Origin of the sequence: Brevundimonas sp. TWP2-3-4b1, from assembly GCF_049897665.1 — a bacterium.
Taxonomy (GTDB): domain Bacteria; phylum Pseudomonadota; class Alphaproteobacteria; order Caulobacterales; family Caulobacteraceae; genus Brevundimonas; species Brevundimonas subvibrioides_B.
In genome coordinates, this window is record NZ_JAFCWQ010000016.1 from 1 (window position 1) to 54775 (window position 54775).

Below are 54775 nucleotides of genomic sequence, written 5' to 3' on the forward strand. Positions count from 1 at the left end.
ACCCTCCAACATCGGCGCTTGCAGCACCGCAAAATCGCCGCCTAAATATCGAACCCAGACAAGGCCAACTCTCCACTAAATCCGCACCCCGACTGTCCCAAAACATCTGACGACGTACAGCCAACGAGTCCCAGGCCACGACGCCGGGCGGCACGCGCGTGACCCTGCCTGGCACCTCGGACGTGGTCTACAACCTGGCCGGCTACTACGAGAAGTATGGCCTTTCGGCGCGCCTGAACTATCGCAAGCGCACCGACTGGCTCGACGGCTACGGCCCGGTGGCCGACGGGGGCAACACCTACTGGGCGGCCGACGACGAACTGGACGCTTCGATCCGTTATGCCGTCAGCGACAACCTTGAAGTCTACGTCGACGGCTCCAACCTCATGAACAATCCGGGCCGTCGCTACTCTCGCGAAAGCCAGTACACGATCGAGTGGGAACGGTTCGGCCGTCGCTTCGACGCAGGCATTCGCTTCAACTTTTGAGGGGAATAAAACGTATCAAGACGGGAAGGGCCGGGCGGCGACGCCCGGTCCTTCTGCGTCAGTCGGGGATGCTTCTCCGGATCGCGCGAAAGCGACTGGACCCAAGCCGGGACAGGCCGTAACCGGCTTGTGACGCCGGGCGGCGCCGGGCTTGCAGTCAGCCGGTCGAACACCGCGCCGCGTGCCAAGACAGGAAGACCGAACATGTTCATGGAAGGCGACATCGACTGGGTCCTCGTGCTGGGAATCGTCGCCGCCGTGACCTCGGTCGTCGCCGTCCTGTCGTCGATCTTCGCGGTGACCCACCGGACCCGCCATGTCTCGACCTCGGATGAACTGGGGGCCGTGTCCATGGCCCGCGAGGCCGCGGAGACGCGCCTCTACGAGACTCTGAACGCCATTCCCGTCGCCCTGGTCCAGACGGACCGCGGCGGCAAATTCGTCTTCGCCAACCGGGCGGCGCACCAGCTGATGGGCCGCCGCGACGCCGAGCTGATCGGCCTGCGCTTCCACTCGGCGACCTGGGGCATCACCTATCCCGACGGCCGGCCCGTGCCGCCGGACCTGCTGCCCAGCGCGCGCGCCCTTCGCGGCCAGACGGTCAAAGGCTTCCAGCACATCCTCGCCAACCCGGCGACCCGGCGGAAGATGCTGGTCTCGGTGACCGCCATGCCGATCGAGGATTCCCACGGCCATATCATCGGCTCGACCGCCGCCCTCGTGGAGACCGAAGGCCTGACCACGCCCGAAGCGTTCCAGCCCGAGACCGCCTCGGTCGCGGCCGGCGACGACCTGACCCGCCGCGTGTTCGAAGCCGCGTCCAGCGCTTTGGTGGTGGTGTCCGCTCACGGCGTCGTGCGCGAAGCCAATCCGTTGGCCCTGGACCTGTTCGGGCGCACGCTCGATGTCATCGGCTCCGATTTCGCCGACCAGTTCCTGGGCGAGACCGAGCGGGTCGAGGGTCGGCAGACCCTGCGCGCCGCGATCAACGCCCAGCCTGGCGAGGCCGATGGCATCGTCTCGATGATGGGCGGCGACAACGGCGTGGCCTGGCGCATCCTGCCGCTGAGCGCGCCGGACGGGGCGGTCGACGCACTGTTGCTCGCCGGCGATCCCATCGTGCCGGAGACGGCGGTTGAGACCGAGGTCGAGCCCGCCCACGTCGTCGCGTTTGAACCCGGCACGCCCCCCGGAGCCGTCGTCCTGGCCGAGCCGGTCGCCGACCTGGCGCCGCAACTGGAAGCCGCCGCGGCCCGCGAGGCGGAACTGCAGTCCGAGCTGGAAGCTGCTCGCGCCCAGATCGAAGTGGAACGGACCGAGGCTCAACGGACGGCCGAAGAGGCGCGCGCGCAGGTCCTGTCCCAGGTCGAGACCGGCAACGAGGCCTCGCGTCGGCTGGAGAGCGTCGGCCGCCTGACCGGCGGCGTGGCCCAGGACTTCAACGCCCTGCTGGCCGTCATGACCAGCGCGCTCGACATGCTGTTGAAGACCGCCGACGATCCGGCCCGCGTGCGCCGTCTGGGCCAGGCGGCCCTGGCGGCCGGGCAGCGGGGAGAGGCCCTTACCCGTCGTCTCTCGGCCTTCTCGCAGGGCGAGGACGCCCATGCCCGGGTGCTGGATTCCGGCGTGTTGCTGCGCGGCATGGAGACCCGTCTGCGGGCCCTCGCCGGGCCGGGCGTCGACCTGTTGATCGAGGGGCCTTCCCATGCGGCGCCGGTGCGCGTCGATCCGGTCGGCTTCGAAGGCGCGGTCCAGGCGCTGGTCCGCAATGCGGTCGAGGCTCTGGGCGGCGCGGGCTCCGTGGCCGTGCGGCTGGAAGCGCTCGCGGACGGCGGGGCGCGGCTGACGGTGCGCGACACCGGCCCGGGGCTGGATGCCGCGACTGCGGCCCGTGCGCTGGAACCCTTCTTCACCACCCGCGACGGCGCGGCGGGTCTGGGCCTGGCCCAGGTTCACGCCTTCGCCCGCCAGTCCGGCGGCGTCCTGACCCTGACCGGGGCCGAGGGCGAAGGGGCCGAGGCGACCGTGATCCTGCCGCCCGTCGAACCGGCGATCGCGGGCGCGGCCTGACGCTTCACGGCTTGGCTTGGCGGGGCGGCGTGCTAGATTAACGAACGTCGTTTGATCGCGTTCGGAGCCCGGCCATGAAGATCCTGCGGTTCGTTCTGGTGCTGGCCGTGATCGGCTATGCGGGCTGGCTGGCCTGGCCCTTCCTCTCCCCCTTCTTCGAGGGCGCCTCCACGACGGTGGCGACCGAGCGCGCCTCCGCCGTCGTCGAGACCGGAGGCGGCATCCTCCAGGCGGCGCTGTGGATCGGAGCGGTGGCCCTGTATCTGGTTGCGGCCTTCATGCTCGGCGCCGGCAATCCGAAGGCGGCTGTGGCCTATTTTCTCGGCTTCCTCGCTGATGCGGTTCTGAGGCTGGCCATCGACCGATCGGGCGGCGGCGGTCCGGCCAGCGCCTCGATCCAGGCGGACGCCTCCGCCGGCGGAGGCGAGATCGCCCGACAGGCCGAGGCGGTGGCCCCGATCGGCCTGTCGGTCGATCCGACCTGGCTGGTGCTGGGCATATTGCTGGTGGTCGGCCTCATCATTGTCGCCGTCTCGCGACGGAGGCGGCGACATCGTTCGCCCGGCCATCTCGCCGCCTGATCCACATTCTTCGTCGGCCTATCGCCCCTTGGGCTACTTGAGGCCGGAAGGGACCCCCATATCCCCGCCAGCGGTTGACCCGGAACGGTCAGGCGCTAGGACAGCGGCCGACTCCCCGACTGCGCCCGACACAGAGGTTCTCATGGCAGACGCCGCCCCCGCCGCTCCCTTTTCCTACGATGTCGTCGTGATTGGCGGCGGACCCGGCGGTTACAACGCCGCAATCCGGGCCGGGCAACTGGGGCTGAAGGTGGCCTGCGTCGAAAAGGGCGAGACCCTGGGCGGCACCTGCCTGAACGTCGGCTGCATGCCCTCCAAGGCCCTGCTGCACGCGTCGGAACTGTTCGAGATCGCCAACAAGGAGTTCCCGACCCTGGGCATCGATGTGGGCGCCCCCAAGGTCAACCTGCCGCAGATGATGAAGCAGAAGGCCGAAAGCGTGACGGCCCTGACCAAGGGGATCGAGTTCCTGTTCAAGAAGAACAAGGCCGACTGGATCAAGGGCACGGGCAAGATCGTCGGAACCGGCAAGGTGGAAGTCACCGCCGCCGACGGAACCGTCACGACCCTGACCGCCAGGGACATCGTCATCGCCACAGGCTCCGAGCCCACCCCCCTGCCGGGCGTGGACTTCGTCGAGGGCAAGATCATTGATTCCACCGGCGCCCTGTCGCTGTCGGCGATTCCCAAGAAGCTGATCGTCATCGGCGCGGGCGTGATCGGGCTGGAGCTCGGTTCCGTCTGGCGTCGCCTGGGGGCCGAGGTCACCGTCGTGGAGTTCCTCGACAAGGTCGGCGCCGGCATGGATGCCGAGGTCGCCACCGCCTTCCAGCGCGGCCTGACCAAACAGGGCATGATCTTCAAGACGGGGACGAAGGTCACCGCGGCGCAGGTGGCCAAGGACGGCGTGGTCCTGACGCTGGAGCCCGCCGCCGGCGGCGCCGCCGAAACCCTCACCGGCGACGTGGTCCTGGTGGCCATCGGTCGTCGTCCCTACACCGCCGGGCTGGGCCTGGAGAGCGTCGGCATCGAGACCGACAAGCGCGGCTTCCTCGTCAACGACCATCTGAAGACCGGCAAGGACGGGATCTGGGTCATCGGAGACGTGACCCACGGCCCGATGCTGGCCCACAAGGCGGAAGAAGATGCCGTCGCCGTGATCGAGTTCATCGCCGGCAAGGCGGGCCACGTCGACTATGATCTGGTCCCCAGCGTCATCTACACCGGGCCGGAAGTGGCCTGGGTCGGCAAGACCGAGGAACAGCTCAAGGCCGCCGGCGTCGCGTTCAAGAAGGGCAAATTCCCCTTCACTGCGAACAGCCGCGCCAAGATCAACCACGAGACCGAGGGCTTCGTGAAGGTTCTGGCCGACGCGACGACGGACAAGGTGCTGGGCGTGCACATCTTCGGCCCCTCTGCCGGCGAGTTGATCGCCGAGGCCTGCATCACGATGGCTTTCGGCGGCTCGTCGGAAGACATCGCCCGCACCTCCCACGCCCATCCGACCCGCTCGGAAGCCGTCAAACAGGCGGCCATGGGCGTCGAGGGCTGGACGATGCAGGCCTAGGGTGGACCTCCACCTCACCGGCAGGCGCGCGCTCGTCTGCGGCGGATCCAGCGGTCTCGGTCGCGCCGTGGCCGAGGCGCTGGCGGCGGAGGGTGCGCATGTCGCCCTGTTGTCGCGGGACGCGGAAAAGCTGCAAGTCGTGGCCGACGGGATCAATGCGACGGCGACCGGCCGGGCCGTGATCGTGACGGCCGATCTGGCGGATCACGCGGGCCTGCTGACGGCGGTCGATACGGCCGAGGGCCTGCTCGGCGGGCCGATCGAGATCCTGCTGAACAACACCGGCGGGCCGCCGCAGTCGGGTGTGGCGGGGCTGGATCCGGAGCTGTGGCGCGCCCAGTTCGAGTCCATGGTGCTGTCGGTGTTCCGTCTGACTGACCGGGTTCTGCCGGCCATGCGCGCGGCGGGCTGGGGCCGCATCCTGAACGTCGCCTCGTCCTCGGCGGTCGAGCCCAATCCAATGCTGGGCGTGTCCAACACCCTGCGCGCCGGAATCACCGGCTGGGCCAAGAGCCTGGCGACCGAGGTCGCCGCCGACGGGGTGACCGTCAACACCCTCCTGCCCGGCCGTATCGACACGCCGCGTATCCAGCAGCTGGACAAGGCCACTGCCGAACGCACGGGAGTAATGCCGGAACAGGCGCAGTCGAAGTCGGTCGAGAGTATTCCGGTCGGGCGGCTGGGCGATCCGGCCGAGTTCGGCGCGGTTGCGGCCTTCCTCGCCAGTCCGAAGGCGGCCTATGTCACGGGTTCCCTGGTCCGCATTGATGGCGGAGCCATAAGGGCGATCTAGCTACGCTCGATGGCCGAGGGCGTGGCTCGCGGCTGCAGCCCGCCGAAGCCCATGCGACGCGCGCCATAGTCGAGCTCGACCCGGCGGAAACGGTAGAGCACGTCGGCGCCGATCAGCAGCGCCGGCTGGTCGCCCAGCCCCAGGGTGTTGAAGGCGTGCAGCTCGGCGAACAGCAGGGGCGTGGCGCCCAGCTCATGCCGGCCGATCCTCAGGGTGTTCAGGCGACTGGCGTAGGCGTCGATCGTCTGGCCGGTGACGCCGTAGAGCGGGATGGGCCGCGAACCCACCTGACCGCCGATGGCGCGCAACAGGGCGGTGTTGCCGATCGAATACTGGCCGCCGCTGTCGACGAACGACTGGACCGGGACGCCGTCGGCCACGGCGTTGGTCAGGATCAACTGGCCCGAGGAATCCAGTCGCGCCCGCGCGCCGCCTGGCAGGCGCGTCGGGATGACGGAGGCGGAGCCCCCCGCGTAGAAGGCGGGGCCCGAGGGCGTCAGGCTGACGGTCCGGTCCGCCAGGTTCATCGACAGTCGGAACTGGGATAGGATGTCCAGGCCGAGCAGGCCGTCGGCGGCCAGCAGCGACCGCTCGAACACGGGCATGACCACGTTGTTGAAGCGTCGCCGCCCGAAGGTCACCCGCCCGGCCACGGCTGTGGGCGTCTCCTGGGCGGAGGTGATGCCGTGGACGACCACCGTGGGACCGGCCGGCAGACCCAGGGCCTCGGCCAGATCGCGGGCGATGGAGGTGCGCTCGGCGCCCGTGTCCAGCACGAACAGGCGCGGGCTGCGGCCGTTCAGCCGCACGGCGGCGGCCATCCGGGTCAGCAGGTTCGCCGACAGCGACAGGGCTTCGGGCGGCTGGGCGGGCGGGGTGACGGCCTGTTGCGTGAAGCCGCCGAGACCGGTCAGCAGAAGGGCGCCGCCGCCCAGCACCCGCCGGCGGTCGAGGCCCTCGCGCCCGGGTTCGTCCCTGGTCTGCGTTGTCCGCTCGATCATGGCCGCCTCCCCGCGGCATTTGCCCGAGCCTAGGACGGCGGCCGGGGCGCGCCTAGCCTGCGTCGCGTTACCGATTGGTCATGTGGGAGTGCAGCCGGAGGGTGTATACTGGGCGTTCAGAATGGAGATTCCGATGTTGTCGATGCTGCTCCTTCTCACCGCCGCGCCCCAGTCGGCCGAGATTCCTGCCCCTTCCCTTCGGCCCGGGACAATTCAAGAGATGATCGTGCCGGAGCTTCCTGCGCGAGAGAACGCCGCGCGGATGCCGGTCTTGAGCGACACCGGTTTCGGCTGCGACAGCGATGTCAGGTTGGCCACGTATCCGAATGCCGGAAACAGCCTTCTGTGGCGCGACGGCGGCGACCCGGTCGGCCTCTATCGCCTGCTGGATCGCCGAGTGAACGGCTGTCCGGAACCGATCGTGGTCAACTACCGGGTGCCCGGATCGAATGCTCTTGGCCGCGAAGCCGTCCCGCCCGGCCGCGGAGATCGTCTTCCGGCCGACTAGGCTCGCGGATGGGCCGCGGCGTAGGCGCCCAGCAGATGGGCGGCGTCGACGGCGGTGTATTTCTGGGTCGTCGACAGGCTGGCGTGGCCCAGCAGCTCCTGAATACTGCGCAGATCGGCGCCCGCGCCCAGCAGGTGGGTGGCGAAGCTGTGCCTGAGGGCATGCGGCGTGGCCGATGCGGGCAGGCCGAGGCGGCCGCGCAGTTTCTGCACCGTCGCCTGCACATGGCGGGCGCTGAGCGGGCCTCCGCGACGGGCCCGAAACAGGGCGTCCGACGGCTCGAGCGGGAAGGGCTGGGCGGCGAGCGCGGCGTCCACCGCTGACCGCACGGCGGGCAGGACCGGGACGATCCGGGTCTTGCCGCCCTTGCCGGTGATGCGCAGGCTTTCCGGGAGCGGGGCGTCGGCGCGGGTCAGGCCGAGCGCCTCCGAGATTCGCAGGCCACAGCCGTAGAGCAGCGACAGGACGGCGGCGTCGCGCAATGCCTCCCACGGTTCGGCGTCGGGATCGAGGGCGGGCTCGGCGAGCAGGCCCCGGGCCTGATCGGCGCTGACCGGGCGGGGCAGGGAGGGCTTCACCCGGGGCCCGCGCACCAGGGCCAGCTGGGGCGCGGGCGTGCCGCAGCGGCGGTCGAGGAAAACGTGGAAGGTGCGGATCGCGGACAGGGTCTGGCTGAGCGAGCGGGCGTTGAGTGGCCCATTCTTGCTGGAATTGGCGCCGGAGCGTCGCTCGGCGAGGTGGGCGCGCAGTTCGGCGGCTGCGACGGTCCCGAGGTCGCCGAGACGCTGAGGCTCGCCACGATGGCGTTCGAGGAAGGAGAGATATTGGCGACCGATATGGCCGTAGGCCTCCAGCGTGCGGGGCGACAGGCGGCGTTCGTGCGCCAGATGCTCGAGCCAGGCCGAGAGGGCCTCATTTGCGCTGAGGCGCTTTGGGGCGGTCAGTTGAGGATCGGCCATCGCTCTGCCGTGCGTTCGACGACCCGGGCGATGAAGGCGACCAGTTCGCAGCCCATGCCGGGGGTGAAGCCTTCTTCCTCGGGCGAGGCGAAGGCGCAGAGGCCGGGGCGGGCCTCTTCGGGGCGCTCGCCGCCGAGGTGCGGCGCCATGCGGATCAGGGCCACGGACCTGGCCTGCTCCGTCGAAGGGCCGAAAAGGTCGAGACCGTCGAACATGGGGCCAAGCCAGGTCAGCCCGTGATCGCCGAGCAGGGTGTCGACGGCGCCGACCTCCAGCCCGCGCCAGCCGAATGGCACGCCACCCGGCTTCTCGATGGCCATGACAGCGCCCGCGAGGCCGAAGCGGCCCTGCGCCACCGCATCCAGTCGGCGGGCGAGATCGGAGTGGTTGCGCGACTCCATCAGATCCAGGGCCGCGACATGGGTCTGGGTCTGGGCGGCGAAGTTCGCACGGGCGACCGACTCGATACGTTTCCTGGCGTCGGCCTCGCGCTCGGCGGCTTCCTCGAGCCGGGTCAGGGCGGCGCGGCCGAACTCGACGACATTGCGGCCATGCGGCTTCAGACCGACCTCCGCCAGCAGGGAGCGGTCGTCGAGCAGGGTCTGGGGGTGGGCCTGCAGCCAGGCGCGGACGTCGGGCCAGTGAAGGTCGCCGGCGGTGAACAGGTCTGCGGTCTGGTCCCTGGACGTCACGTCGGCGCTCCTCCCGGAACGCCGGGTCGTAAACTACAGAATGGAGCGTCCCGGTTTGTCGATCCTCTAGAGGATCGACTGGCCCGTCTTGCCCCAGTCCGCCAGGAAGGCATCAAGACCCTTGTCGGTTAACGGGTGCTTGATCAGGGCCTTGAAAGTGTCTGCGGGCAGGGTGGCGGCGTCCGATCCGGCGAGCGCGGCGGCCGTCACATGGGCCGGGTGGCGCAGGGAGGCGGCCAGAATCCGGGTCTCGAAGCCGTGGAGGTCGTAGATCGCGCGAATCTCTTCCAGCAGCTCGATGCCCTGGGCGCCGTGATCATCGAGGCGGCCGACGAAGGGCGAGACGTAGGTGGCGCCGGCCTTGGCGGCCAGCAGGGCCTGGGCGGCGGAAAAGCACAGGGTGACGTTGGTCTGGACGCCCTTGTCGGCGAAGGCGCGGGCCGCGCGCAGGCCGTCCCAGGTCAGGGGCAGCTTCACCACGACGTTCGGGGCGATGGCGGCGAGCTTGTCACCTTCCTTGACCATGGTCTCGAAATCGGTCGCCACGGCCTCGGCGGAGATCGGGCCCTCGACCAGGGCGCAGATTTCGGCGATGACCTCGGCGATGTTGCGCCCGGACCTTGCGATCAGCGTGGGATTGGTGGTCACGCCGTCCACCATCCCGGTGGGCAGCATGTCCTTGATGACGGCGACGTCGGCGGTGTCGAGGAAGAGTTTCATGGGTCCGGGTTTTAACGGCGTAGGCAGGCGAGAGCGAGCCTCTAAATCCTCCCCCGTCGGGGGAGGTGGCTCGAAGCGGAGCGCAGAGACGGAGGGGGCCCGATCCGGACTCCGACGTAGGCGGCTGGCCCCCTCCACCCCCGCGAAAGCGCGCGGCGGTCCCCCTCCCCCGACGGGGGAGGAATAGGTGAAAGTCGCCTCGGTTCTCATTCCCCTGCCGGTGCACGAGGCCTTCGACTACGAGGTGGCCGACGGGCTCGAGCTGGCGCGGGGCGATCAGGTCGCGGTGCCCCTGGGGCCGCGCCTGATGCGGGGCATCGTGGCCGAGGTGCGCGAGACGACGGGTTCGAACCGGCGGCTGAAGGCGGTCGAGGCGAAGCTGGACGATCCGAGCCTGCCGCCGGGGACGGTGGATTTCGTCGAATGGGCCGCGCGCTGGACCCTGAGCCCGCCAGGCGAGATGGCGGCGACGGCCCTGAAGGGGCTGCGGGCGCCGAGGCCCCGGCCGGAGCGGCGGCTCAGGCGCGTCGGCGACCGGGTCCCGGCGCGACCCACGGCCGGGCGGACGGCGGTGCTGGAGACGCTCGGCGAGACGGCGATGCCGGGGGCGGCGCTGGCGCGGGCGGCGGCGGTTTCTTCGGCCGTGGTCAAGGGGTTGGTCGACGAGGGGGTGCTGGAGGTCATCGAGATCGAGGCGGAGGCCGCCTTCGATCCCCCCGATCCCGACCACAGGCCGGCGACGCTGAACGCGGACCAGGCGGCGGCGGCGGATGTGCTGTCGGCGGCCACCGAGGCCGGCGTCTTCAAGCCCTTCCTGCTGGACGGGGTCACGGGGTCGGGCAAGACCGAGGCCTATCTGGAGGCCGTGGCGCGGACGCTGAAGCGGGACCCTTTGGCCCAGATCCTGATCCTCCTGCCCGAGATCGCCCTGACCCAGGCGCTGATTGAGCGGATCACGAAGCGGTTCGGGGCGGCGCCGGCCGAGTGGCATTCGGGGGTCGCGCCGCCGCGTCGGCGGATGGTGTGGGAGGCGGTGGTCGCGGGGCGCTGCAACATCGTGGTCGGCGCGCGCTCGGCCCTGTTCCTGCCCTTCACGAGGCTGAAGCTGATCGTCGTCGACGAGGAGCACGACGGGTCGTTCAAGCAGGAGGAGGGGCTGGTCTATCACGGCCGCGACCTGGCGGTGGCGCGGGCGCGGATCGAGGGGGCGGTTGTGGTCCTGGCCTCGGCCACGCCGTCGCTGGAGACCCTGTGGAACGCCCATCACGGCCGCTACGGCTGGCTGAAGCTGTCGAGCCGGCACGGGGCGGCGGTGCTGCCGGAGATCAGCCTCCTGGACCTGAGGCAGAACCCGCCCGACCCCCAGACCTGGCTGTCGCAGCCGCTCAGGGAGGCGATCGGGGAGACCTTGCTGGCGGGGGAGCAGACCCTGCTGTTCCTCAATCGGCGAGGCTATGCGCCGGTGGTGCTGTGCCGGGCCTGCGGGCACCGGATGACTTCGCCGGACACCGACAGCTGGCTGGTCGAGCATCGCTACACCGGGCGGCTGGTCTGTCACCTGACCGGCTTCTCGATGGTGCGGCCCAGGCTGTGTCCGTCGTGCGGGGCCGAAGACAGTCTGGTCTCGGTCGGGCCCGGCGTCGAACGGGTAGAGGAGGAGGTGCGCCAGCTGTTCCCGCAGGCGCGGACGGCTGTGTTCAGCTCCGACACCATTCCGGACCCCAGGGCGATGCGGGCCCTGATCCAGCGGATGACGGACGGGGAGATCGACATCCTGGTGGCGACCCAGGCCGCGGCCAAGGGGCATAACTTCCCGCACCTGACCCTGGTCGGGGTGGTGGACGCCGACCTGGGCCTGCGCGGCGGGGACCTGAGGGCGGCGGAGAGGACGTTCCAGCTTCTGACCCAGGCCACGGGCCGGGCGGGCCGGGCGGACAAGCCGGGGCGGGCGATCCTGCAGACCTGGACGCCCGAGCATCCGGTGCTGATGGCGCTGGCGGCCGGGGACCGGGACGCCTTCGTCGAGGCCGAGATGGCGGAACGGGAGGCGGCCTCCCTGCCGCCGCACGGACGGCTGGCGGCGATCATCCTGTCGGGCATCGACGCGATGGCGGTCGAGAAGGTCGCCAACGCCCTGGCGGCGGCGATCCCCAACGCGGAGCGGCTGGAGGTCTATGGCCCGGCCGATGCGCCCCTGGGGCTGATCCGGGGTCGGCGTCGGAAGAGATTGCTCGTGCGGGCGGATCGCGACGTGGACCTGCAGGGGTTCCTGCGGTCGTGGCTCAGCCGGGTGAAGGTGCCGGGATCGGTTCGGCTGACGGTGGACGTGGATCCGTACAGCTTCCTGTAGGGCCAGTTTCGTCCGCGTGTCCGGACGTAAAACACCCTGACGAAACGGACGAAACGACTGGTCGGGTGAGGGAAAACAAGGGCTTGTGCGTGGGCGGTTTGTGCAGCGGACGAAAATCGGGCTGACGACGCGCTTCGCGGATTGAGATGTCAAAGACCTGACGGGGACGTGGGGTCGATGGCTGGCGGACGCAAGGGCCGCGCGAGAATAAATTCCTGCAACCTGTTTCCTCCCTGCGCCGCAGGCGTGGGAAGGCGGCTCGAAGCGTAGCGAAGAGACGGAGGGGTTCTCAGCCGCGGCAAGAACCCCTCCGTCAGCTCGCGAAGGGCTCGCTGCCACCTCCCCATGCGCAAGCGCGCACAGGGAGGAGACTTGTGACGTCAGCGCGGCCCGGTCAGGCGGATCTCGAACAGTTTCGGCCAGTTCTTGCCGGTGACGAACAGCCGCCGGTTCTCCGCGTCCCAGGCGATGCCGTTGAGGACGTCGTCGTTCGGATTGGCGACCGGGTCGGGCAGGATGCCGGTCAGGTCGATGACGCCGATGACCACGCCCGTGGCCGGGTCGATGCGGACGATGAAGCTGGTTTGCCAGACGTTGGCCCAGACCTCGCCCTCGATGAACTCCAGCTCGTTCAGCCGCTCCAGCGGACGGCCCATGTAGGTGACCGGGACCGAGCCCGTTTGTTGCAGGGTGACGGGATCGAGGAAACGCAGCGACGGCGAGCCGTCCGACAGGATGACCCGCGTGTCGTCGTGGGTCAGGCCCCAGCCCTCGCCGGAATAGGAGAAGGTCCCTGCCGGTTCGAGGTCGTCGATGTCCCAGACGAAGCCGTGGCCGCCCTGCCAGGTCAGGGTGAGGATGCGGTCGCCGACGGCGGTCAGGCCTTCGCCGAAGAACTGCATATCCAGATCGCGCTTCTGCAGGACCACGCCGTCCTCGAGGCGCACGCGGCGCACGCTGGATGGATGACGGCCCGTGCTCTCCAGCAGGATGCCGCCGTGGAACTCCAGGCCCTGGGTGAAGGCGGCGGGGTCGTGCGGATAGGTGGAGACGATCTCGTAGCCGTAGCGCGGCGGTCGGGCGGGCTGTGTCGCGGGCGCGACGGCCTGAGCGACGGGGGCGGCGGGCGCCGACGTCTGTGCAACCCCGGCCAGGGCGAAGGCGAGGCCGATCAGCCCCGCGAGCGCCGCGACCGGATGGAACGCCCGCCTGCGCATCAGTGGGCCGGGTCGGCGGCGGCTTCCGCCTCCGCTTCCCTGGCGCGCACTTCCGCCTGATCGGCGACTTGACGCGCGAGTTTGGCCTTCTCCTGTTTGGAGGTGGCCGCTCGTCCCAGCATGTTCAGCGCCTCCACCCCGGCCGAGAAGGCCATGGCGGCATAGATATAGCCCTTGGGCACATGGAAGCCGAAACCATCGGCGATGAGGACGAGGCCGATCATCAGCAGGAACCCGAGGGCCAGCATGACCACGGTCGGGTTCTTGGCGATGAAGTTGGCCAGGGGGTCGGCGGCCAGCAGCATGACGGTCACGGCGGCGAGAACGGCGACCACCATGATCGGCAGATGTTCGGTCATGCCGACGGCCGTCAGGATGGAGTCGATCGAGAAGACGAGGTCGAGGATGATGATCTGGACGATCGCCGAGCCGGCGTTGGAGATCATCACATCCTTCTTGTCGAGGACGTCATGCGTCGGCGTCGGATCCACCGTGTGGTGGATTTCCTTGGTGGCCTTCCAGATCAGGAACAGGCCGCCCGCGATCAGGATCAGATCCTTCCAGGAGAATTCGTTGCCCATCACCGTAAAGACCGGCTGGATCAGGCCGACCAGCCAGGCGATGACCGACAGCAGGGCCAGGCGCATGATCAGGGCCAGGCCGATGCCGATGCGGCGCACGCGCTGGCGATGCTCGGGCGGAAGCTTGTTCGACAGGATCGAGATGAAGATCAGATTGTCGATGCCGAGCACGACCTCCATCACCACCAGGGTAACGAGGGCGGCCCATGCGGCCGGGTCGCTAAGCAGCGGGATAATGCTGTCGAACATCAAGGTCTCTCTGGCAGGAAGGATTTTCTCTGTAGCGCACGCCGCGCGGCGCAGTTCAAGCCCAGGCTAGGACGCAGGCCGCGTCGAAACCACTTCCGGGACCTGGTCGACCAGGGCCCCCGCCCCGCCGCCGGCCATCACGGCGGCCCGGACCGCGGCATGGCTGGCGAGGCTCTGGGCCTCGACATAAATGCGGCCAGCCTGGGGGTAGGCGGCGCGGATGCGGTGCTCCAGCCCGGCGACCGTGTCCTCGACCTCGGCGGCGGTGAGGTCGTCGCGGAAGTCGAGGCTTAGGCAGACCAGAATCTCGTTGGGACCGAAATGCATGGTGCGGGCGTCGTTCAGCCCCATGACGCCGGGCGCGGCCCGGGCGATGGCCTCGATGCCTTCGCGGGTCGCAGGATCGGCAGCCTCTCCGGTCAGCAGGCTCTGGCTCTCGACGGCGAGGAAACCGGCGGTGATCGCCAGGATGAGGCCGATGACGACCGAGGCGACTCCGTCCAGCACCGGCAGATCGAACAGATGGCTGCAGACCACACCGACCAGGGCGACGACGAGACCGACCAGGGCAGCGGTGTCCTCGAACAGGACGGTAAAAATGGTCGGGTCCTTGGATGAGCGGATGACGGCGAAGAAGGGCCGGCCCTCGCGTTGCTTGTTAAAAGCGTTCAGCGCCACCAGCCAAGATGCGCCCTCGAACAGCACGGACAGGCCCAGCACGATATAGTTGACCCAGGCGTTCTGGATCGGCTCGGGCGACCGGATGCGCTCTATGCCGTGGGTGATGGAGAGGACCGCGCCGACGCCGAAGATCAGGACCGCGACCACGAATGTATAGAAATAGAGCTGCAGCCCGTGGCCGAACGGGTGGCCGACGTTCGCCGGCCGGGCGGCGCGTCTGAGCCCGATCAGCAGGATGATCTGGTTGCCGGTGTCGACGCCCGAGTGAATCGCCTCCGACATCATGGCGGCCGAGCCGGTGAACAGGGCGGCGCCCAGCTTGGTCACGGCGATGGCCAGGTTCCCGGCCAAGGCGGCGAAAATGACGTTCTTTGAGGTTGAGGCTGCCATAATGTCGCAGTGGTGAGCGCGGGTGCGACCGTATCGTTCCCCGGCTTCGGTTGCGACAGCGAAAAGCCCATGCTATCAGGCGCCCGGCTTCCAGGGGGCGTTTCCAACGAGACGGCCCTTGGCGTGCTTTCCTTAAGCATTACAAGCCTTTGACCGGCGCGAGCTTCGCGGCCGGTCGTTTGAACAGACACGCACAGCGGACGGACAGGCCTTGGCTGACGATTTCAGAACGACGGAAGTCGGCGCGCGCTACGCACAGGCGCTGTTCGACCTGGCCCTGGAAACCGGCCGCCTGGAGGCCGTTCGCGCCGACCTGAAGTCGCTGAAGGCCGCCTGGATCGAGAGCGCCGACCTGCGCCGCCTCGCCACCTCGCCGGTGATCGCTGCCGAGGACCAGCAAAAGGGCCTCGCGGCCATCGCGACCAAGGCAAAGTTCGACGCCACCACGAAGAATTTCCTCGGCCTCCTGGCCAAGAACGGCCGCGCCCGCGACCTGGGCGCCGTGATCTCCGGCTTCGAAAGCCTGTATGCGGCGCACACCGGCGTCGTCGCGGCGGAAATCGTCTCGGCCGTGGCTCTGTCGGCCGCCCAGACCACCCATATTCGCTCGGCCCTGTCGCAGGCGCTGGGCAAGGCTCCCGAGATGACCGCCCGCGTCGATCCGTCGATCCTGGGCGGACTGAAGGTCAAGGTCGGCTCGAAACTTTTCGACGCCTCGCTGAAGACTAAGCTCGACCAGATGAAGTTCGCCCTGAAGCGGGCCTGACCCGCTTCACACTAAAATAGCAGCGGGCCACGGCACGCACCGAAACAAGCATGCAGCGGACCTGACGGCCCGCCCTGAAGACCAAGACAGAGAGATCCAAATGGACATCCGCGCCGCCGAGATTTCGGCCATCCTCAAGTCCCAGATCGCCAACTTCGGCGTTGAAGCCGACGTCTCGGACGTCGGTCAGGTCCTGTCGGTCGGCGACGGCATCGCCCGCATCCATGGTCTGGACAATGTCCAGGCCGGCGAGATGATCGAATTCCCCAAGGCCGGCGTCAAAGGCATGGCCCTGAACCTGGAAAGCGACAACGTCGGCGCCGTGATCTTCGGCCAGGACAACCAGATCGCCGAGGGCGACGAAGTCCGCCGCCTGGGCGAGATCGTGGACGTTCCGGTCGGCAAGGGTCTGCTCGGCCGCGTCGTCAACCCGCTGGGCGAGCCGATCGACGGCAAGGGCCCGATCCAGTTCACCGAGCGTCGCCGCGTGGACGTGAAGGCTCCGGGCATCATCCCCCGCAAGTCGGTTCACGAGCCGATGCAGACCGGCCTGAAGGCCATCGATACCCTGATCCCCGTCGGCCGCGGCCAGCGCGAGCTGATCATCGGCGACCGTCAGGTCGGCAAGACCGCCGTGGCGATCGACACCATCCTGAACCAGAAGTCGATCAACGTCGAAGGCGCGTCGGAAGGCGAAAAACTCTACTGCATCTACGTCGCCATCGGTCAGAAGCGCTCGACTGTGGCCCAGATCGTCAAGACGCTCGAGGAGCGCGGCGCCCTGGAATACACCATCGTCGTCGCCGCCACGGCGTCCGAGCCGGCCCCGCTGCAGTTCCTGGCCCCGTTCTCGGGCACGGCCATGGGCGAGTTCTTCCGCGACAACGGCATGCACGCCCTGATCGTCTATGACGATCTGTCCAAACAGGCCGTCGCCTATCGCCAGATGTCCCTGCTGCTGCGCCGTCCGCCGGGCCGCGAAGCCTATCCGGGCGACGTCTTCTATCTGCACAGCCGCCTGCTGGAGCGTTCGGCCAAGCTGAACGAGGACAATGGTTCGGGCTCCATGACGGCCCTGCCGCTGATCGAGACCCAGGCCAACGACGTCTCGGCCTATATCCCGACCAATGTGATCTCGATCACCGACGGCCAGATCTTCCTGGAATCCGACCTGTTCTACCAGGGCATCCGCCCGGCCGTGAACGTCGGCATCTCGGTGTCGCGTGTGGGCTCCTCGGCCCAGATCAAGGCGATGAAACAGGTCGCCGGTTCGATCAAGGGCGAGCTGGCCCAGTATCGCGAGATGGCCGCCTTCGCCAAGTTCGGCTCGGACCTGGACGTCTCGACCCAGAACCTGCTGGCCCGCGGCGCGCGCCTGACGGAACTGCTGAAACAGCCCCAGTACTCGCCGCTGACCGTCGAGGAGCAGGTCGTGTCGATCTATGCCGGCACGCGCGGCTTCCTCGACAAGATCGCGGTGGCCGACATCGCCCGCTTCGAGTCCGAACTGCTGGCCCGCATGCACTCGGCCCACCAGTCGACGCTGGACGCCATCAAGACGACCAAGGCCCTGTCCAAGGAGCTGGAAGCCGAACTGAAGGCCGCCATCGAAGCCTTCGCCAAGACCTTCGCGTAAGACTGACCGGTAGGGATTAGAAGAGCACCACCCGATGGCCAGCCTCAAGGAAATGCGCAATCGGATCGGAAGCGTGAAGTCCACGCAGAAGATCACGAAAGCCCTGAACATGGTCGCCGCGGCCAAGCTGAAGCGCGCCCAGGACCAGGCCGTGGCGGCGCGTCCCTATGCCCTGAAGATGGCCGCGGTGATCGCCAACCTGGCGGCCGGCGTGTCCGGCGACGGCGCGCCCAAACTCCTGGCCGGCACCGGCTCGGACAAGAAGCACCTTGTCGTCGTGGCGACGGGCGACAAGGGTCTGGCCGGCGGTTTCAACACCAATGTGATCCGGGCCGCCAGGGAACGGATCAACACCCTGATCGCCGCCGGCAAGGACGTCCGGATCATCGCCGTGGGCCGCAAGGTCCGCGACGGCCTGACCCGCCAGTTCGGCGCCCGCATCGTGCGCACCTTCGAACTGAGCGAGCACAAGGTCATCGGCATGGCCGCCGCCGAGCCGATCGCCGCCCTGATCGCCGAGGAGTTCGAGGCCGGTAACGCCGACGTCGTGACCCTGTTCTACAGCCGCTTCCAGTCGGTCATCTCGCAGGTGCCGACGCCGAAACAGCTGATCCCCGCCGTCGTTGATGGCGACGCCCCGCCGATCGACCTGAACGGCGCCGTCTACGACTACGAGCCCTCGGAAGAGGAAATTCTCGACGTCGTCCTGCCTCGCAACATCACCACCCAGGTGCTGGCCGCCCTGTACGAGAACCAGGCCAGCTTCTTCGGGGCCCAGATGGGCGCCATGGACAACGCCACGCGCAATGCGGGCGACCTCATCAACGCCTTGACGCTGAGTTACAACCGCAAGCGCCAGGCCCAGATCACCACCGAACTGATCGAGATCATCGCCGGCGCGGAAGCGCTCTGATCCTCCGATCCTGACAGAACACACGATAAACGGACCGCACCCGATGACCGACACCGTCGCCAAGAAACCCGCCGCCCCCAAGAAGCCCGCTGCTTCCAAGGCTCCCAAGGCTGCCGCCGCCTCCGCGACCGGCAACGCCGTCATCACCGTCGGAACGGGCGTGGGCAAGATCGCCCAGGTCATCGGCGCCGTCGTGGACGTCGAGTTCACCGGCCAGCTGCCGGCGATCCTGAACGCGCTGGAAACCCGGAACGTCGACCAGAAGACGGGCGAGCCCTTCACCCTGGTCCTGGAAGTCGCGCAGCACCTGGGTGAGAACATGGTCCGCACCATCGCCATGGACACGACCGAGGGCCTGACGCGCGGCCAGCCGGTGACCGATACGGGCACCTCGATCCTGGCTCCGGTCGGCCCGGGCACGCTCGGCCGCATCATGAATGTCGTCGGCCAGCCGATCGACGAAGCCGGTCCGATCCAGACCACGATGTACCGCCCGATCCACCGCGAGGCGCCGTCGTTTGAAGAACAATCGACGTCGTCGGAAATCCTGGTCACGGGCATCAAGGTCATCGACCTGATCTGCCCCTACACCAAGGGCGGCAAGACCGGCCTGTTCGGCGGCGCCGGCGTCGGCAAGACCGTTACGATGCAGGAACTGATCAATAACATCGCCAAGGCCTACGGCGGTTATTCGGTTCTGGCCGGCGTGGGTGAGCGCACCCGCGAGGGCAACGACCTGTATCACGAGATGATCGAGTCCAACGTGAACGTCGCCGGCGGCGGCGAAGGCTCGAAATGCGCCCTGGTCTACGGCCAGATGAACGAGCCTCCCGGGGCCCGCGCCCGCGTGGCCCTGACCGGCCTGGCCCAGGCCGAATATTTCCGCGACGAAGAGGGCAAGGACGTGCTGCTCTTCATCGACAACATCTTCCGCTTCACCCAGGCCGGTTCGGAAATGTCCGCCCTGCTGGGTCGTATCCCCTCGGCCGTGGGCTATCAGCCGACCCTGGCCACCGAGATGGGCAACCTGCAGGAACGCATCACCTCGACCAAGAAGGGCTCGATCACCTCGATCCAGGCCATCTACGTCCCCGCCGACGACCTGACCGACCCGGCCCCCGCCGCCTCCTTCGCCCACCTGGACGCGACGACCGTTCTGAACCGCGACATCGCCGCCCAGGCCATCTTCCCGGCCGTGGATCCGCTCGACTCGACCTCGCGGATCATGGACCCGCTGGTCATCGGTGAGGAACACTACCGCGTCGCCCGTTCGGTCCAGGAAGTCCTGCAGCAGTACAAGTCGCTGAAGGACATCATCGCCATCCTGGGCATGGACGAGCTGTCGGAAGAGGACAAGCTGGTCGTCTCGCGCGCCCGCAAGATCAGCCGCTTCCTGTCGCAGCCCTTCTTCGTGGCCGAGCAGTTCACGAACGCGCCGGGCAAGTTCGTCTCGCTGGAAGACACGATCCGCTCGTTCAAGGGCATCGTCGCCGGTGAATACGACCACCTTCCGGAAGCGGCCTTCTACATGGTCGGCGCGATCGAAGAGGCCGTCGAAAAGGCTGCCAAGCTCGCCGCGGACGCTGCATAAGCATGGCCGGGAAGCTTTCTTTCTCTCTGGTTTCGCCTGAGCGCGAGGTCTTCGCGGGCCTCGTCGATCAGGTCGATGCGCCGGGCGTCGAGGGCGACTTCGGCGTCCTCGCCGACCACGCCCCCTTCATGACCGCCCTGCGCGAAGGCCCGGTCGTTGTGTTCGACGGCGCCTCGAAGCGCACCTTCGAGGTCAAGGGCGGCTTCGCCGACGTGACCCCCGCCGGCCTGACCATCCTGGCCGAGGCGGCGACTGAGGTCGCGGCGGCCTAGGGTCCGCGCGCCGTCATGACGGCGCTCATCTATCTGCTGGCAGCCGGCGCGGAAATCGCCGGCTGTTTTGCGTTCTGGGCCTGGCTGAGGCTGGAGCGTTCGCCGCTGTGGCGATCCCCGGCATGGCCGCCCTGGCCCTGTTCGCCTGGCTCCTGACGCGGGTCGAGACCGATGCGGCGGGGCGGGCCTATGCGGCCTATGGCGGGGTCTATATCGCCGCGTCGCTGCTGTGGCTGTGGCTGGTCGAGCATCGGGCGCCCGATCGCTGGGACATGCTCGGGGCGGGGATCTGTCTGGTCGGGGCAGGTGTGATCCTGTTCGGTCCGCGAGCGGCATGACGGTCGCCAATGTCCGTCGCCAAACTGATCAGGCGCCGACGCCAATCTCGCCAACCTGACCAATCGGCTTGATCGGGGCTAAAACGGCCCTAGATATCGGCGGCAAGACGAGGCAACGCCCTCGCCCCGACGCCGCTGGGCCTCGGGCCAAGCCCGGGACGGCCCGGCCTTTCGAAAGGAGGGCCGTATCCAATGGCCTGGGTCTATCTTCTCATCGCCGGCCTGTTCGAGATCGTCTGGGCCTATTTCATGAAACAGTCCGAGGGCTTCACCCGGCTGTGGCCCAGCCTGTTCACGCTCGGCTTCATGGCCGTCAGCTTCGCGCTGCTGTCCATGGCGATGAAGTCCCTGCCGATGGGCACGGCCTATGTGATCTGGACCGGGATCGGCGCGGTCGGGGCCTTCATCGTCGGCGTAGTGCTGCTCGGCGAGTGCCTGACGGTGCTGCGCGTGGTCGCGGCCTTGCTTGTCGTGGCCGGCCTGGTCATCTTCCGCCTGGCGCCCGGCGGTTCGTCGCACTGACGCTCATGAGGAGGTGCGGATGCTGGAGCTTCGACCCAACTGCGAATGCTGCGACCGGGATTTGCCGCCGGAGAGTCCGGATGCGCGCATCTGCACCTTCGAATGCACCTTCTGTGCGGCGTGCGTGGCAGGTCCGCTGAACGGCGTCTGTCCCAACTGCGGGGGAAATTTCGTGCCGCGCCCGATCCGGCCAGCTGGAAAGCTGGCGCGCTTTCCCGCGAGCGCCCGGCGTGTCATGCGAGCGACCTGTCCCTGATTTCCGTGCACCCCGGCGAAGGCCGGGGTTCAGATCATGGATGCCGACGGCCGGGATATCGCGCCGCGCGTCGCTCATCGCCGGGGTGCGCCGGTGAGAGAGGAATTCAGGCGGCGAACTTCGAGAAGGCCGCGACCACCTGTTCGTAGGCCTGCCGTTTGAACGGCACGATCAGGTCGCAGGCTTCCGACAGGTCGCCCCAGCGCCAGGCGTCGAACTCGATCTCGTTGTGCTGGTCGAGGCGGATTTCGGCCTCGTCGCCGGTGAAGCGGAAGGCGAACCAGACCTGTTTCTGGCCGTGCCACGGCTTCTTGCCCTTGAGTTTGTGTTGCGCCTTCAGGGCCTCGGGGAAGTCGTAGACGATCCAGCCCTCGGTGCGACCGATCAGGTCGGTGGAGACGACGCCGGTCTCCTCCTCCAGCTCGCGCCGGGCGGCCGCCTCGATGTCCTCGCCCTTGTCGACGCCGCCCTGCGGGAACTGCCAGGCGTGCGCTCCCTCCTGTCCGGCACGGTGGCCGAACCAGACCTTGCCGTGCTGGTTGAACAGGACGACGCCGACGTTGGGGCGGTGGGTGGGGTGGAGATCGCTATTCATATCCGTGCATCCCCGCTTGGGCGGGGACCCAGTTCTGTTGTGAGGCAGGGTGGGGGGGATTAGCCTCAAAGCGCGAGCAGAGCCAGCCGTGCGCCCAAAGCCCCGGGGTCACCGCCTCTGCAGCGATACACCGACCTTGAAGTCTACCGCCCCGGCCGCTGCGTCATCGACGACGCCGGCGCCAGTTGCAGGCCGCGGGCGTCCAGACCGGCGGTCCAGCGGGCAGCGGCCTCGACCGTGACCGGATAGGCAAAGCCAGTCCCCAGAGCCGCGCCGCGCGACTTGGCGGCGGCCTCGAGCGCATTCAGGCGGCCGATGATGGCGGCCGGGGTCTGGGTCTCGTCGATGATCGCGTCGGCGCTGGCGCGAGCCCAGGCGCCGGGCCTGCGGCGGGCCGAGCCGTCGTCAAGGAAGGCGACGCCGCGCTGGCGCAGGGTCCCGAGGAAGGCCGCCATGCCCGTGTCCGAGGTGATGAACCGGTCGCCCAGATAGTTGGTGACGCCGAAATAGCCGGTCGCCCGACCCAGCAGCCAGGCCATCCTGGCCTCGACATCGTTGGGCGTGGCGTTGGCCAGCAGGGTGTAGGGGCCCGGATCGTTGTTCGGATAGCCGGTCGGCTCCATCGGGATCTCGATCATGACCTCATGGCCCTGGGCGCGGGCCAGGTCGATCCAGCCCTGCAGTCCCTGGGTGTAGGGGACGAAGCTGAGGGTCACCTCCGGGGGCAGGCGTTCGATGGCGGCGCGGGTCGTGACGGCGTTGAGGCCGAGGCCGCCGACGATCAGGGCGACGCGCGGTTTGCCGTTGGGCTGGAAGGGTCGGGCATAGGCCTGCGCCGGGACGCGGCCGTCGGTGGCGATGACAGGGAGCGCGCCTTGCGGACCGGGCTGGCTGAGACCGGCGATGGGGGCCGCCGGCAGCGGCGAGGGGGCGATCCGGGGCGCGGCGATGGCCGAGCCGCCGGCGACAGTCGCGCCGTCCGGCAGGGTGATCAGGGCGTCGCCGCCGGCCGCGCCGGTCGGATCGAGAGCGGGGTCCGCGCCCAGACCCTGCCAGGCGGCGAACCCGCCCATGGAGAAGGCTTCAAGGCCGGTGGGCGCCGGCGCCGCGACCGGGGCCTCGCGCTTGAGTGCCACGCGGGCGGTCGGTGTTCCGGCGCGGGGGTCGCCGAGAACGGTCAGAAACAGGGCCACCGTGCCCATCAGAAGAAGACCGGCCGCGCCGACGGCGACCGGCGGCTTCCTGAAGACGGCGAGGGCGGACTTGAGGTCGAGCTTCGGCAGCCGCCCCGTTGGCGGGGCGCCGGCCGTGGCGGCGAGGGCGGACTGACGCTTGGCGAACATGGACGAAGTACGCTCTGCAATCTGGCGGCCGGACGGATTCCGGACGGCGATCATCGCGCACGACTATGAACAGGCGGCGGTTAAGAAAGCCTAACGGGCTGTTAGCCATGTTCTCCTCCCCACGCCGCAGGCGTGGGGAGGTGGCGCGGCGCTTCTTCAGCGCCGTGACGGAGGGGTTCTTAAAACGGGCGCGATCTGCGGCGGCAAGAACCCCTCCGTCAGCTCGCAAGGGCTCGCCGCCACCTCCCCATGCGCAAGCGCGCACGGGGAGGAGACTTCGCCGACCTACTCTTCTTCGGTCGTGTCGATCGCGGCGACCTGCACGGTTCCGTCGCTGGTCACGATGCCTTCCGGGGCGGCGGCGAGCCGGGTCAGGTCGCCGCCGGCGCGCAGGACGTCGAGCGCCCGCTGGAGCTGGTAGTCGGCGTCCTTGTCATAGTCCTCGCCCGGCGCCTCGCGCGGGGTGTGAGCGCCCTTGCGCTCGGCGCCGATGGAGGCGTCCAGCGCGGTCGCATAGGCGGCCTCGGAGTAGATGAAGCTTGAGCGGGACACGATCCGGGCCTCGGCCTCGGTGCGGGCGACCTCAAGGTCGGGCTCGATGCCGATCTTCTGGATCGAGGCGCCGGACGGGGTGTAGTAGCGCGCCGTCGTGATCGACAGGGCCCCGTCGCGGCCGCCGCCCAGCGGGATGACGGTCTGGACCGACCCCTTGCCGAAGCTGGTCAGGCCGACCAGCGTGGCCCGCTCCTGATCCTTCAGGGCGCCGGCGACGATCTCGGACGCCGAGGCGGAGCCGTAGTTGATCAGCACCACCAGAGGCAGGCCGCCGGTCAGGTCGCCCGGGCGGGCGGCGTAGCGTTCGATCTGCTCGGGTTTGCGACCGCGCTGGCTGACGATCTCGCCGCGTTCGAGGAAGGCGTCGGAGACGTCGATGGCCGCCGTCAGCAGGCCGCCGCCGTTGTTGCGCAGGTCGAGCACGAAGCCCTTCACCGCCGGGTTGTCGCGCCGGATCTTCTCGATCGCCTCGGTCAGCTCGCGGCCGGTGTTTTCGTTGAAGGTCGAGATGCGCAGATAGCCGAACTCGCCCTCCATGCGGCTGGTGACCGATTCGACCTTGATGACCTCACGCACCAGGGTCACCTCGAGCGGCTCTTCGCCGTCGCGCAGGAAGGTGACAGAGACCGAGGTGCCCATGGCGCCGCGCAGTTTCTCCGACACCTGGGTCACGGTCAGGCCCGAGGCGTTCTGGCCCTCGATGGCCGAGATGATGTCGCCGGCCTGGACACCGGCGCGGGCGGCGGGGCTGCCGTCCATCGGCGAGATGACCTTGACCAGGCCGCCCTCGGCCGTGATCGTCAGGCCGACGCCCGAATATTCGCCCGAGGTCCGCTCCTGCAGGTCCTCGAACCCCTGCGGCGGCAGATAGTTGGAGTGCGGGTCGAGCGCGGTCATCATGCCCGCCAGGGCCGCCTCGATCAGCTTCTTGTTGTCGACCGGAACGACGTAGGCCTGTTCCACCACCGCCAGCACGTCGCCGAACAGCTGCAGCATACGGAAGGTTTCGTTGCGTGGCGTCTGGCTGGCGACGGTCACGCCGCTGAGGCCAAGGGCCGCGACGGCGGCGCCGACGATGAGCAGTTTACGCATTCGGTCTCTTTCGGAGCCGCCGGAGCAGCAGAGGGCTTGGTAAGTAGAGCTTAGGGCCTAGGACCACACGACCAAATCGTGGCGGTCCCGCGTTCAGTGGATAAAATCAGCGTCATGTCGGCTTGGGAAGCGGTTTCGCCAGGTCGGGACCTAAGATCTCCCGTCAAAGATACGGCGCGGGATCCACGGCCCGATCCTCCCGGCGCAGTTCGAAATAGACCTCGCCGCCGCGCGCGGTCGAGCCCAGACCTTGGCCGTCCGCCACCCGCTCGCCTGTCTCGACGGAGAGGGTGTCGAGGCCGGCGATGACGGCGCGCCAGCCGCCGCCGAGATCCAGGATGACCACCTCGCCCCAGCCGCTGAGCGGGCCTGCATGATCGACTCGGCCTGCGGCGGGGGAGGCGACCGCAGCGGCGGGAGCGGCCCAGCGCAGGCCCTGTCCCGACGTCGCCAGAGGCGCGCCGCTGACCGGCGCGGTGAGGCGAGCGCGACCGCCGGGCAGGCGGGTGGACGGCGTGGGCGCGTCGGTGACCGTCGCGGGGCGGCCGCCGAGGTTTCGGATCCGGGTCTCCAGGGCGGCTGCGGCGCGCTCGGCCAGGGCGGCGTCGGCGCGCAGCACGGCCAGCAGGGCGGCGCGGCGGCCGGACAGGTCCTCGATCTCGGCGCGGCGGTCGCCCTGGGCGCTTTCGGTGGTCAGGAGTCGTTCGCTGGACAGGACGGCGAGACGGCGGATGCGGACGACCTCGGCCTGACGCGTGGCGAAGGCGGCGGCGCGGCGCTGCATCTCCGGGGCCATGGCCTTCATCAGGATGGCGGCGCGGACGGTGTCGACGGCGCGGTCGGCGGGGATCAGCAACGGCGGCGGCGGCTTGCGGCTCATCATCTGCAGGGCGGACAGGAGCCGGCCCTGACCGTCGCGGGCCTGGGCCAGTTCGGCGACGATGGCGGCCTCGCGCCGGCCCAGGTCGCGCAGCCGCTGGCGCTGGGCGGACAACTGCATGTCATCGGCGGTCTGGTCGCTGCGCAGGGTCGCCAGTTCGCGGTCGAGGGCGGTGATCTCGGTCTGGGCGTCGCGGGCGTCGGCGCGCAGGCGCCGCGCGCGCACCTGTTCGTCGCGGTACTGGGCCTGAAGCTGTTCGAGGTCGTCCTGGACCGAGGCTGCAGCGGGCAGGCCGGACAGGGCGATCAGGACAGAAAGGACGGCAGCGCGGTTCATCAGTCCCGATGATAGGGTGATCCGGCCAGGATCGTCACCGCACGATAGAGCTGTTCGGCCAGCATTGCGCGGGCGAGGGCGTGCGGCCAGGTCTGGGGTCCGAAGGCCAGGGTCGATCCGGCGGCGGCGAGCACGCCGGCGTCCAGCCCGTCCGCCCCGCCGATGACGAAGACCAGCCGCCGCTCGCCCCGGTCGCGCAGGGTCGCAATATGGTCGGCGAAGGCGCGGCTGGAATACGTCTTGCCGTGTTCGTCGCAGGCGATCAGGTGCGCGCCGTCGGCCGCCGCCAACAGCAGTTCGGCTTCCGGCGCCTTGCCGGTCTTGCGCGGTTCGAGGTCGATCAGATCAAGCGGGCCGAGACCCAGCACCCTGCCGGCCGCCGTCGCCCGGGCCGCATAGTCCGAGGCGAGCGTCGCCTCGGGCCCGCGACCCGGCTTGCCGATGGCGGCGATGGCCAGCTTCATCCCGGAGGATGCTTACGCGTTGGCGGTGCGGTGGGCGCTGTCGACGGCCCAGATCTTTTCGATGTTGTAGAACATCCGCACTTCGGGCCGGAACAGGTGGACGATGAGGTCGCCGGCATCGATCAGAACCCAGTCGCAGTGCGGCAGGCCCTCGACCTTGGCGCGGCCCAGACCCTGTTCCTTCAGCGTGCGCAGAAGGTGGTCGGCGAGCGCGCCGACGTGGCGGTGCGACCGGCCCGAGGCCACGATCATGCTGTCGGCCATGGGCGACTTGCCCCTCAGGTCGATGAGGACGATGTCCTGGGCCTTGTCGTCGTCGAGCTTGGTCAGCAAGGCGATCTCAAGCGGGGTCGTGCCGGTCGGGACGACGCCCTGACGGTCGAAGTTCGAGGCGTCGCCGCCGCCGTCGTCCGCGCTGAACAGCGGGAAGTCTTCGGCGGAATCGTCGGAGAGGTCTTCGTCGTGACCGTCTTCGGCCCCGTCTTCTGAGTGGATGGGCTCGATCGGCTCCATCTCATGGGCCGTGTTCGAAACGGCGTCTTCTTGCGCGTCGTGCGCGGGCGAGGGGGTCAGCGGAAGGCTCCGGGCGGGTTCACTAAAGAGGCTCTCTAGCATGGATGGCCCGAAAGGTCACCTTAAGCCCTCAAGGCGATTTCTGGGCACGCAGAGCGGTGGACGAACTGGGGTTCAACGGCGCGGTCAGATAGGTCCAGGCCGGGGCGCTCATCATGGGCAACAGGCGCGCCTCGTTGGACGACACCCGATGGCCGGCGAAGCGGCGGGCGGCGGGGGCGGCGCGGCTTTCCAGCAGGCTGCCGGGGCGGGCGATGACGGCCACGGGCATCATCCGCATGATGTCGGTCCAGCCGCGCCAGCGGTGGAAATTCTCCAGATTGTCCGAGCCCATCAGCCAGACGAAATGCACGCCCGGATGACGGTGTTTCAGGGCGCGCAGGGTGTCGACGGTCGAGGTCGTGCCGATGCGGGTCTCGAAGTCGGAGACCACCATATCAGGGCCTCGTGCAACGCTCTCGGCCGAGGCCATCCGGTCGGCCAGGGGCGCGGTGTGGCGCGTGTCCTTGAGGGGGTTCTGAGGCGAAACCAGCCAGATCACCCGATCGAGGTCGAGGCGCTGAAGCGACGTCTCCGCCACATGGGCGTGGCCGTCGTGGGCCGGATTGAAGGAGCCGCCGAAGAGGCCGACCTTCATCCCGGCGGCCAGGCCCAGGCCGTCCCTCAGAGCCCCCGAACGGGGGCCGCTCGCCTGGGGCGCGGGACCGGCATGGAAGAAGGACAAGGCGGGCGGGCTCGCGTCGGACTTATGCTCACGGATGAGCAAACGAAAGCGCAGCTAACACGACGTCGGCGCGCTTGTCCCGTTCAGCCGCCGGTCTTGTTGAGCGTGTCGCCGATGACGCCCGCGTCGGGGCGCGCGAGCCAGACCCGGACCGTGGACATGCGGCTCAGTCGCCTCCACCCGACTTCGCTGCGCTCAGCCGCCCTGCCCCAGGTGGGAGGCAAAGGCTCTCTACGGCTTCCAGCCGTCGGCGAAGACCTCGATCTCGTCGCCCTCTTCGTCGATCTCGCCGCGCGTCTTGCGGACCTCGGCCCAGGCGGCGCGGAGCAGTTCGGGCACCCCTTCGCCCGACACGCCGGAGACCAGCATCGGGCGGCGGCCGGCGACGGCCTCCAGCTCGGCGGCTTTCTCCTCGCGCGCCTCGGGGGTCAGGGCGTCGATCTTGTTGAGGGCCAGTATCTCCTGCTTGTCGCCGAGGCCTTCGCCATAGGCGTCGAGCTCGCCGCGGATGATGCGATAGGCCTCGGCCACATCGTCCTGGGTGCCGTCGATCAGGTGGATCAGGGAGGCGGAGCGTTCGACGTGACCCAGGAAGCGGGTGCCGAGGCCGGCGCCTTCCGAGGCGCCCTCGATCAGGCCGGGGATGTCGGCAATGACGAACCGTTCGCCGGGCGACAGGTCGACCATGCCGAGGTTGGGGGCCAGGGTCGTGAACGGATAGTCGGCGATCTTGGGCCGGGCGGCCGAGGCGGCGGCGAGGAAGGTCGACTTGCCGGCGTTGGGCAGGCCCGCCAGACCGATGTCGGCGATCAGCTTCAGCCGCAGCCAGATCCACATCTCCTGGCCTTCCTGGCCGGGGTTGGCGTGGCGCGGGGCCTGGTTCTGCGGGCCCTTGAAGCGGACATTGCCCCAGCCGCCGTTGCCGCCGGAGAGCAGCAGCTCCTTCTGGCCGACCTCGACCATGTCGAGCACGACGGTTTCCTTGTCCTCGCCCAGCACCTGGGTGCCGACGGGGACCTTGAGCACCACGTCCTCGCCCCGGGCGCCGTGCATCTGGCGACCCATGCCGTGGGTGCCGGTCGGGGCCTTGAAATGCTGCTGGTAGCGGTAGTCGATCAGGGTGTTGAGCCCCTCGACGGCCTCGACCCAGACGTTGCCGCCATTGCCGCCGTCGCCGCCGTCGGGTCCGCCGTTGGGGATGAATTTCTCGCGCCGGAACGAGACGGAGCCCGCGCCGCCGTTGCCGGAACGAATGTAGATCTTGGCCTGGTCGAGAAACTTCATCGGGGATTTCTAAGTAGGGGCGCGGACGCGTGCGACGCGATCGCGCGCGTCTTGAGGGCGGCCCATAGCCCAAGAGAGCGGCGATTTACAGGCGGGCCGCTTAAGCGGATCGAAAGCGGTCGTGGTCCAGGATGATCGAGAACACAGAAGGAGAGATCAGAATGATCTCGCTGACGACCTCGGCGACCCAGCCGCTGCCGTTCTGGCGAACTCCGTTGCCGGGGCCGGCGAAAGCGTCCCAGGAGGCGTCGCCGGGCTTCGGCCTGCCGTCTCTCTCGGACATGCGCGACGCGCAGAAGTCGATGAAGAAGGAGATGGCGGCCAAAAAGGTCCAGGCCGTGCGTGAACGCCGCGACGCCCTGATGCTGATGGTCAAGATCGACCCCAGGGCGGGGCTGAAGATGACCGCCGAGCTGGCCAAGGAGCTGAAATCGGCGGTGAAGGACTATGTCGAGGCCGGCGGCAGGAACGTGACCGACGGCGAGATGGCGATGATGCGCCGGGACGCGAAGGACGCCCGTGAGGTCGCCGACGCGGCGCTGAAGGGGCTGCCCCCGGAACCGAAGGATGCCGAGGTCGAGGCTCCGGGGGTCGATGCGGAGATGAAGCGGGCCCAGGCCGCCTATGCCGCCGCCTTCGAGATCGCCGACGGGCGCGACGAGAAGGCGGACCGGGCCGAAGCCGTGTACGGCGCGGCCATGGTCGACCAGGGCTTCTTCCAGCAGGTGAAGATGGCGCTCGGCGAGCTCAAGGAGGCGCGCGAGAAGATCAAGGCCGACCGGGCCAATCCGAAATCGCCGGACAAGGACGACTGGAAGGCGGCCGACAAGGACATGGCCGAGCTGGAGAAGGCTCTGGATTTCGCTCCGACGGGGATGCCCGAGCTGGCTTCGGGCGGGGCGTCGGTCAAGGCCTGACCTGCCCTGGGTCTCCAGGCGTGTCTGTGCCTTTCCGAGGGGGCCGCCCCGAGGTGCCAGACCGACTTCGCCGAAATCCAACTGCCCCGTCCGCTTCACCGACAGCGCAAATCCTCCGTCAAGGACAGGGAATCCCAGACAGCGAATAACGCACTGGTCCCATAGGAGGGGGCAACGGGTCAGATGTGGATCGCGTGGCCCAGCGCCCTCAGGCTCGCCTCGTGGAAGGCCTCGCTGAGGGTCGGGTGGACGTGGATAATACCCGCGACATCCTCCAGCACGGCACCCATCTCCAGCATCTGGGCGAAGCTGTTGGACAGTTCGGCGACGTGCTGGCCGACGGCCTGGACGCCGAGCAGGCGGTGGTCGTCCTTTGACGCCAGCACGCGCACGAAGCCGCCGTCCTCGGCCGCCTCGATGGCGAGCGCCCGGCCGATGGCGGCCAGCGGGAAGACAGCGGTGATCACGTCGTCGCGTCCTGCGACATCGAGCGGCCCGAGGCCCGCCGACACGATCTCCGGCTCGGTGAAACAGACGGCGGCGATGGTGACGGGGTCGAAGCGCCTGTCGTGGCCCGCGATGATCTCGGCGACGACCTCGCCCTGGGCCGAGCCCTTGTGGGCCAGCATGGGTTCGCCGGTCAGGTCGCCGACGGCCCAGACGTTCCTCATGGAGGTGGCGCAGCGGTCGTCGGTCTTCACGAACGGCCCGGCCATGGCGACACCCATGTTTTCCAGCCCCCAGCCCTTGGTGCGCGGCCGACGACCAACGGTGACCAGCACCTTGTCCGCGTCGAGCGACAGCGGCTCGCCGTCCTTCGTCGTGATCGACAGCTTCCCGTCCCCGAACCCGCCGGCGCGGGCGCCGAGGTGCATTTCGACGCCGTGGTCGGTCAGCCACTTCATGACCGGGTCGGTCAGGGCCTTGTCGTAGAGCGGCAGGATGCGCTCGGCCATCTCGACGATGGCGACCTGGGCACCCAGCTTGCGATAGGCGATGCCCAGTTCCAGCCCGATATAGCCGCCGCCGACCACGACCAGCTTGCCCGGCACGGCGTCCAGCGACAGGGCCTCGGTCGAGGAGATGACGTCGCCGCCGAACGGCAGGAAGGGCAGTTCGACGGGCTCGGACCCCGTCGCCAGGATGACGTGCTCGGCCGTGATCGTGATCGGGCCGTCGGCGGTCTCGACGCGGCAGGTCTTGGCGTCCTCGAAGGTCGCCCAGCCCTTGATGACCTTGACCTTCGCCTTCTTCAGCAGGGCCGCGACGCCGTTGTTCAGCTTACGGACGATCCCGTCCTTCCAGGCGACGGTCTTCGACAGATCGATGGCCGGCTCCGACGCCGTGATGCCCAGGGTGCCTTCGCCGGCGGCCTTCGACACGGTCTCGAACTTCGAGGCCGCGTGGATGATCGCCTTGGACGGAATGCAGCCGACGTTCAGGCAGGTGCCGCCCAGCCCGTCGCCGCCGTCGACCAGGACGGTGTCCAGCCCCAGCTGGCCGCAGCGGATGCCCGCGACATAGCCGCCGGTGCCCGCGCCGATGATCAGGACTTTGGTCTTCAGGGTCTGGGTCATGCGTGGCCAATACTCGGAAACGTCAGGGCTGAATCTCTTCGACCAGCTCGATGATGATCTGGAACAACAGGTCGCCCTGCTGGATGCCTTCGACGACGGCAGTCGTGCCTTCGCGCAAGGCGGCGGCATCCTCGGGGACCATGGCGACGGCCAGGGCGCCGACTTCGGGCGTCCAGCCGACCGCGCAGAAGGGGGTGCGGTTCCAGGCGACGCGGAACGGGCCGGTCACGATGTCCTCGCCCTTGATGATCCACGCAGGCTCCAGGGTTGCGAAACCGAAAGCCTCGCAGCCGCGCTCGCCGGGATCGCCCTGTAGATGGTCGTTCGCCCGCGCCCGTGCGGCGGCGATACAGGCCTCGGGCGGTGTCTGTTCGATCGACACGACCCGGCCCACGAAGACTGCGCGCGCGACGGAGGTCTCGTAAGAGGCGTTCGGCGGCGGCGGCATACAGGCCCAGGCGGGGGCCGCTCCAAGCAGGGTGGCGGCGGTCACCGCGGCGGTCAACAGACGGGTCATGGCGCTCTTTCCTCGCGGATCAGAGGTCCATGAACGCGCGTCGGGGCGCGTCCGCAAACTGTTTGTGCCTGACGATGCCGACATGAGGTCTCGCCTCAGCCCATCCACAGCGTCGCGGGATGCTCCAGCAGGCCCTTGATCCGTTGCACGAAGACGGCCGCGTCGTGGCCGTCGACGATGCGGTGATCGAAGCTGGACGACAGGTTCATCATCTTGCGCACGACCATCTGGCCGTTCCGGACCACGACCCGTTCCTCGATCTTGTTGGGGCCGACGATGGCGACCTCGGGGTGGTTGATGATCGGGGTGTGGACCAGGCCGCCGAGCGTGCCCAGCGAGGTGATGGTGATGGTCGAGCCGCTGAGCTCTTCCCGTTTCGCCGAACCGTCCTTGGCCGCGCCTGAGACGCGGGCGATCTCGGCGGCGGTGTCCCAGGGATCGCGCGCCTCAGCATGACGGACCACCGGCACCATCAGGCCGTTCTGCGTCTGGGCGGCGATGCCCAGATGAACGGCGGCGTGGCTGGTCAGGACGCCGGCGTCGTCATCGTAATGGCTGTTGATCGTCGGCTGGTCGCGCAGGGCCACGACGATGGCGCGGGCGATGAAGGGCAGGACGTTGAGCTTGGCCTTGCCTGTCGTCTTGGCCTGGGCATTCAGATGGGCGCGAAGCTCCTCCAGCGCCGTGACGTCGATCTCCTCCACATAGGTGATGTGGGGGATGCGCCGGACGCTCTCGGCCATCTTCTCCGCGATCTTGCGGCGCAGGCCGATGATACGGACCTCCGTGGTCCCCTCGGCCTTCGCATAGGTCGAGGCGGACGCAGATGATCCGTGCTCGGACGGAACGCGTGCGCCGCCCGCGACGAAGGCGTCGAGGTCGCCGTGTTCGATGCGCCCGGCCGGGCCGGAGCCTGGCACGAACTGCAGGTCCAGACCCAGTTCACGGGCGCGCTTGCGCACGGCAGGCGAGGCCAGGGGGCGGACGCCGGGCGTCTGGGCCTGACGGGGGACGGGCGGGGACTTGCCCCCCTCCCCCGCTTCGCGGCTACTCCCCCCAATGGGGGGAGATTTGGCAGGGACAGCGGGGCGCGATCCTCCCCCGTCGGGGGAGGGGGACCGCGAAGCGGTGGAGGGGGCCGGGGCGGATGCCGCCGTGACCGGAGCAGCCGCGACATTGCCGGCGCCCTCGACGTTGAAGCTGACCAGGGCGCCGCCGACCGGAGAGGCCTTGCCGACTTCGCCGTGCAGGGCGGCGACAACGCCCGCGACCGGGGACGTCAGCTCGACGGTCGCCTTGTCGGTCATGATCTCGGCGAGGATCTGGTCCTCGGCGACGGTGTCGCCGACCGCGACATGCCAGGCGACCAGCTCGGCCTCGGCGGTGCCTTCGCCGACGTCGGGGAGCTTGAAGACGTAGTTGCCGGCGGCGGGGGCGGCGGCCAAGAGCCCCTCCGTCACTCCGCTGTCGCTCCGTGCCACCTCCCCATTCTGCGAATGGGGAGGAGACGTTTCGGCGTCGGTCTCCTCCCCGTCCGCGCTTGCGGATGGGGAGGTGGATCCGAGCGCTTGTGAGGAGACGGAGGGGTTCTGTGCGTCCGCATTGCCCGCGCCCTCGACCTCGAACTCGACCAGCGGGCCGCCGACCGGCGACATGGCGCCGGGTTCGCCGTGCAGGGCCGTGACCACGCCGGAGACCGGGCTGGTCAGTTCGACGGTGGCCTTGTCGGTCATGATGTCGGCCAGCAGCTGGTCCTCGGCGACGACATCGCCGATCGCGACGTGCCAGCCGACCAGTTCGGCCTCGGCGGTGCCTTCGCCCACGTCGGGCAGTTTGAAGACGTAGCGGCCCATCAGCGTGCCCCCCCGGTCATCACGGATTTCAAGGCGGTGGCGACCCGTTCCGGCCCGGGGAAATACTCCCACTCGAAGGCGTGCGGATAGGGCGTGTCCCAGCCGCAGACGCGGGTTACGGGCGCTTCCAGGTGATAGAAGCAGCGCTCCTGAACCAGGGCGGACAGCTCTCCTCCGTACCCGGAGGTTTTCGGCGCCTCGTGCACGATGACGCAGCGGCCGGTCTTCTTCACCGAGGCCTCGATGGTCTCGATATCGAGCGGCACGAGCGAGCGCAGGTCGATGACCTCGGCGTCGACGCCCGCGTGTTCCGCGCCGGCCAGCGACACCCAGACCATCGTGCCGTAGCACAGGATCGTGACGTCATTGCCCTCGCGCATGATCCGCGCCTTGCCGATAGGCTCGACATATTTGCCGGTCGGGACCTGGGCCAGATCCTGGGTCTTCCACGGCGAGACCGGCTTCTGGTGCCAGCCGTCGAAGGGGCCGTTGTAGAGCCGTTTGGGCTCGAAGAAGATGACCGGGTCGTCGTCCTCGATGGCTGCGGTCAGCAGGCCCTTGGCGTCATAGGGGTTGGACGGGATGACGACCTTGAGGCCTGCGATATGGGTGAACAGGGCCTCGGGGCTCTGGCTGTGGGTCTGGCCGCCGAAGATACCGCCCCCGTAGGGCGAACGGACCACGATGGGCGAGGTGAACTGGCCGCCCGAGCGATAGCGCATCTTGGCCGCTTCGCTGACGATCTGGTCGTAGGCCGGATAGATGTAGTCGGCGAACTGGATCTCCACGACCGGACGCAGGCCGTAGGCCCCCATGCCGATGGCGGCGGCGACGAGGCCGCATTCCGAGATCGGAGTGTCGAAGCTGCGGGTCAGGCCGTGCTTCTGCTGCAGCTGGTCGGTGACGCGGAAGACGCCGCCGAAATAGCCGGCGTCCTCGCCGAACGACAGCACGTTGGGGTCTTCGGCCATCTTTACATGCAGGGCCGAGTTCAGCGCCTGGATCATGTTCATCGGCGCGACGGCGGCCGCCTCGGATGCGACCGAGGCGGGGGCGTTATTCTCGTCGATCATGTCGGGTTCGATACCGTCCGTGCGATCGGCCTCGCTGAAGGACTCGCTCATACTCCGACCTCCCGGCGCTGTTCGACCAGGCGCCAGTCCTCGGTCGCATAGACCTCTTCGAACATCGTCTTCACGCTCGGGCGCGACTGGCCGAGCGTGCCGATAGCCTCGGACTCCTTGCCGGCGGCGCGGACCTGGGCGACGGCCTCGGCCTCCGCTTCGGCCTGGGCTTCGTCGGACCATTCGCCGAGCGCGATCAGATGCTGTTTCAGGCGCGCGATCGGATCGCCCAGGGGCCATTTCTCGTGCTCGTCGCCGGGCCGATAACGGCTCGGGTCGTCCGAAGTCGAGTGGGGTGCGCCACGATAGGTGAACAGCTCGATGACTGTGGCGCCCTGATTGGAACGGGCGCGCTCCTCGGCCCACTGGGTCGCGGCCCAGACGGCGAGGAAGTCATTGCCGTCGACGCGCAGGGCCGGCAGGCCGTAGCCGATGGCCTTGGAGGCGAAGGTGGTCTCAAGCCCGCCGGCGATGCCCTGGAAGGACGAGATGGCCCATTGGTTGTTGACGATGTTGAGGATCACCGGGGCGCGGTAGACGCTGGCGAAGGTCAGGGCGTTGTGGAAGTCGCCCTCGGCCGTGGCGCCGTCGCCGATCCAGGTGATGGCGATCTTGTCGTCGCCCTTGTAGGCGCTGGCCATGGCCCAGCCCACGGCCTGCGGCACCTGGGTGCCGAGGTTCCCCGAGATGGTGAAGAAGCCGAAGTCCCTGGCCGAATACATGATCGGCAGCTGGCGGCCTTTGATCGGGTCCGAAGCGTTGGAATAGATCTGGTTCATCATGTCGACGAGCGGATAGCCGCGCGCGATCAGCAGCCCCTGCTGGCGATAGGTGGGGAAGCCCATGTCCTCGCGCGACAGGATCATGCCCTGGGCGACCGCGATGGCCTCCTCGCCGGTGCACTTCATATAGAAGCTGGTCTTGCCCTGGCGGTGGGCGCGATGCATCCGGTCGTCGAAGGCGCGGGTCAGGATCATCGCCTTCAGACCCTTCTCCAGGGTCTCCGCGTCGAGGCGCGGGTTCCACGGCCCGATGGCGTTGCCTTCGTCGTCCAGCACCCGGATCAGGCGGAAGGCCAGGTCCAGCATCTGCACCGGGCGGGCGTCGACCGGCGGGCGGTCCACACTACCGGCGGCGTCGAGTTTCAGGTGGCTGAAATCCGGGGCATCGCCCGGACGGCCCGAGGGCTCCGGCACGCGCAGCGAGAGCGGCTTGGTGTTCCTGGTCATTCCATCCTGCCGTTCGGTTGATCCGACCGCACTTCTTGGCGGCTGGATAGCATGAGCGCGAAATCAAGGCTCGCCTATTTTAGCCTTGCGTCAAGCAGTTTTAGGGTATTTTATTGCGCCATAACGACAAATGGAGAAACGCATTGGCGGACGAACTGGATCCCATCGACGCTCGAATTCTGGACATCCTGCAGCAGGACGCCGGATTGTCGGTCGCGGAAGTGGCCGAGAGGGTGGGACTGTCGGCCTCGCCGTGCTGGCGCCGGATCAAGAGACTGGAAGATTCCGGCCTGATCCGCAAGCGGGTGACCCTTCTGGACGCCGCCCTGCTGGGTCTGGACTTCGAGGTCTATGCCATCGTCAAGCTGAGCCTGCCCTCGCGTGAGAACCTGGACGCCTTCGAGGCCGCCGTCGCCAACTGGCCCGAGGTGGTCCAGTGCGCCACCATCACCGGGCGCGAGGACTATGTGCTGCGGATCATCACGTCGGACATGCACGCCTTCGACAAATTCCTGCGCGACAAGTTGCTGACCCTCGGCATCGTCTCGGACTGCGAGAGCCATATCGTCACCCGCGGCGTCAAGAATGTGACAACCCTGCCGCTGGGCATCATCACGCCGCATGTGAGTTGAGCCGGGAATCACGATGGATCCGACGAAGATCATTGAAGTGACGCCTGCGGAATTCGCCGCCATCGTTGCTCTTTTTCTGCCCGGGTTCGTATCGTTGAGGGTTGATCGTCTGATTCATCCTCAGCGCGACGGTGGGACCGGTCAGAACATGATCGAAATCCTGGGCTATTCGCTCCTGAACGCCGGTCTGTTGAGTTGGGCCATTCTACAGGCCTCAAAGACGTTGTCGGCGTCTCCCCCTGACTATGGTCTCTTGGCTCTCTATGCCCTGTTGATCTGTTTGATCGGGCCAATCGTCTGGCCCGTCGGCTTCAGGCTTGCCCAGCGATGGGCCGCTCGACGAGGCTGGATCGTGGGTCCCTATCGGACAGCATGGGACGATTTCTTCAGTCGCCGGCAACCGGCGTGGATCGTCATCCATATGACCGACGGAAGCTTGCTTGGTGGCTATTTCGGGAAAGATTCCACCGCATCTATGGGAAGCGATGCCGGTCACCTCTATCTGGAGGAGCTCTGGCAGCTCGACCAGGATGGCAAATTTCTGAAAGTCGTCCCGGAGTCTCAAGGTGCAATTTTCCGTCCGACAGACTATTTGTGGGTCGAGTTCAGGAGAGACGACTGATGTCGCGACAACCATTTTTGCAACCTCCCCGGAACGAGGAGCGTGGAGGCTGGTCGCCAGTCTCGAATGGCCCGAAAAATCCACCGCAGGGACCGTCCGCCATTCCCGTGAGGCCATCATCCCCGCCATCGCCGCCCCCGCCTCGTCGCTGAATTGCTGGAGAGACGCTAGTGATCGAGATGGTGATCGACGCCCGTAAGAAGGACCTCGGCGGGTTCGAGGTCGGGCGCATCCTGCCCTTCCATTCGCGCCGGATGGTCGGGCCCTTCATCTTCCTCGATCACATGGGACCGGCCGAGTTCGCGCCGGGTGCGGATGCGATCAACGTCCGCCCGCACCCGCACATCGGCCTGTCGACCCTGACCTATCTGTTCGAGGGCGAGATCATGCACCGCGACAGCCTCGGCTACACCCAGGCGATCCGGCCGGGCGAGGTCAACTGGATGACCGCGGGCAAGGGCATCACCCACTCCGAGCGCACGGACCCGCTGAAGAAGGCGCAGGGCGGCCCGATGAACGGGATGCAGGCCTGGATCGCCCTGCCGGACGAGGCGGAAGAGGTCGATCCGTCGTTCCAGCATTACGGCGAGGACGCCCTGCCGGCCTATGAGAACGGCGGCCTGTTCGCCCGTCTGGTGGCGGGCGAAGCCTACGGCGCCAGCGCCAATGTGAAGACCTCGTCGCCGCTCTTCTATGTGCATTGGGAGATGCAGGAAGGGGTGCGCACCGCCCCGCCTCCGGGCAAGGGTTCGGGCGGCATGTCCGAGCGGGCTCTCTATGTCGCCAAGGGCTCGATCGAGGTCGGCGACCGCACCTTCCACGAGGGCCAGATGATCGTGCTGGAGCCCAATGCCGAGCCGACGGTGAAGTCGCTGACGCCGGCCACCGTCATGGCCCTGGGCGGCGAGCCGGTCGGGCAGCGTCTGATCTGGTGGAACTTCGTGTCGTCCTCCCAGGCGCGGCTGGACCAGGCGAAGGAAGACTGGAAGGCCGGGCGGATGAAGCTGCCCGACGAGGACGATCTGGAGTTCATTCCGTTGCCGGAGGATTCCGCCGTGACGACCCGATCCGAGCCGATCAAGCCGGAACCGACACACCCGGTCTAGCGGATCCTCTCCCAGAGGGAGAGGGGACCTATTTCGTTGTCACCCGCACGATCCAGTCGCCCACGGTGGTCAGGGCGGCGAGTGCGAGGGTCTCGGTGATCGTCCCGTATTCACCCGGAAGGCCGGTCCCGGACGTCTGCATCAGATGGTTCAGGCCGGGCAGGACGACGACTTCCGCGTCGGGCCGGATGCGGGACAGCGCTTCGCTGTTCTGGTCGGCGGGCACCTGCACGTCCTTGCCTCCATAGACGGCCAGCAGCGGCATGTTCAGCCCGGCGAGAGCGGGCGCAGGATCATAGGAGGCGAAGAAGCGGTAAGCCGGCGAACTCATCATCACGACACTGCCGCGGGATTCCTCCGGGCTGCGGCCCGCATCCCGTAACGCGCCCTCTAACGCGCTCGCGGCGGCCGCGCCGTCATCCTTGTTGTTGACGACGGCAGCCATGAAAGTGGCCTGTCGGCCGCGAGCTTCGGCTACCTGTTCCGGCGTGACCCCCGCAGCGGTCGCGATCCGGGCTACCTGCTCGACGATGATGTCCGCCCCGGTCACGGCGGGTCCGGCCAACAGCACGACGAAGGCGGCCGGCGCGCCCTGCTGAACCGCCAGAGGCGCGACAAGCCCGCCCTCGCTATGGCCCATCAAGCCGATCCGCGCGGGATCGATGTCCGACCGGCCCCGCAACCACGCGACGGCCGTTACCGCGTCGGTCGCGAAATCGTCGACCGTCTCATCGAGGCCGCCGCCGCCCGATCCGCCCACGCCCCGATCGTCATAGCGCAGTACGGCGATCCCGCGTCGCGTCAGGGCGTCGGCCCAGACGGCGAAGGGCTTGTGATCGAACACGGTCTCGTCCCGGTCCTGGGCGCCCGATCCGGTCAGCAGGACGACCGCCGGGAACGGCCCGGCGCCGACGGGCACGGTCAGGGTCCCGGCCAGGGTGATCCCGGCGCCCTCGTTACGGAACGTCACGTCTTCGGCGGCATAGGGAAAGGGCGGGACGGGGGTCTGGGGCCGCGCCGGACCCGCAGGCTCTGCTCCCGTCGCCGCCCGCGTCAGGATGAGCGGCATTGAGGCTGCGCCTTGCGACCAGGCGCCGGTCCAGGTCTGACCGTCGGCAGAGCGTGCGCCCTCGAACCGGCCATGGGCGACGGGCACGGTGAAGCGCACGACGCCGCCTGTTTCGCTCAATTCGGTGACTGGAATGCCGTGCGCATTCTGCGCCGGGCTGTCCATGAAGACCTGTCCGTCCGCCTCGACGCGGATCACGAGCGGCAGGGATGTCCCGCCGACGTTCAGCGCACCCTCCCAGCGACCGACCAGATCAGCGGCTTCAGCCTGGGCGGGGGCGACGACGGGCGGGACGGGCATCGCGATCATGCGACTCTCTCAACAAGCCAACCTCCACCGTGCACCCCGGCGAAGGCCGGGGTCCAGATGGAAATCGAGTTATCGGCAGGCTGGATGCGGTGGCGCATCCAGACGACCGGGTCTGTGATCTGCACGGACAAAGAGAAACGGGCGGTGTCTCCTCTAAAGAGACCGAAGGAACTCCAGCAGCGCCGCATTGACCTCATCCGGCCGCTCCTGCTGCAGCCAGTGGCCGGCGCCCGGCAGGACGGTCTGGTTGCGCAGGTCGGTGAGCCAGTCCTTCAGCCCCGCCTCGTGCTGACCCGCATAGTGGCGGACGGGATCGCGCTCGCCGACCATGAACATCGACGGCTGGCGGATCTGTTTGCCTTGCAGGAAGGCGGTCAGGGCCCAGTTGCGGTCGATGTTCCGATACCAGTCCATCGGCCCCCTGAAGCCGCCGGCGGTGAAGGCCGCGACATATTCCGCGTGGTGCGCCTCGCTCATCCACGGCGGCAGCGTCGCGTCCTCGGGTGCCTCGGAGAGGAAGTTTTCCCCCGGAGCGATGAAGCCGGTCGACTGGCGATCGGACGGGGTCGATCCGTCGTAGGAATAGAACCCCTTGCGGAGGCCTCCCGCCACATCGGCTTCGAAGATGGTGTGATGATCGGGGTCCTGGAACTGGACCATGTAGAGCTCGCCGAGACCGGCGCGTCTGGCCAGGGCGGACATGGCGGCGGTCGGCGGCCCGTTCGGACGGCGCGGCTGGAACGGCACCGACAGTCCGGCCACGGCGGTAAACACATCCGGCCGCATCAGGGCGCAGTGCCAGGCGACCGGCGCGCCCCAGTCGTGGCCGACGACGATGCAGGTCTCCGCTCCCAAGGCCCGGACCAGATCGACCATGTCGCCGACCAGATTGAGGATCGAATAGTCCTCGACCCGCTGCGGCTTGTCTGTGCCGCCATAGCCGCGCATGTCCGGCGCCACCGCGTGGTAGCCCGCCTCGGCGAGGGCCTGAACCTGCGCCCGCCAGCTGATGCCCAGTTCGGGGAAGCCGTGGATCAGCAGCACCAGAGACCCTTCGCCGGCCTCCAGAATCTGTTGCCTGAGGCCGTCGGTCTGGACGATGCGGGTCTGCATGGGGCGGGTTCTCCGACGAGGCCTTTGAAGCCGAACGCGACGTCGTGCATTGATGTCGCCATGACGCGCATGACCAGCTTCTCCGACGGTACGATCGTTCCGGCCCTGGGCCAAGGGACCTGGATGATCGGCGACGATCCCAGGACCCGCGACGCCGAACAGGCAGCCCTGTCTCGCGGCATCGACCTGGGTCTGACCCTGATCGACACGGCGGAACTGTATGGCGACGGCCGGTCCGAGCGGCTGGTCGGCGAGGTCATCAAGGATCGCCGGGACGAGGTCTTCCTGGTCTCCAAGATCCGGCCCGAGAATGCCGGCGAGATGACCATGATGCTCCATTGCGAGAAGTCGCTGGAACGGCTCGGCGTCGACCGCCTCGACCTCTATCTGCTGCACTGGGAGAGCCGTCACCCGCTGGAGGAGATCGTCGCCGGGTTCGAGGAACTGATCGACGAGGGAATGATCGCCCGCTGGGGCGTGTCCAACCTCGATATCCGCACCATGAACCGGCTGGATGAGGTCGACGGCGGGGAGCGCTGCGCCACCAACCAGCTGCTGTACAATCTCGGCTCGCGCGGGATCGAGTTTGACCTGCTGCCCTGGCAGCAGGAGCGGCTGATGCCGGTGATGGCCTATTCGCCACTCGGGCGGGGCGATCTGCTGGCTCATCCGGCGCTGCAGGCCGTGGCCGACCGACACGACGCGACTCCGGCCCAGATCGCGCTGGCGGCGGTCCTGCGTCAGGAGGGCGTCATCGCCATCCCCAAGGCCTCGACCGTCGCCCATGTCGAGGCCAATGCGGCGGCGCTGGAGATCGAACTGGACCCCGAGGACCTCGAAGCCCTCGACCGCGCCTTCCCGCCGCCCTCCACCGCACAGCCGCTGGACATTATCTGAAGAAGCCGGACCGGCGCTGACGAGAAATGACGCCGCATACGGCCACGCTTTTCGGCTGGCCGTTGTTCGGATACAGAAATTTCCATTACGCCGACATGTCGTCGGCTGGGGAAGTTTCCACCATGCGTAGCCTGTTCATGATGGTCGCGGCCGCCGCCGCCATCGCCGTTCCGGCCGTCGCCCAGACGGGCGCTGTGTCCTTCTCGATCGAGAACAACAGCGAGCACACCATCGACGCCATCCTCTATGGCCAGTCGTCCTCGGACGAGTGGAGCGACAACATCCTCGACGTCCTGGTCGAGCCCGGCGACACGGTCGAGATCACCGTCGACGACGACCTCGAAGACTGCATGTACGACTTCGCCTACAGCTTCGACGACGGTACGGCCTATGCCGAGCGGGTCGACATGTGCGAGATCAACGGCACGACCTACGAGTTCACCGGCGGCTGATCCGTTCACGGATCGCCAAAGAAAACGGCCCCGGGAGCGATCCCGGGGCCGTTGTCTTTTCAGGCTCTGACAGCGATCAGGCCGCGGCCTTCGCCCCCGTGAACCTGCCGTAGAAGGTCTCGTCCTTGGCGGCCATGTCGCGCAGCAGTTGCGGGACCTTGAAGCGGTCGCCGTAGCGGGCGGCGTAGTCGTCGGCCTGGGCCACGAAGGCCTTCAGCCCGATCTGGTCGATGTAGGTGATCGGGCCGCCGGTCCAGGGCGCGAAGCCCCAGGCCAGGATGGCGCCGACATCGGCCTCGCGCGGGTCGTCGATGACGCCCTCTTCCCAGCAACGCGCCACTTCCACCGCCTGGCGATAGAGCAGGCGCTGCTTCTGATCCTCGACCAGCTCCGGCGTCGAATCGTTGATCTTGACCGGCGCCAGTTCCGACAGGCCCGACCAGAGCTTCTTGGGCTTCACGTCGTAGTCGTAGAAGCCCTTGCCGTTCTTGCGGCCGTAGCGGCCCAGGTCCTCGACCATCGTGCGGATGATCTCGGCGCCCGCCAGCGGCACGTATTTGTCGCCCAGGTCGAGGGCGGTCTGTTTCGACACCTTCATCGACAGATCGAGCGCGACGTCGTCGTGCATTTCCAGGGGGCCGCGCGGCATGCCGGTCATGCGACCGATGTTGTCGATCAGGGCCGGCGCATAGCCCTCCTCCAGCATGGCCAACCCTTCCGCCACATAGGTGCCGAAGCAGCGCGAGGTGTAGAAGCCGCGGCCGTCGTTGACGATGATCGGGGTCTTCTTGATCTTCATGACGTAGTCGAGCGTCCTGGCGATCGCGGCCTGCCCCGTCTTCTCGCCCAGGATGATCTCGACCAGCATCATCTTGTCGACCGGCGAGAAGAAGTGGATGCCGATGAAGTCCTCGGGACGCACGCTCGCCTCGGCCAGGCCGGTGATCGGCAGGGTCGAGGTGTTGGATCCGAACACAGCTCCGGCTTCAAGCTGGGCCTCGGCGCGTTTGGTGACGTCGGCCTTGATCTCGCGGTTCTCGAACACCGCCTCGATGACAAGGTCCGAACCCTTGATCTGGTCATAGTCGGTGGTCGCGATGACCGAGCCGAGCAGCGCGTCGTACTTGTCCTGGGTCAGCTGACCGCGCGACAGGCGCTTCTTCAGAAGCTCCTCGACGTGGGCCTTGCCCTTGTCGGCGTCTTCCTGGGTGCGGTCGATCAGGATGGTCTGGATGCCGGCGAGCGCCTGCACATAGGCGATGCCCGCGCCCATCATGCCGGCGCCTATGACGGTGACCTTCTTCGTATCTGAAGCCGGGATGCCGGCCGGACGCACGGCGCCCTTGTCCAGTTCCTGCTTCGACAGGAACAGCGAGCGGATCATGCCCTGGGCCTGCGGGGTCATCAGGGTCTTGATGAAGTAGCGGGTCTCGATCCGCAGGGCGGCGTCCATCGGCACCTGAATGCCCTCATAGACGGCCTTCATCAGATTGATGACGGCCGGATAGTTGCCGTAGGACTGCTTGCGGATCATCGCGTTGCCGACCAGGAAGTTCTGTATGCCGGCCGGGTGGTAGGGGCCGCCGCCGGGCTGTTTGAACGACTTGTCGTCCCACGGCTGCACGGCCTTGCCGCCGCCGTTGATCCAGGCCTTGGCGGCCTCGACTTCCGAACCCTTGGCCACGACCTCATTGACTACGCCCGCGCCCCTGGCGTCGTTCGGACGCCAGGAGGAGCCAGCGCTCATCGCCGTCATCGCCGCCTGCACGCCGATCATGCGCGGCAGGCGCTGGGTGCCGCCACCGCCGGGGAACAGGCCGACCTTGATCTCGGGCAGGCCGAGCTGGATCTTCGGATCGTCGCCGACCACACGGTAGTGGCAGGCCAGCGTCAGTTCCAGACCACCGCCGAGCGCCAGGCCGTTGATGGCCGCCGCGATCGGCTTGCCGCAGGTCTCCAGCGCGCGCAGCGAGCCGTTCATCTTCCAGCCCGCGTCGAACGCGGCTTGAAGGTCGCCGCCGCCGGCCAGCGATCCGCCGGCCATGTCGCCCAGGTCGGCCCCGGCGCAGAAGCCCGAGGCCTTGCCCGAGGTGAGGACCGCACCCTTGATGGCGTCGTCGGTCTTGATGCGTTCGACCAGCTCAGGCAGCTCGGCCATCACGCTGGAGGTCAGGGTGTTCATCGAACGGCCCGGCACGTCGAAGGTGACCAGGGCGATGCCGTCGGCGTCGACGTCGATCTTGAAGTTTTCCATGCTCGTGATCCTCAGACGCGTTCAATGACGGTGGCGGTGCCCATGCCGCCGCCGATGCACAGGGTGATCAGGGCGGTCGACTTGTCGGAGCGCTCCAGCTCGTCGAGGGCGATGCCGGTGATCATGGCGCCGGTGGCGCCGAGCGGGTGGCCCATGGAGATGCCGCCGCCGTTCACGTTCATCTTGTCGTGCGGGATGTCCAGCGCCTGCATGTAGCGCAGGACCACCGCGGCGAAGGCCTCATTGAGCTCCCACACGTCGATGTCGGCGACGGTCATGCCCAGCCTGCCGAGCAGCTTCTTCGTCACGAATTCCGGGCCGGTCAGCATGATCGAGGGTTCGGAGCCGATCGAGGCGGCGCCGACGATGCGGGCGCGGGGTTTGAGGCCCAGGGCCTTTCCGGCTTCCAGGGTGCCGATCAGCACCCCGGCCGAGCCGTCGACGATGCCCGAGGAGTTGCCGGGCGTATGCACGTGGTTGACCCGCTCGACCTCGGGGTAGCGCTGGCTGATCACGGCGTCGAAGGCCATCTCGCCCATCATGGCGAAGGAGGGGTTCAGTCCGCCCAGCGACTGCATGTCCGTGTTCGGACGGATGGTCTCGTCGCGGTCCAGTTGGACCAGGCCGAGCTGGTTCCTGACCGGGACGACCGATTTCGAGAAGCGGCCGTCGGCCCAGGCGGCGGCGGCGCGCTTGTGGCTCTCTACGGAATAGGCGTCCACGTCATCGCGGCTGAAGCCGTATTTCGACGCGATCATGTCGGCCGAGACGCCCTGGGGCACGAAATAGGTCGGGAAGGCCGAGGACGGATCCACCGGCCAGGCGCCGCCGTCCGAGCCCATGGGCACCCGGCTCATGGCCTCGACGCCGCCGCCGACGGCGAAATCGGCCTCGCCGGATTTTACCTTGGCGGCCGCCATGTTCACGGCTTCCAGGCCCGACGCGCAGAAGCGGTTGATCTGGACGCCGGCCACGCTCTGGGCCCAGCCCGCCGACAGCACGGCGGTGCGGGCGATGTCCGCGCCAAGCTCTCCGACCGGAGTGACGCACCCCAGGATGACGTCGTCGACCTTCGACGTGTCCAGGCCGTTGCGGTCGCGCAGCGCTTCCAGCACCTGGGTCGCCAGGCTCAGCCCGGTGATCTCGTGCAGGGATCCGTCCTTCTTGCCCTTGCCGCGCGGCGTCCGCACGGCGTCGTAGATATAGGCCTCGGTCATGGGGTCAGTCTCCATTGAGGACGGATTGGAAGGTAAAGCGTCTAAAGCCGACGTTTACGTCAACGTCAAGATAAGAGTTGTCTCGCCTTGGAACAGCCCCCATCGCGGGGGATTGCTCCCCGATGAACACCCGATCCCTTCTCGCTGCAATCGTCGCCGTCCTCGCCCCGGCCATGAACGCCTGCGCCCAGTCCGGTCCGGCGGAGGAACGGGTCTGGATCCAACCGGCCTCGGAACAGGCCCGGACCCTGCAGCCCATCGCGCCCGCCGACGACGCCCGACCCTCCGACGAGGTCGAGGCGCGCCTTCTGGCGGCCCACAACCGCGAGCGCGCGCAAGCCAACAGCCAGCCGCTGATCTGGAGCGACATCCTGGAGGCCGAGGCGCGCGACTGGGCCGTCGAACTGATCGACAGCGGCCGTTTCGCCCACGATCCGCGCCCGCACGGCCACGGCGAAAACCTGTGGATGGGCTGGGGCGACCGGGTCTTCACGCCCGAGAACATGGTCGGTGACTGGATCACGGAGCGGCGAGACTATCGCCCCGGCGTCTTTCCGGACGTCAGCCGCACCGGCGACTGGATCGCGGTCGGCCACTACACCCAACTGATCTGGCGCGGCACGACCCACGTCGGCTGCGCGGTCGCAAGCCGGGGCGACCGGGCCGTGCTGGCCTGCCGCTATTCGCCGCCCGGCAATATCGACGGCCAGAGGCCGTGACGGCGAGGTCGACGCCAGGGCGACAGCCGCACGGACGATCATAGGCGCAGGTGGAAGCCGGCGGGATCGCTCCCGCCGGCTCCGTTCGGACAGAAACGGGTACCTAGGCGGCCTTGGGCTGCGTAGCCTGTTCGTTGACGGTGGCGTCGGCGATGGTCGTCAGGTCCTCGTCCGTCTGGCTTTCCTCCTGCAGGGTCTCATCCAGCAAGGCGGCCGCGTCCTTCATGCCGAGCACCAGGGCCCAGCGCTTCAGCGTGCCGTAGCGGGTGATCTCATAGTGTTCGACGGCCTGGGCGGCGGCCAGAAGACCGGCGTCGAGCGCCGCCGTGCCCTTGTACTCCTCGGCGATCTCGTCGCCCTCGGCCAGGATGCCTTCGATGGCGTCACAGGTCTTGCCACGCGCCGGCTTGCCGATGATCTCGAACACCTGCTGCAGGCGTTCGATCTGGACCTCGGTCTGGCCGATATGTTTCTCGAACGCCGCCTTCAGGTCCGGCGACTGCGCCGCGCGGACCATCTTCGGCAGGGACTTCAGGATCTTCCGCTCGGCGTAATAGATGTCCTTGAGCGTGTCGTGGAACAGGGTGTCGAGGGTCTTCTCAGCCATGGTGCAAATTCCTTTTTGATGCGCCCAGCGCGCGCACCAAAAAGGAGATCTGCGTCCGATGGTTCCTGTGTTCGGCAGCGGACTCTAGGCGGTCTTGAGCCGCTTCAGATCCGGCGGCGTGGCTTCGTCGGTCAGGATGCGGATGGCCTCCTCGACCGAGACGACCGTCTGCGCCTGCGACCCAAGACGGCGGATGGCGACCTTGCCTTCTTCCGCCTCTTGCCGCCCGACCACGGCGATGACCGGCACCTTGCCGACCGAATGCTCGCGCACCTTGTAGCCGACCTTCTCGTTGCGCAGATCGGTCTCGACCCGCAGGCCCGCCGCCTTGAACTTCGCCGCGACCTCTTCGGCATAGCCGTCCGCGTCCGAGGTGATGGTCGCGACCACCGCCTGCACCGGTGCTAGCCACAGGGGGAAGGCCCCGGCGTAGTTCTCGATCATGATGCCGATGAACCGCTCGAACGAGCCCAGGATGGCCCGGTGCAGCATGACCGGCCGGTGTTTCTGGCCGTCCTCGGCGATGTAGGTGGCATCGAGCCGTTCCGGCAGCACATAGTCCAGCTGGATCGTGCCGCAGGTCCATTCGCGGCCGATGGCGTCCTTGACGATGAAGTCCAGCTTGGGCGCGTAGAAGGCGCCGTCGCCGGGCGTGACGACCGGCTCGGTCCCGGCGGCGCGGGCGGCCTCGGCCATCAGGGCCTCGGCCTTGTCCCAGAATTCATCGCTGCCGGCGCGCATGTCGGGGCGCGTGCCGAGGCTGATATAGGCCGTTTCCATGCCGAGATCGGCGTGGACCGAGCGGGCGAGGTCGATGAAGCTCGACGTCTCCTCGACGATCTGGTCCTCGCGGCAGAAGATGTGGGCGTCGTCCTGGGTGAAGCCGCGTACCCGCATCAGGCCGTGCAGCGATCCGGACGGCTCATAGCGGTGGCAGGCGCCGAACTCGGCCATGCGCAGGGGCAGTTCGCGATAGGAACGCTGGCCCTGATCGAAGATCTGCACGTGGCCCGGGCAGTTCATCGGTTTGAGGCTCAGTTCCTCGCCCTCGACCGTCTCGCAGACGAACATGTTGGGCCGGTACTTCTCCCAGTGGCCGCTCTGTTCCCAGAATTTGCGGTCCAGCACCTGGGGCGTCTTGACCTCGACATAGCCGGCGGCGTCCAGGCGGCGGCGCATATAGGCCTCCAGCACGCGCCACAGAACCCAGCCCTTGGGGTGCCAGAAGACCATGCCGCGGCCCTCTTCCTGCATGTGGAAGAGCTCCATCGCCTTGCCCACCTTGCGGTGGTCGCGCTTCTCGGCCTCCTCCAGACGGGTCAGATAGGCGTCGAGATCCTCCTTCGTCGCCCAGGCGGTGCCGTAGATGCGCTGCAGCTGTTCGCGATTGCTGTCCCCACGCCAGTAGGCCCCGGCCAGCTTGGTCAGCTTGAAGGCCTTGCCCACCGACTTGGTCGAGGGGAAGTGCGGGCCCCGGCAAAGGTCGATCCAGTCGCCCTGCCTGTACAGGGTGATCGTCTCCGTGCCCGGCAGGTCGCGGATCAGCTCGGCCTTGAACGCCTCGCCGCGCGCCTCGAAGAAGGTGATCGCCTCGTCGCGGTCCCAGACCTCGCGCTCGAACTTCGCGTCGCGATCCACGATCCGCGACATCTCCTTTTCGATGGCGGCGAAGTCGTCGGTCGAGAAGGGCTGCTCGCGGAAGAAGTCGTAATAGAACCCGTCCTCGATGGCCGGACCGATCGTGACCTGGGTTCCGGGGAACAGCGTCTGCACCGCCTCGGCCAGCACGTGGGCCGCATCATGCCGGATGGTATACAGCGCCTCCGGGTCGTCGCGCATGATCAGGCGGAAGTCGCCGCCGGTCTCCAGCACGCGGTTCAGGTCGCGCTGCTCGCCGTTCAGTTCGGCCAGAACGGCCTTCTTGGCCAGCGACGGCGAGATGGCGTGGGCCACGTCCCGGGCGGTCGATCCGGCTGCATACTCGCGCACGGCGCCGTCGGGGAATTTCAGTTCGATCATCATGGGGTGTTCGTCACTTTTCGCTTTCGCGCGTCGGGGCAACGACGCTGCGTGGCGGAACCGGATCATATCCCGACCCGCCGAATGGGTGGCATTTACAGAGCCGACGCAGGGTGAGCCATCCCCCCTTGCGTAAACCATGCTGGATCAGGGCGTCGCGGCCATAGTCCGAACAGGTGGGCAAGAACCGGCACGACTGGCCGAAGAAGGGGCTGAGCGTCACCTTGTAGCCCCGATGGGCCGCGCGGACGCCGCGTTCGTAGAGAGTGCCGGGCGCCATCAGATTCTACCGCTCATCCCGCGAGGGCGAGACGAGTTCGTGCATCCAACGCCTGTGAGACCGCGTCCAGCGTCGCTTCAATGGCGACCATGGTGGAGGCATGCCGCGCCGGATAGCCGGCGACCTGCTTCAGGGCGCGCAGGCCCTTGAACCGGCCCTCGGGGCCCTCGCCGCCGGATTTCAACATCGACAGCATGGCGTCGCGGGCGGACTGCAGCTCTTCGGTCGTCGCGCCGATGACGACCTCGCCGACCACGCCCGCCGCAGCCTGACCCAGCGCACAGGCCTTCACATCCTGGGCGAAGTCGGCGATGCGGCCGTCCGCATCCAGCACGACATCGACCGTCGCCTTCGACCCGCACAGTTTGGCGACCCTTTCGCCCGTGCCTTCGGGCTCGGCCAGCCGGCCGGCGTGCGGCAGGTTGGCCGCCAGCGTCAGGATGCGCGTGCTGTAGAGATCGTCGATCATGCCCGCGATATAGGCGCTGGACGCCACGGGGAGAAGACGGCGACATCACGCCCACGTCAGGTCCGGTGATTTGCCACCGGAACGATTGCCGGGTTACCGTTCTTTCCGTCCCCGACGCTTATGTCTTCAGATTGCCAAGGATTTTTTATGCGCCTGACCCTGATCGCCGCCGTTTCCGCCGTCGCCCTGCTGGGCGGAGCCGCCCAGGCTTCCGCCGCCGCGCCGTTGACGACCGCAACCCGGGCGACCGAATATTCCGACGCCCAGCTTCAGGCCTTCGGCACGGCCATGACCGCCGTCCGCGCCGCCTCGCCGACCAATGGATCGGCCCCGAACGCCGAGCAGCAGGCCGCCATGGCCGCCGCCATCGAGTCCGCCGGCATGGACATCACCGCCTTCAACGCCCTGGCCACCGCCGTCTCGACCGACGCAGTGCTCCAGGCGCGCCTCGCCGTCCTCGCCACCCCGGACTCGCCGGCCGGTTCGGTCGCCGCCTCGGTGACCGACGCCGAGGTCGTCCAGTTCGGGGCCGCCATGGTTCAGGTCCGCGCGGCGGCTCCGACCGACGGCACGGCCCCGACCACGGAACAGCAGGCCGCCATGGCCGCCGCCGTCTCGGCCTCGGGTCTGGCCCTGGATCGCTTCAATGCGATCGCCGGCGCCGTCTCGACCGACGAACGCCTGCGCGCCCGTCTCGAGCTCGCCGACGCCAAGGGCGGCTGAGCCCTACTGACCTTGTAGCGAGGACCAGGTCCGGACAAGGGCGGGGGAGGCGGTGTCGGTTTCGACCCCCGCCGTCGCCGGCCGGACCTGGTTCCTCAGCCATTCCAGATTGCGCTCGGCGGCTTCCGGCGGCAGGTCGCGGCGGATGATCTGTTCGGCTTCCGGGATCCTGCCCTGAAGTCCCAGGGCCATGGCGAGGTTCAGCCGCATCTGCAGCGAAGCGTTTGGCTGCGCCACCGCGCGACGCAGCAGCGTCTCCGCGCCCGCCGGATCGCCGCCGGTCATCTGGGCCATGGCGGCGTTGTTCATCACCTCGGCATTGTCCGGCGACAGGCGCAGGGCCTCGTTCCAGGCGGCGCGCGCGTCCTCGACGCGCCGCACCTGCTGATAGGCGACGCCCAGCAGCGACAGAGGCCGCCAGTCGCCGGGCGCCAGAGCTTTTGCCTGTTCCAGGGCCGCGATGCCGTAGAAGGCCTGACCCCGCGCGATATGGGCGCGCCCGATCTCCAGCATGGCGTCGACGTTCTGCGGCTGGGTCACCAGCACCTGCTGGGCGACGGTCGCGGCCTGTTCGTGCTGGCCCAGCTGACGCAAGGCCTCGGCCAGTTTCACCCCGGCGACCGGATCGGCCGGATTGACCTCGACCTCGCGCGACCAGAAGACCGAACGCGCCAGCGGGTCGAGACGGCCATAGGCGGCGCGCTGTTCGGCCGTGGCGGCCACGCGCGGGGCGGCCGCCTGTCCGGTCTGGGCCGAGGCGGGACCGGTCAGGGCCAGACCACCCACGAGGGTCAGGGCGATCAGGGCGATTGAGCTTGAGGCCCGGGTGCGCGACATGGGACGGTCCAATCGGATTTCTGCCCCTCAAGAATCGGCGCTTCGCGTCAAGCATTGGTTAATAGTCGCCCCATGTCCGCGATCTCGCCCGACGCCCTCGTCCCCTCCGACAGCCCCGGGGCGGCGACCGCCACACCCGTCCGTTTCGTCGGGCCCAAGGCTGCTCTCGACGGCCCGGCCCAGGCCTGGGCCGCGCGGATGGGGTTCAGGGGCAAGGCGGGCGAGACCCTGGTCATCCCCAACGCGGACGGCGGCATCGATCACGTGCTGGTCGGGACGGGCAAGACCTTCGATCCGATGAGCGCCCGCGCCCTTTCGGCCAGACTGCCCGAGGGCCTCTATCGGCTCGAGGAGGAACCCGAGGAGGCCCGCGTCGCGGCCCTGGCCTTCCTCCTAGGGCGCTACGTCTTCGATCGTTACAAGACCCGGGAGCGGCCCGAGGTGCGGCTGGTCGCGCCTGACGGGCTGGATGTCGCCGAGGCTCTGCGCATCGCCGCTGCCTGCGCCCTGGCCCGCGAGATGGTCGATACCCCGCCCGCCGACATGGGCCCCCTGCAGATGGAGACCGTCGCCCGCGAGATCGCCGAGGCCCACGGTGCGTCGATCTCGGTCATCACCGGCGATGACCTGCTGGAAGAGAACTACCCGGCCATCCACGCCGTCGGTCGCGCTGCCGCCCCGCATCGTGCGCCCCGGATCATCGAGATCGGCTGGAATCTGGACCGGACCGACCGGCCTTTGATCGCCCTGGTCGGCAAGGGGGTGGCCTTCGACACCGGCGGGCTGGACATCAAGTCCGCCACGGGCATGCGCAATATGAAAAAGGACATGGGCGGCGCGGCCCATGCGCTGGCGCTGGCACGACTGGTCATGCAGGCCGGCCTTCCTATCCGGCTGGTGGTTCTGGTCGCGGCCGTGGAGAACGCCATCTCCGGCGACAGCTTCCGGCCGGGCGATGTGCTTAACAGCCGCAAGGGCCTGACCATCGAGATCGGCAATACGGACGCCGAGGGTCGGCTGATCCTCGCCGACGCCCTGGCACGGGCCGGCGAGCACGACCCCGACCTGACCCTGGACTTCGCCACCCTGACCGGGGCGGCCCGTGTCGCTCTCGGCCCGGAGTTGCCGCCCCTTTACACCGACGACGAGGCGCTGGCGGCCGACTTCCTGGCGGCGGCGGATGCCGTGCGCGATCCCCTGTGGCGGATGCCGCTGTGGCCCGGCTATCGCGCAGCGATCGACTCGGACATCGCCGATGTTCGCAACGACTCGGCGGCCTGGGCTCAAGGCGGGTCGATCACCGCCGCCCTGTTCCTGCAGAAATTCGCCCCGACCAGCGGCGCCTGGGCCCATCTGGACGTCTTCGCCTGGAACAGCCGGAGCCGCCCGGGTCATCCCGAGGGCGGAGAGGCGCAGAGCCTCCGTGCCGCCTACGCCATGCTGAAGGCGCGATACGCGGGCTGAACCGCCCATCCCGGGCCATCGTCGTCGGCGGTCTTTCCGGTCGGTCGCGATGACGGCCTGATCGGCCGGCGGGCTCGGGCCGCGCGCCTGCGCAGGAGCGCCGAAACCTGTCGGGGCACGGCGGTCGCCTGCGCCCGGATTGCTCTGAGCCCGTTCGTGGCCAGAATCGCGCCCGTGATTAGCAGGGCGTCGACGAACACCCCCACGTCGAACATCGCGAACCAAACCAGCGTATCGGGCAGCAGGAAGCTGAACAGCCGCATCCCGTCCGCCTCGAACAACAGGACCAGGACGAAAGCGATCACCGCCAGCAAGGCATAGAAGGCGGCCTTGCCGCGATGGATCCGGTTCAACCGCCGCGCAGGCTCCTCGACCAGCCAGCGGTTCAGACCTCGCCCGATCCCGGTGTCCGGAGACGCGAAAATCACGATGACCACCGCCGTCATCAAACCCGGAATCAGCAGCATCGGCCCCTCCGCCATCACGTCGAACTGAACTGGCGTTCCCGGCCTGTGATTCAAGATGTCCACGGATCGGGCTTAAGCAGCGAGCCGGAGCCTGTCCTGCGGCCGATCGGAGATCGGACCGGGGCGCGGCGAGCGGTCGCGCACAAAAAACCTCGCCATTAACGGGACTTTTGCCTTCGTCTGGCAGACGTATGAGCCAACCGTCAGGGCCTTCGCTTGAACGACCTCCCGACCGACTTCGACGCCCGCACCACCCTCGCCCGGCCCGATCTGGCCGCGCAGGCGTTGGAAGGCCGCGTCCGGGCCGAGACCTTCCGCGCGACCGAGCCGATGCGCGGCGCCGTTCCAGTCGCGGATATCCACGCCGAGCCCGACACCGCCTCCGACAGGATCGACCAGCTTCTGCACGGTGAAATTTTCGACGTCCTCGACCGGCGCGGCGGACGCGTCTGGGGCCAGGCCCGTCGCGACGGGACGGTGGGCTGGATGGACGCCTCGGCGCTGGTTCCGCATGTCGGCCTTCCGACCCGTCGGATCGCTTCGGCTACGGCCGCCCTGCCGCTCAACGCCCTCGTCGACGACGCCTCAGCCGACAGCGCGCCCATCGGCGAGTTCGAAACCGATCCCGTCGCTGTGGCCGAACGCCTGCTGGGCGTGCCGCACAGCCTCGGCGCCCGCTCGTCTCTGGCGACTGATTGCTCCGGCATGGTGCAGCAGGCCCTGTTCGCCTGCGGCCTCGCCGGTCCGCGCCATTCCGACGGCCAGGCCCAGCTCGGTGTCGCGGTTTCGCGTGACCAGGTCCGGCGCGGCGACATCATCGTCTGGCTGAACGTCTCCAGCGACCACAGCTGGACCGGTCATTCGGCCTTCATGCTGGACGAGACCCGCGTCATCCACGCCACCGGCTTCCACGGCGCGGTGACCCTTCAGGCTTTCGCCGAGGCCGACGCCCGCTATCTGGCCGACGGCTTCGAGCCCGCCGTCTTCCGGCGTCTCTGATCCAGCATCGGTGCACCCCGGCGAGAAGGGTGTCCCAAACGAAACAGGCGGCCCCGGAGGACCGCCTGCTCGAAGCCTGAAATTTTGGCTAAGCCGCTAGTTCCCCGGAGCGGCGCTCGTCGCGGCCGGCGGAGCGACCGGGGTCGTCTGGGTCGGCGAAGCGCCTGCGGCCGTTGCGTCGGTCGGAGCCGCGCCAGCGGGGCCGCCCGATCCGGCGGTGGCCGTTTCGGCACCCGGGGCGACGGCGCCCTCGGCGGGAACTTCACCCTCGGCCGGAGCGGCGCCGGGCTGACGCGCGGGATCCGACGCGGGGATC

55 protein-coding genes and 1 pseudogene (1 of these 56 cut by a window edge) are annotated in these 54775 nt (G+C 68.2%); 25 read left to right on the forward strand and 31 right to left on the reverse strand.

Annotation, left to right across the window (positions count from 1 at the left end; genetic code table 11):
* Nucleotides 1-158: 158 nt before the first annotated feature.
* From ACP7A5_RS12230 to ACP7A5_RS12250, 5 genes are all read left to right on the forward strand, one after another.
* Nucleotides 159-488 (forward strand): hypothetical protein, encoded by a 330-nt coding sequence (locus ACP7A5_RS12230; RefSeq protein WP_426042178.1) that lies wholly within the window; start codon nt 159-161, stop codon nt 486-488.
* A gap of 204 nt (nt 489-692) precedes the next feature.
* Nucleotides 693-2558, forward strand: coding sequence for an ATP-binding protein (locus ACP7A5_RS12235; protein ID WP_426042179.1), 1866 nt, complete (start codon nt 693-695; stop codon nt 2556-2558).
* Nucleotides 2559-2632: 74 nt separating this feature from the next.
* The gene (locus ACP7A5_RS12240) at nt 2633-3139 is read left to right on the forward strand and encodes a hypothetical protein (RefSeq protein ID WP_426042180.1); all 507 of its coding nucleotides are present in this window, start codon (nt 2633-2635) and stop codon (nt 3137-3139) included.
* Nucleotides 3140-3281: 142 nt separating this feature from the next.
* Nucleotides 3282-4706 (forward strand): dihydrolipoyl dehydrogenase, encoded by a 1425-nt coding sequence (gene lpdA, locus ACP7A5_RS12245; protein WP_426042181.1) that lies wholly within the window; start codon nt 3282-3284, stop codon nt 4704-4706.
* A gap of 1 nt (nt 4707) precedes the next feature.
* Nucleotides 4708-5499, forward strand: a complete 792-nt coding sequence (locus tag ACP7A5_RS12250; protein ID WP_426042182.1) for an SDR family oxidoreductase — start codon at nt 4708-4710, stop codon at nt 5497-5499.
* Here ACP7A5_RS12250 and ACP7A5_RS12255 read toward each other — a convergent pair.
* A complete protein-coding gene (locus tag ACP7A5_RS12255) occupies nt 5496-6500 on the reverse strand; it encodes a retropepsin-like aspartic protease (RefSeq protein ID WP_426042183.1) in 1005 nt (334 codons plus the stop codon). The genes ACP7A5_RS12250 and ACP7A5_RS12255 overlap by 4 nt on opposite strands.
* 133 nt (nt 6501-6633) lie before the next feature.
* Between ACP7A5_RS12255 and ACP7A5_RS12260 the strand changes: the two genes are divergently transcribed.
* On the forward strand, nt 6634-7008 hold the full coding sequence (locus ACP7A5_RS12260) for a hypothetical protein (RefSeq protein WP_426042184.1): 375 nt from the start codon (nt 6634-6636) through the stop codon (nt 7006-7008).
* Here ACP7A5_RS12260 and ACP7A5_RS12265 read toward each other — a convergent pair.
* The 3 genes from ACP7A5_RS12265 to fsa all read right to left on the reverse strand — a co-directional run bounded on the left by ACP7A5_RS12265 (nt 7005) and on the right by fsa (nt 9379).
* Nucleotides 7005-7967, reverse strand: a complete 963-nt coding sequence (locus tag ACP7A5_RS12265; RefSeq protein ID WP_426042185.1) for a tyrosine recombinase XerC — start codon at nt 7965-7967, stop codon at nt 7005-7007. The genes ACP7A5_RS12260 and ACP7A5_RS12265 overlap by 4 nt on opposite strands.
* Nucleotides 7949-8659 carry a DUF484 family protein gene (locus tag ACP7A5_RS12270; protein WP_426042186.1) on the reverse strand — a complete coding sequence of 237 codons (711 nt, stop codon included), beginning with the start codon at nt 8657-8659 and terminating at the stop codon, nt 7949-7951. Before ACP7A5_RS12270 ends, ACP7A5_RS12265 begins: the two co-directional genes overlap by 19 nt.
* 66 nt (nt 8660-8725) lie before the next feature.
* Nucleotides 8726-9379 (reverse strand): fructose-6-phosphate aldolase, encoded by a 654-nt coding sequence (fsa, locus tag ACP7A5_RS12275; protein WP_426042187.1) that lies wholly within the window; start codon nt 9377-9379, stop codon nt 8726-8728.
* Between the two features lie 187 nt (nt 9380-9566).
* On the opposite strand from fsa, the gene ACP7A5_RS12280 reads away from it, so the two are divergent.
* Nucleotides 9567-11729, forward strand: coding sequence for a primosomal protein N' (locus ACP7A5_RS12280; protein ID WP_426042188.1), 2163 nt, complete (start codon nt 9567-9569; stop codon nt 11727-11729).
* 380 nt (nt 11730-12109) lie between these two features.
* On the opposite strand, the gene ACP7A5_RS12285 is transcribed toward ACP7A5_RS12280, so the two are convergent.
* The 3 genes from ACP7A5_RS12285 to ACP7A5_RS12295 all read right to left on the reverse strand — a co-directional run bounded on the left by ACP7A5_RS12285 (nt 12110) and on the right by ACP7A5_RS12295 (nt 14847).
* Nucleotides 12110-12946, reverse strand: a complete 837-nt coding sequence (locus ACP7A5_RS12285) for a glutaminyl-peptide cyclotransferase (protein WP_426042189.1) — start codon at nt 12944-12946, stop codon at nt 12110-12112.
* Nucleotides 12946-13776 (reverse strand): TerC family protein, encoded by an 831-nt coding sequence (locus ACP7A5_RS12290; protein WP_426042190.1) that lies wholly within the window; start codon nt 13774-13776, stop codon nt 12946-12948. Before ACP7A5_RS12290 ends, ACP7A5_RS12285 begins: the two co-directional genes overlap by 1 nt.
* A 66-nt stretch (nt 13777-13842) precedes the next feature.
* Nucleotides 13843-14847, reverse strand: a complete 1005-nt coding sequence (locus tag ACP7A5_RS12295; protein WP_426042191.1) for a cation diffusion facilitator family transporter — start codon at nt 14845-14847, stop codon at nt 13843-13845.
* 211 nt (nt 14848-15058) lie between these two features.
* Here ACP7A5_RS12295 and ACP7A5_RS12300 point away from each other — a divergent pair, with 211 nt between their 5' ends.
* From ACP7A5_RS12300 to ACP7A5_RS12335, 8 genes and pseudogenes are all read left to right on the forward strand, one after another.
* Nucleotides 15059-15613, forward strand: a complete 555-nt coding sequence (locus ACP7A5_RS12300; protein ID WP_426042192.1) for a F0F1 ATP synthase subunit delta — start codon at nt 15059-15061, stop codon at nt 15611-15613.
* 100 nt (nt 15614-15713) lie between these two features.
* Entirely contained in the window at nt 15714-17249 is a 1536-nt protein-coding gene (atpA, locus tag ACP7A5_RS12305) for a F0F1 ATP synthase subunit alpha (RefSeq protein ID WP_426042193.1), read from the forward strand.
* Nucleotides 17250-17283: 34 nt separating this feature from the next.
* A complete protein-coding gene (locus ACP7A5_RS12310; protein WP_426042194.1) occupies nt 17284-18162 on the forward strand; it encodes a F0F1 ATP synthase subunit gamma in 879 nt (292 codons plus the stop codon).
* Nucleotides 18163-18205: 43 nt separating this feature from the next.
* Nucleotides 18206-19753, forward strand: coding sequence for a F0F1 ATP synthase subunit beta (atpD, locus tag ACP7A5_RS12315; protein WP_426042195.1), 1548 nt, complete (start codon nt 18206-18208; stop codon nt 19751-19753).
* 2 nt (nt 19754-19755) lie between these two features.
* Nucleotides 19756-20025 carry an ATP synthase F1 subunit epsilon gene (locus ACP7A5_RS12320; RefSeq protein WP_426042196.1) on the forward strand — a complete coding sequence of 90 codons (270 nt, stop codon included), beginning with the start codon at nt 19756-19758 and terminating at the stop codon, nt 20023-20025.
* Nucleotides 20026-20040: 15 nt separating this feature from the next.
* A pseudogene (locus tag ACP7A5_RS12325) lies at nt 20041-20363 on the forward strand (YnfA family protein).
* 135 nt (nt 20364-20498) lie between these two features.
* A complete protein-coding gene (locus ACP7A5_RS12330; protein ID WP_426042244.1) occupies nt 20499-20885 on the forward strand; it encodes a DMT family transporter in 387 nt (128 codons plus the stop codon).
* A gap of 19 nt (nt 20886-20904) precedes the next feature.
* The gene (locus tag ACP7A5_RS12335; protein ID WP_426042197.1) at nt 20905-21141 is read left to right on the forward strand and encodes a DUF1272 domain-containing protein; all 237 of its coding nucleotides are present in this window, start codon (nt 20905-20907) and stop codon (nt 21139-21141) included.
* 106 nt (nt 21142-21247) lie between these two features.
* Here ACP7A5_RS12335 and ACP7A5_RS12340 read toward each other — a convergent pair whose 3' ends face one another.
* The 8 genes from ACP7A5_RS12340 to obgE all read right to left on the reverse strand — a co-directional run bounded on the left by ACP7A5_RS12340 (nt 21248) and on the right by obgE (nt 28987).
* Complete coding sequence (locus ACP7A5_RS12340) at nt 21248-21736, reverse strand: RNA pyrophosphohydrolase (RefSeq protein WP_426042198.1); 489 nt, start codon at nt 21734-21736, stop codon at nt 21248-21250.
* Nucleotides 21737-21879: 143 nt separating this feature from the next.
* A complete protein-coding gene (locus ACP7A5_RS12345; protein ID WP_426042245.1) occupies nt 21880-23079 on the reverse strand; it encodes a divergent polysaccharide deacetylase family protein in 1200 nt (399 codons plus the stop codon).
* 285 nt (nt 23080-23364) lie between these two features.
* Nucleotides 23365-24726 (reverse strand): S41 family peptidase, encoded by a 1362-nt coding sequence (locus ACP7A5_RS12350; RefSeq protein WP_426042199.1) that lies wholly within the window; start codon nt 24724-24726, stop codon nt 23365-23367.
* A gap of 163 nt (nt 24727-24889) precedes the next feature.
* A complete protein-coding gene (locus ACP7A5_RS12355; RefSeq protein ID WP_426042200.1) occupies nt 24890-25942 on the reverse strand; it encodes a murein hydrolase activator EnvC family protein in 1053 nt (350 codons plus the stop codon).
* Entirely contained in the window at nt 25942-26406 is a 465-nt protein-coding gene (gene rlmH / locus ACP7A5_RS12360) for a 23S rRNA (pseudouridine(1915)-N(3))-methyltransferase RlmH (RefSeq protein WP_426042201.1), read from the reverse strand. The genes ACP7A5_RS12355 and rlmH overlap by 1 nt, the downstream gene beginning before the upstream one ends.
* Before the next feature lie 12 nt (nt 26407-26418).
* Nucleotides 26419-26919: a ribosome silencing factor gene (gene rsfS / locus ACP7A5_RS12365; RefSeq protein ID WP_426042246.1), complete on the reverse strand. Its 501-nt coding sequence runs from the start codon at nt 26917-26919 to the stop codon at nt 26419-26421.
* 130 nt (nt 26920-27049) lie between these two features.
* Nucleotides 27050-27703 (reverse strand): nicotinate-nucleotide adenylyltransferase, encoded by a 654-nt coding sequence (locus ACP7A5_RS12370; RefSeq protein WP_426042202.1) that lies wholly within the window; start codon nt 27701-27703, stop codon nt 27050-27052.
* Between the two features lie 231 nt (nt 27704-27934).
* Nucleotides 27935-28987 carry a GTPase ObgE gene (gene obgE / locus ACP7A5_RS12375; protein ID WP_303697096.1) on the reverse strand — a complete coding sequence of 351 codons (1053 nt, stop codon included), beginning with the start codon at nt 28985-28987 and terminating at the stop codon, nt 27935-27937.
* A 161-nt stretch (nt 28988-29148) separates the two neighbouring features.
* Here obgE and ACP7A5_RS12380 point away from each other — a divergent pair, with 161 nt between their 5' ends.
* Nucleotides 29149-29904: a hypothetical protein gene (locus ACP7A5_RS12380; RefSeq protein WP_426042203.1), complete on the forward strand. Its 756-nt coding sequence runs from the start codon at nt 29149-29151 to the stop codon at nt 29902-29904.
* 179 nt (nt 29905-30083) lie between these two features.
* Here ACP7A5_RS12380 and lpdA (ACP7A5_RS12385) read toward each other — a convergent pair whose 3' ends face one another.
* The 5 genes from lpdA (ACP7A5_RS12385) to ACP7A5_RS12405 form a co-directional block, all read right to left on the reverse strand.
* Entirely contained in the window at nt 30084-31481 is a 1398-nt protein-coding gene (gene lpdA / locus ACP7A5_RS12385; protein WP_426042204.1) for a dihydrolipoyl dehydrogenase, read from the reverse strand.
* Between the two features lie 22 nt (nt 31482-31503).
* A complete protein-coding gene (locus ACP7A5_RS12390; RefSeq protein WP_426042205.1) occupies nt 31504-31998 on the reverse strand; it encodes a hypothetical protein in 495 nt (164 codons plus the stop codon).
* 95 nt (nt 31999-32093) lie between these two features.
* Nucleotides 32094-33851 (reverse strand): 2-oxo acid dehydrogenase subunit E2, encoded by a 1758-nt coding sequence (locus ACP7A5_RS12395; protein ID WP_426042206.1) that lies wholly within the window; start codon nt 33849-33851, stop codon nt 32094-32096.
* Nucleotides 33851-34975 carry an alpha-ketoacid dehydrogenase subunit beta gene (locus ACP7A5_RS12400; protein ID WP_426042207.1) on the reverse strand — a complete coding sequence of 375 codons (1125 nt, stop codon included), beginning with the start codon at nt 34973-34975 and terminating at the stop codon, nt 33851-33853. Before ACP7A5_RS12400 ends, ACP7A5_RS12395 begins: the two co-directional genes overlap by 1 nt.
* Nucleotides 34972-36204 (reverse strand): 3-methyl-2-oxobutanoate dehydrogenase (2-methylpropanoyl-transferring) subunit alpha, encoded by a 1233-nt coding sequence (locus ACP7A5_RS12405; RefSeq protein WP_426042208.1) that lies wholly within the window; start codon nt 36202-36204, stop codon nt 34972-34974. Before ACP7A5_RS12405 ends, ACP7A5_RS12400 begins: the two co-directional genes overlap by 4 nt.
* Before the next feature lie 143 nt (nt 36205-36347).
* On the opposite strand from ACP7A5_RS12405, the gene ACP7A5_RS12410 reads away from it, so the two are divergent.
* From ACP7A5_RS12410 to ACP7A5_RS12420, 3 genes are all read left to right on the forward strand, one after another.
* A complete protein-coding gene (locus tag ACP7A5_RS12410) occupies nt 36348-36836 on the forward strand; it encodes an Lrp/AsnC family transcriptional regulator (RefSeq protein WP_426042209.1) in 489 nt (162 codons plus the stop codon).
* Nucleotides 36837-36849: 13 nt separating this feature from the next.
* A complete protein-coding gene (locus tag ACP7A5_RS12415; protein WP_426042210.1) occupies nt 36850-37458 on the forward strand; it encodes a DUF6338 family protein in 609 nt (202 codons plus the stop codon).
* A gap of 170 nt (nt 37459-37628) precedes the next feature.
* Complete coding sequence (locus ACP7A5_RS12420) at nt 37629-38564, forward strand: pirin family protein (RefSeq protein ID WP_426042211.1); 936 nt, start codon at nt 37629-37631, stop codon at nt 38562-38564.
* A gap of 28 nt (nt 38565-38592) precedes the next feature.
* Here ACP7A5_RS12420 and ACP7A5_RS12425 read toward each other — a convergent pair whose 3' ends face one another.
* Both ACP7A5_RS12425 and ACP7A5_RS12430 read right to left on the reverse strand, forming a co-directional pair.
* Nucleotides 38593-39942 (reverse strand): alpha/beta hydrolase family protein, encoded by a 1350-nt coding sequence (locus tag ACP7A5_RS12425; RefSeq protein WP_426042212.1) that lies wholly within the window; start codon nt 39940-39942, stop codon nt 38593-38595.
* Nucleotides 39943-40095: 153 nt separating this feature from the next.
* On the reverse strand, nt 40096-41055 hold the full coding sequence (locus tag ACP7A5_RS12430) for an alpha/beta fold hydrolase (protein WP_426042213.1): 960 nt from the start codon (nt 41053-41055) through the stop codon (nt 40096-40098).
* Nucleotides 41056-41115: 60 nt separating this feature from the next.
* Here ACP7A5_RS12430 and ACP7A5_RS12435 point away from each other — a divergent pair, with 60 nt between their 5' ends.
* A complete protein-coding gene (locus ACP7A5_RS12435) occupies nt 41116-41952 on the forward strand; it encodes an aldo/keto reductase (RefSeq protein WP_426042214.1) in 837 nt (278 codons plus the stop codon).
* A 122-nt stretch (nt 41953-42074) separates the two neighbouring features.
* The gene (locus ACP7A5_RS12440; protein WP_426042215.1) at nt 42075-42404 is read left to right on the forward strand and encodes a hypothetical protein; all 330 of its coding nucleotides are present in this window, start codon (nt 42075-42077) and stop codon (nt 42402-42404) included.
* A 76-nt stretch (nt 42405-42480) separates the two neighbouring features.
* On the opposite strand, the gene ACP7A5_RS12445 is transcribed toward ACP7A5_RS12440, so the two are convergent.
* A complete protein-coding gene (locus ACP7A5_RS12445) occupies nt 42481-44658 on the reverse strand; it encodes a 3-hydroxyacyl-CoA dehydrogenase NAD-binding domain-containing protein (RefSeq protein ID WP_426042216.1) in 2178 nt (725 codons plus the stop codon).
* An 11-nt stretch (nt 44659-44669) separates the two neighbouring features.
* Nucleotides 44670-45875 carry an acetyl-CoA C-acetyltransferase gene (locus tag ACP7A5_RS12450; RefSeq protein WP_426042217.1) on the reverse strand — a complete coding sequence of 402 codons (1206 nt, stop codon included), beginning with the start codon at nt 45873-45875 and terminating at the stop codon, nt 44670-44672.
* A 122-nt stretch (nt 45876-45997) separates the two neighbouring features.
* Here ACP7A5_RS12450 and ACP7A5_RS12455 point away from each other — a divergent pair, with 122 nt between their 5' ends.
* The gene (locus ACP7A5_RS12455) at nt 45998-46594 is read left to right on the forward strand and encodes a CAP family protein (RefSeq protein WP_426042218.1); all 597 of its coding nucleotides are present in this window, start codon (nt 45998-46000) and stop codon (nt 46592-46594) included.
* A 103-nt stretch (nt 46595-46697) separates the two neighbouring features.
* Here ACP7A5_RS12455 and ACP7A5_RS12460 read toward each other — a convergent pair whose 3' ends face one another.
* The 4 genes from ACP7A5_RS12460 to ACP7A5_RS12475 form a co-directional block, all read right to left on the reverse strand.
* Entirely contained in the window at nt 46698-47201 is a 504-nt protein-coding gene (locus ACP7A5_RS12460; RefSeq protein ID WP_426042219.1) for a ferritin-like domain-containing protein, read from the reverse strand.
* Nucleotides 47202-47285: 84 nt separating this feature from the next.
* Nucleotides 47286-49220: a threonine--tRNA ligase gene (gene thrS / locus ACP7A5_RS12465; protein ID WP_426042247.1), complete on the reverse strand. Its 1935-nt coding sequence runs from the start codon at nt 49218-49220 to the stop codon at nt 47286-47288.
* A gap of 13 nt (nt 49221-49233) precedes the next feature.
* Complete coding sequence (gene yidD / locus ACP7A5_RS12470; protein ID WP_426038812.1) at nt 49234-49500, reverse strand: membrane protein insertion efficiency factor YidD; 267 nt, start codon at nt 49498-49500, stop codon at nt 49234-49236.
* Between the two features lie 13 nt (nt 49501-49513).
* A complete protein-coding gene (locus tag ACP7A5_RS12475) occupies nt 49514-49969 on the reverse strand; it encodes an iron-sulfur cluster assembly scaffold protein (protein ID WP_426042248.1) in 456 nt (151 codons plus the stop codon).
* 147 nt (nt 49970-50116) lie between these two features.
* On the opposite strand from ACP7A5_RS12475, the gene ACP7A5_RS12480 reads away from it, so the two are divergent.
* Nucleotides 50117-50692, forward strand: a complete 576-nt coding sequence (locus ACP7A5_RS12480) for a DUF4168 domain-containing protein (protein WP_426042220.1) — start codon at nt 50117-50119, stop codon at nt 50690-50692.
* A 3-nt stretch (nt 50693-50695) separates the two neighbouring features.
* Here the strand turns inward: ACP7A5_RS12480 and ACP7A5_RS12485 are convergent, their stop codons facing one another.
* Nucleotides 50696-51529 (reverse strand): tetratricopeptide repeat protein, encoded by an 834-nt coding sequence (locus ACP7A5_RS12485; RefSeq protein ID WP_426042221.1) that lies wholly within the window; start codon nt 51527-51529, stop codon nt 50696-50698.
* A 72-nt stretch (nt 51530-51601) separates the two neighbouring features.
* Between ACP7A5_RS12485 and ACP7A5_RS12490 the strand changes: the two genes are divergently transcribed.
* A complete protein-coding gene (locus ACP7A5_RS12490) occupies nt 51602-52993 on the forward strand; it encodes a leucyl aminopeptidase family protein (RefSeq protein ID WP_426042222.1) in 1392 nt (463 codons plus the stop codon).
* Here ACP7A5_RS12490 and ACP7A5_RS12495 read toward each other — a convergent pair.
* Nucleotides 52960-53460 carry a hypothetical protein gene (locus ACP7A5_RS12495; protein ID WP_426042223.1) on the reverse strand — a complete coding sequence of 167 codons (501 nt, stop codon included), beginning with the start codon at nt 53458-53460 and terminating at the stop codon, nt 52960-52962. The two genes, ACP7A5_RS12490 and ACP7A5_RS12495, sit on opposite strands and share 34 nt — an antisense overlap.
* Before the next feature lie 216 nt (nt 53461-53676).
* On the opposite strand from ACP7A5_RS12495, the gene ACP7A5_RS12500 reads away from it, so the two are divergent.
* Complete coding sequence (locus ACP7A5_RS12500; RefSeq protein ID WP_426042224.1) at nt 53677-54459, forward strand: NlpC/P60 family protein; 783 nt, start codon at nt 53677-53679, stop codon at nt 54457-54459.
* 96 nt (nt 54460-54555) lie between these two features.
* On the opposite strand, the gene ACP7A5_RS12505 is transcribed toward ACP7A5_RS12500, so the two are convergent.
* A protein-coding gene (locus ACP7A5_RS12505) for a c-type cytochrome (protein WP_426042225.1) crosses the window boundary here: on the reverse strand, nt 54556-54775 show its 3' end. 533 nt of this gene lie beyond the right edge of the window; only the last 220 of its 753 coding nucleotides appear in the window; the start codon falls outside the window, past its right edge — the gene reads right to left on this strand; the stop codon is at nt 54556-54558.

What these genes read in the sequence shown, in the direction of transcription:
- ACP7A5_RS12415 (WP_426042210.1), top strand. Translation starts at nt 36,850, where the DNA reads ATGGATCCGACGAAGATCATTGAAGTGACGCCTGCGGAATTCGCCGCC.
- ACP7A5_RS12260 (WP_426042184.1), top strand. Translation starts at nt 6,634, where the DNA reads ATGTTGTCGATGCTGCTCCTTCTCACCGCCGCGCCCCAGTCGGCCGAG.
- ACP7A5_RS12435 (WP_426042214.1), top strand. Translation starts at nt 41,116, where the DNA reads ATGACGCGCATGACCAGCTTCTCCGACGGTACGATCGTTCCGGCCCTG.
- ACP7A5_RS12235 (WP_426042179.1), top strand. Translation starts at nt 693, where the DNA reads ATGTTCATGGAAGGCGACATCGACTGGGTCCTCGTGCTGGGAATCGTC.
- ACP7A5_RS12475 (WP_426042248.1), bottom strand. Translation starts at nt 49,969, where the DNA reads ATGATCGACGATCTCTACAGCACGCGCATCCTGACGCTGGCGGCCAAC.
- fsa (WP_426042187.1), bottom strand. Translation starts at nt 9,379, where the DNA reads ATGAAACTCTTCCTCGACACCGCCGACGTCGCCGTCATCAAGGACATG.
- ACP7A5_RS12240 (WP_426042180.1), top strand. Translation starts at nt 2,633, where the DNA reads ATGAAGATCCTGCGGTTCGTTCTGGTGCTGGCCGTGATCGGCTATGCG.
- ACP7A5_RS12490 (WP_426042222.1), top strand. Translation starts at nt 51,602, where the DNA reads ATGTCCGCGATCTCGCCCGACGCCCTCGTCCCCTCCGACAGCCCCGGG.
- ACP7A5_RS12350 (WP_426042199.1), bottom strand. Translation starts at nt 24,726, where the DNA reads ATGCGTAAACTGCTCATCGTCGGCGCCGCCGTCGCGGCCCTTGGCCTC.
- rsfS (WP_426042246.1), bottom strand. Translation starts at nt 26,919, where the DNA reads ATGGAGCCGATCGAGCCCATCCACTCAGAAGACGGGGCCGAAGACGGT.
- ACP7A5_RS12295 (WP_426042191.1), bottom strand. Translation starts at nt 14,847, where the DNA reads ATGGCAGCCTCAACCTCAAAGAACGTCATTTTCGCCGCCTTGGCCGGG.
- ACP7A5_RS12290 (WP_426042190.1), bottom strand. Translation starts at nt 13,776, where the DNA reads ATGTTCGACAGCATTATCCCGCTGCTTAGCGACCCGGCCGCATGGGCC.
- ACP7A5_RS12480 (WP_426042220.1), top strand. Translation starts at nt 50,117, where the DNA reads ATGCGCCTGACCCTGATCGCCGCCGTTTCCGCCGTCGCCCTGCTGGGC.
- ACP7A5_RS12285 (WP_426042189.1), bottom strand. Translation starts at nt 12,946, where the DNA reads ATGCGCAGGCGGGCGTTCCATCCGGTCGCGGCGCTCGCGGGGCTGATC.
- ACP7A5_RS12425 (WP_426042212.1), bottom strand. Translation starts at nt 39,942, where the DNA reads ATGATCGCGATGCCCGTCCCGCCCGTCGTCGCCCCCGCCCAGGCTGAA.
- ACP7A5_RS12255 (WP_426042183.1), bottom strand. Translation starts at nt 6,500, where the DNA reads ATGATCGAGCGGACAACGCAGACCAGGGACGAACCCGGGCGCGAGGGC.
- ACP7A5_RS12265 (WP_426042185.1), bottom strand. Translation starts at nt 7,967, where the DNA reads ATGGCCGATCCTCAACTGACCGCCCCAAAGCGCCTCAGCGCAAATGAG.
- rlmH (WP_426042201.1), bottom strand. Translation starts at nt 26,406, where the DNA reads ATGAAGCTGGCCATCGCCGCCATCGGCAAGCCGGGTCGCGGGCCCGAG.
- ACP7A5_RS12355 (WP_426042200.1), bottom strand. Translation starts at nt 25,942, where the DNA reads ATGAACCGCGCTGCCGTCCTTTCTGTCCTGATCGCCCTGTCCGGCCTG.
- ACP7A5_RS12340 (WP_426042198.1), bottom strand. Translation starts at nt 21,736, where the DNA reads ATGAATAGCGATCTCCACCCCACCCACCGCCCCAACGTCGGCGTCGTC.
- ACP7A5_RS12450 (WP_426042217.1), bottom strand. Translation starts at nt 45,875, where the DNA reads ATGACCGAGGCCTATATCTACGACGCCGTGCGGACGCCGCGCGGCAAG.
- ACP7A5_RS12460 (WP_426042219.1), bottom strand. Translation starts at nt 47,201, where the DNA reads ATGGCTGAGAAGACCCTCGACACCCTGTTCCACGACACGCTCAAGGAC.
- ACP7A5_RS12440 (WP_426042215.1), top strand. Translation starts at nt 42,075, where the DNA reads ATGCGTAGCCTGTTCATGATGGTCGCGGCCGCCGCCGCCATCGCCGTT.
- thrS (WP_426042247.1), bottom strand. Translation starts at nt 49,220, where the DNA reads ATGATCGAACTGAAATTCCCCGACGGCGCCGTGCGCGAGTATGCAGCC.
- atpA (WP_426042193.1), top strand. Translation starts at nt 15,714, where the DNA reads ATGGACATCCGCGCCGCCGAGATTTCGGCCATCCTCAAGTCCCAGATC.
- yidD (WP_426038812.1), bottom strand. Translation starts at nt 49,500, where the DNA reads ATGGCGCCCGGCACTCTCTACGAACGCGGCGTCCGCGCGGCCCATCGG.
- ACP7A5_RS12455 (WP_426042218.1), top strand. Translation starts at nt 45,998, where the DNA reads ATGAACACCCGATCCCTTCTCGCTGCAATCGTCGCCGTCCTCGCCCCG.
- ACP7A5_RS12320 (WP_426042196.1), top strand. Translation starts at nt 19,756, where the DNA reads ATGGCCGGGAAGCTTTCTTTCTCTCTGGTTTCGCCTGAGCGCGAGGTC.
- ACP7A5_RS12445 (WP_426042216.1), bottom strand. Translation starts at nt 44,658, where the DNA reads ATGGAAAACTTCAAGATCGACGTCGACGCCGACGGCATCGCCCTGGTC.
- ACP7A5_RS12405 (WP_426042208.1), bottom strand. Translation starts at nt 36,204, where the DNA reads ATGACCAGGAACACCAAGCCGCTCTCGCTGCGCGTGCCGGAGCCCTCG.
- atpD (WP_426042195.1), top strand. Translation starts at nt 18,206, where the DNA reads ATGACCGACACCGTCGCCAAGAAACCCGCCGCCCCCAAGAAGCCCGCT.
- ACP7A5_RS12395 (WP_426042206.1), bottom strand. Translation starts at nt 33,851, where the DNA reads ATGGGCCGCTACGTCTTCAAACTGCCCGACGTGGGCGAAGGCACCGCC.
- ACP7A5_RS12335 (WP_426042197.1), top strand. Translation starts at nt 20,905, where the DNA reads ATGCTGGAGCTTCGACCCAACTGCGAATGCTGCGACCGGGATTTGCCG.
- ACP7A5_RS12495 (WP_426042223.1), bottom strand. Translation starts at nt 53,460, where the DNA reads ATGCTGCTGATTCCGGGTTTGATGACGGCGGTGGTCATCGTGATTTTC.
- ACP7A5_RS12485 (WP_426042221.1), bottom strand. Translation starts at nt 51,529, where the DNA reads ATGTCGCGCACCCGGGCCTCAAGCTCAATCGCCCTGATCGCCCTGACC.
- lpdA (WP_426042181.1), top strand. Translation starts at nt 3,282, where the DNA reads ATGGCAGACGCCGCCCCCGCCGCTCCCTTTTCCTACGATGTCGTCGTG.
- ACP7A5_RS12430 (WP_426042213.1), bottom strand. Translation starts at nt 41,055, where the DNA reads ATGCAGACCCGCATCGTCCAGACCGACGGCCTCAGGCAACAGATTCTG.
- ACP7A5_RS12390 (WP_426042205.1), bottom strand. Translation starts at nt 31,998, where the DNA reads ATGACCCGTCTGTTGACCGCCGCGGTGACCGCCGCCACCCTGCTTGGA.
- ACP7A5_RS12345 (WP_426042245.1), bottom strand. Translation starts at nt 23,079, where the DNA reads ATGTTCGCCAAGCGTCAGTCCGCCCTCGCCGCCACGGCCGGCGCCCCG.
- lpdA (WP_426042204.1), bottom strand. Translation starts at nt 31,481, where the DNA reads ATGACCCAGACCCTGAAGACCAAAGTCCTGATCATCGGCGCGGGCACC.
- ACP7A5_RS12400 (WP_426042207.1), bottom strand. Translation starts at nt 34,975, where the DNA reads ATGAGCGAGTCCTTCAGCGAGGCCGATCGCACGGACGGTATCGAACCC.
- obgE (WP_303697096.1), bottom strand. Translation starts at nt 28,987, where the DNA reads ATGAAGTTTCTCGACCAGGCCAAGATCTACATTCGTTCCGGCAACGGC.
- ACP7A5_RS12380 (WP_426042203.1), top strand. Translation starts at nt 29,149, where the DNA reads ATGATCTCGCTGACGACCTCGGCGACCCAGCCGCTGCCGTTCTGGCGA.
- ACP7A5_RS12310 (WP_426042194.1), top strand. Translation starts at nt 17,284, where the DNA reads ATGGCCAGCCTCAAGGAAATGCGCAATCGGATCGGAAGCGTGAAGTCC.